Below are 57671 nucleotides of genomic sequence, written 5' to 3' on the forward strand. Positions count from 1 at the left end.
CGTGCGGCGCGTTCGCTGCGCGACGAAGAACTCCGTGCCGATCGCGCTGCACGCTCGCTGCGGGATGAAGAGCTGCGCGCCGAGCTGGCCGACCGTGCGGCACGTTCGCTGCGCGACGAAGAACTCCGTGCCGATCGCGCTGCACGCTCGCTGCGGGATGAAGAGCTGCGCGCCGAGCTGGCCGACCGTGCGGCGCGTTCGCTGCGCGACGAAGAACTCCGTGCCGATCGCGCTGCACGCTCGCTGCGGGATGAAGAGCTGCGCGCCGAGCTGGCCGACCGGGCGGCGCGTTCGCTGCGCGACGAAGAACTCCGTGCCGATCGCGCTGCACGCTCGCTGCGGGACGAAGAGCTGCGCGCCGAGCTGGCCGACCGTGCGGCACGTTCGCTGCGCGACGAAGAACTCCGTACCGATCGCGCTGCACGCTCGCTGCGGGATGAAGAGCTGCGCGCCGAGCTGGCCGACCGTGCGGCGCGTTCGCTGCGCGACGAAGAGCTCCGTGCCGATCGCGCTGCACGCTCGTTGCGGGATGAAGAGCTGCGCGCCGAATTGGCGGCTCGCGCAGAAAACGGGCTAGAAGTCATCAAATAATCCGGGCAGCGAAAATTGACGACTCGATCAGAACTGGAACAGCAGGTCGACGGCCTCTTGGCTGGTGAGGTTGATCGTATCCTGACCACCGTTCCGTACGCGGGACATCTCATTTCTGAGGAGCAGGCTCTCGATGACGAATATTACATTCGACATCGCATCGAGACGATCAAGCGCATCGTCCTCACTGCCAGAATCGATGCGCTAGCTCTGGCTCGCATGATCGAAGAAGACTATGAAAGCAGCCGTCTATGGGGCCGTTACACTGCGGATGAATTGAATCATGACCTCCTTTTCCGACGCGATCTCCATCAACATGGATGCAGTAACGAAACCATAGACGGCACACCTCCGCTCGTTGCGACGCAAAATCTCATCGTCTATCTTTCGCGGCGGCTAGAGGAAATCGGATCACTCACCGCAGTCGCATATTCGTTGTTCGTCGAGTGGAATTCCGATCGCGTCTCCGCGCGGGTCGTCAACCGCGCGGAGCGCCACTATTCCGCCAAGCACGTTTTGGGCGCACGCAGTCATGTTCATTTCGATAAGAACGCGAACCACTACGCGATGATCCTGGACATCACGAACAAGCTGGTTGGCCGTCTGAGGGACGAGAATGCGCTTTTCGACACTTTAAAGGAGCTTGCGTCGTTGTTCTGCGCTTACTTTCAAGAACTGCACGACGTCACCATTGGCCAACGAGCGGAAACGTCCTCCTCGCCTCAACCCGCGCCGTCGGAGCGGGCCCTGGACACTGTTCAGCCGTAAGCCAATCTGATGAATGTATAAGGCAAGCCGCGTCGCCGGACATATCCATGCAACGTCCCAGCCATTACGTCGAGGGACAAGCGGATGACGACGATCCGCCGACCGTATCAAAGAGAAGGCGCGCCATCGGTCTAACCGGCTGGTGGCGCGCAGGAGATCAACATTCCACACCAAGCATGAACGCCGAACGTTTGCGCAAGGGCTTCGAATGTGACGGTAAGTCAAATCGGATCGGGACTCGTCGAATCGACATCGGCCGCCGGCGATCCCTTCCTGTCATTCCGGTCACGCGAAATCGGGTACAAGCGGAATGCGTTCCACAGACAATCATGAATCCATCCGTTACTAATCGAGCATGGCTCCCGACCGCACGCCTGACCGAGCGCGTCACGACACCCAGCGCAAAGGAATTCTATCGGCACTATGTTCGGCCAGGACTACCGGTCGTCCTGAGGGGGGCAGCACTTGGGCTGGGCGCCATTCAATACTGGAGTTCGGCATATCTGAAAGCCGCAGCGGGAAAGCGCTCCGTCCCGATCGAGTTTTCCCCTGACAAGGAATTCGCACTTCCGGAGCGCATCGGAAAAGATCGCATTCACTCGAAATTCGGCCGCTTTGTCGACTATCTGCTCGACGGCGACGCCAGCAGCCCGACAACCTATTATCTGGCGCAGGTCGATACGTTGCAATATTTACCCGAGCTGGTCGGCGACATCGTCCGGCCCTCGTTTGCGCCACTAGCTGAAATCATGCGACCGCCCTATCTGTGGATGGGGATCGGGGGCAACGCGTCGACTCTGCATTACGACTCCTACGACAACCTCTACGCGATGGTCAGCGGCCGCAAACATATCACTCTGTTTCCACCGTCGGATCGCGCCCATCTCTACCCGTATGTAGATCAGCGCAAACACGGACACTTCAGCCGGGTCAATCTTCGTTGTCCAGATCTCTCGCAGTTCCCGGACTTGCTGAACGCCCGGCCCTTCGAGTGCGTGCTAAGCCGGGGCGATATTCTCTACATCCCCGAAGGCTGGTGGCACTATCTGCGCTCGCATGGGCTCAATGTCGCGGTTAACTGGTGGTGGATCGAAGACAGTGCCAAATCCGCTCACCTGCATTCCGTGTGATGCGATCGGGACGATTCAACACCGTAAGCGACCGACATCGAGCGGCGCGCCGCGTCCGGCCCAAGCTGCGACGCGGAGCCAGCCTCGACCGGCGAGTGGGCGAGGCCGGCATGTCACGGCTCAGTGCCAGAGAACCAGACACCAGTACGCGACCGCAATCGATATTTCCTCGCGTCCGGCCCGGCCAACAACACGATCGGTGCCCGTCGATAGCTTCACCTGCCCGTCGTCAGCGGCCGACGCCGCTCCGCCGCCTCCGTTCCGTCTATCGAGCGACTATGCTCGCCGCAATCTGTGCATCCTGCACCGCGACGCCAGTCAAATCCGCCAGGGTGATCTGCGCCCGATCGGCGTCGTTGCGGCCCCGACGCTTTTCGGCAAGCAAGACCCCGATTTCCACCAACTTGTCCGCGTGAATGAGTCGCGCAGATAACGCGTGGGAAACTTCGCCATACTGACTGCACTGCTCGATGGAGTCGACGACGACTGCGCCCGCCCGGGCAGCGATGCGCGGATCGAGCTCCTGCTTCCCGGCCGCGTCGGCTCCCACTGCCGTGATGTGGGTGCCATCGCGAATCCACTCCGCTTGAAGCAGCGCTGCGCGTGAAGGCGTCACCGTGACGATCAGGTTCGCATTTCGCGCCACGTCCTCGGCCGTTGAATGAACCTGCACGGAAAACCCCTGCGCTGACATGTCGGCGGCAAATTGCATACTGCGCTCCGGATTCCGTTCCCACACGTGTACCGCGCGGCACACCGTGACCGGCTTCAGATACTCCAGTTGCAAGCGGGCCTGGACGCCCGCGCCAATGATCCCGATGCCGCCAACCTGGTGTGGTGCGAGAAGATGCGCCGCGAGTTGTCCCGCGATCGCGGTGCGCACGCAAGTCAGCCAGCCTTCGTCCTGCAGCAATGCGACCGGTTCGCCCGTCACCGCCGAAAACAGCATGACCATCCCGCTATTGCTCGGCAGTCCGATCTCTGGATTGTTGTAAAACCCGGAAGATGCCTTGACCGCAAATGTTGCGGTGCCCTCCACATACGCCGACTTGATACAGCACTCGCCATTGACCGGCGCAAACTGAAAATGCTGAATGGGCGGCACCTGCGCGCCACCCCGCGAGTAAGCGATAAAGCCTTGCTCGACCATACGCACCGCACGTTCCGCGTCAAAACGCGCAACGATTTCATCCTTGGTCCAGATTCTCATCGCACCGCCTCGATGAATTTCTCCAGCATGATGTTCCGGCCGCAGATCACGACGGCAACCGCCCGTTCCCGATATTCCGGCGCCCGCTTGAGCATCGCCGCCAGCGCGACACCCGCGGCGCCCTCGACCATCCAGCCGTCGGTTTGCGCAATGAGCCGCATCGCCGCCTTGATTTCCTCTTCAGTCACCAGTTCGGTTTCCGTGATGATTTTCCGGCTGATGTCGAACGTCACGGTATCCGGCTCGATGCCGCCCGCTGTGCCATCAGAAATCGTCTCCGACTCTTCGGATTCGACGATCCTGCCCGCCCTCAGGGAGTGATAAAGGGCCGCCGAATTTGCCGGCCAGCAGCCCACAATCTCCGTCGACGGATGCAATGTCCGGACGGCGGTGCCGACACCAGAGATCAGCCCTCCACCGCCCACGGACACGAAAACAACGGATAGATCGATACCGGACTCACGGGCCTGCTCATCGAGTTCGAGACCGATCGTTCCCTGCCCGGCGATGACATCGATATCGTTGTACGGCGATATGAATGTCATCTGCTTGAGTTCCGCCTGACGACGGGCTTCAAGTTCCACACCTAGCGCCGTGTCGTCGATCGTGACAACGTTCGCACCGAATGCCCGGATCGCGTCGAGCTTGAGCGGCGACGCCGTGCTGGCCGCATAAACCGTCACGGGCACGCCGGCGAGTTTGCCGGCGAGGGCAACGCCCTGTCCATGATTTCCGCTCGATACCGTCAACACACCATTGCGACGTGCCAACGAATCGAGCAAACGCATCTTGTTCCATGCGCCGCGAAACTTGAACGATCCCGTGCGCTGTAGGTGCTCGCACTTCAAATAGACTTCGCAACCGGTAGAATTCGACAGCACTGGGCTGTACAAAAGCGGCGTCACCGCGACCAGCGGACGCATCGCGCGATGTGCATCCTCGATCCTCGCGAATAAATCATTCGTCACGGGTTCCTCCTCGTTTCGCCCCAGCGCCGGTCGGGCACATCAAGCCGGTTCGACTCGGATGGACCGACACGCTTGTGCAATTTGGCGACGAATACAAAATCCCTGCGGTATCCGTCCATTATGGATAGCCTACTAATTTTAGGAAGCGATTCGTCTCATTTAATGCGGACATATACGCATTGACACCTCGATCAATATAAATAATCTTGACACGCAATGCGCAGGCGAACACTTTTGCGGAATAACGCATCCTGCTCGTCTCGCAAACCGAAATAATGATTAAAAAGGCATTCCAATGGCTTTATCAAGCAGGATCCTTGCGGGGTGACCGTGGGTACGGTGGAAAGATTCGGTGGTCTGCCGGCGGCGATCCTGCGCATTCTTCTCGACGATGCCTTTCTCCCAGCCGGCTGTGCGGTTGCAGAATTCGGGCTCGAACAGGTAGTGGCCGCACATGGCTTCGAAGCGCGCATTGACTGCGCGCTCCTTGCGCCGCGCAATCTCGGGTAGCGGGACCCTCTCGCGGAAATACATCCGTTGATCTCGGCCAGCACGTCCACCTTGATCACTTCTGCATCCCCTGCTCAAATGCTGAGCAGGCCATGCAATCACGTGAATGACCACGCCTGTCCAGCGTTCCGTCAATCAATACGTCACGGTCACCACAATGACGTCGGTATAGGCGCCGGGGCTGATTGCCTGCCTGGCAACGATTCGGCCATACACTTGGTAGGTCGAGGCGCCGCCCGCTTGCGGAATGTTATCCGTGCCGGTAACGATGGAACTGCCGCCGGTACCGTCGCCCCAGATCTGGCTGTGTGCGGCGTCCAAATAGAGCTGGTACGGCAGGTTGGAACTGCCACTGCTCATCCTGCGCCCGGCATAGCTACCGCCACCGCCCGTGCCAAGCGCGATAGCGTAGGCTCCGGTGCCGGACGCGGCGCTGCAACTGAGCGTCACCGTGGCGGTGCTATCGGTGGGCGTGGTGAAGGTTGGGTTGTACACGCCGAACGCGAGGCCCGAGGCGGACACGGTACAGGCGGCCTGTCCCGCCGCCGGGGCGAGCAGTATCAGCGCCGCCAGGGCGAGCCTGCGCGTCACGGCTTCTGCTCCCGGCAAGGCAACGGCCCGATCGTCGGAATATCGCCGGGCACAGGCCGGTAGTCGAAGGCGACACTGCAGCGCCGCCCGTCCAGCCGCTCGACGTCAAGTTCGTTGTGGGCATCGAGGTCCAGGACATACGCGTTGCCGTCATAGCCGACGGGAACGGTGGTACCCGTCCCCCGCAGCGTGGCGGTGCTGCCGACCGCCACCGGCGTGCCAGCCTCGTCGACCAGCCGCAGCAATGCGCCATGGCTGATCTGCACCGGAAACCTGACCACGACGCCGGAGCGGTCCTGGGGCCGCACTTCTCGCGTGGTGAAGGCAATCGCGGCGTCCGGCGGGATATCGGTTGGCTCTATGCCGATGTGATTGACATCGAAAGAACGCAGATCGGGCACCAGCCGCCGCCCTGCGGAGTCGGTGCGGCCGGCGTCGCGATTCTCGTACAAGACCCGGACATGTTCCAGTCCATCGGTGTCCACCACGGCGAAGCTGTCCTCGATCGTGTTGGAAGCAAACAGGCCGCCATCTACGAACGAGACCGCGCCCTGGGATTCCAGCCGCAGCGATGTCTGCCCGTCGATGCGGTCAGCTCCGGCCGTGAGCAGGGCCCAGGGCGACTTGTATTGCAACTGGGCGAACTCGTGGCTGGAATTGCCGTCGGAGCCGTAGAGCTGGTAACCCCAGTCGCCGATCGTCACCGGTGACTGCGCCGCCTGCACCTGCCGGTAGCCGCCGCTCGACCCGGATCCCACGCTGGCACTAACCGAGCTACGCGAGCCGAGCGGAATGGTCAGGCCTGCCAGTATCCCGCTGCTACCGTTGCTGGCGAAGTCGTGAAATCCGGTGACGTAGATAGACATGTTGCGCACCGGGACCGAATAGCTGGCGGAGAGGATATGCGTGTGCTGTGCCGGCTGGAAATAAACGGCGCCACCCAGTGACGCGTTCCGGGCTACCGTGCTTCCCGGTGGAACGTACAGCCTGATCGGGCTCGGAGCGGTGTCACGGTCGACTCCCGCGTACGCGGCGCCCACAGAGCCGAACCGCCCCAGCGACAGGCCGACGCTGGCGTTGAGCCGCAGCCGTGGAACCGGGTCGCCGTTCATCGCCGCGATGTCCCGGAAATCGTGGCCGGCCACCGATACAGAGGTGCTGAAGCTGAACACCGCGCCGAGGCGCTGGACACCGACGGAAAGCTGCGTACCGGTGCCCCCGGAGCCAGTGCTGGCCGCTGCTGCGACGTTGAGCATCGCGAGATTGCCAACATTCACCACAAGGCCGCTGCCCGCCATGAACGTGCCCGCGGTGCCCTCGGCGCTAGCTTCGACGGTCAGCGCCGAGGACAGGCCGCGACGCCAGGTCGCGGTGGCCGCAAAGTTGCCGTAGTCGTTGCTTAGCAGGCCCCAGTTGCGTCGCACGGCGCCCGCTTGCACGGAGAAGGTCTGCAGACCCGGAGCAAGCAGCGCCGAGCTGGCATAGAAGGGCAGCGTCGCGACCACCTGCCGGCCCAGCGCGTTGGTCAGCGTCATCGAAATCGTGCCGGCCCCCGTCACCACTGGCAGTTGCGGGATCTCGAAGGGCCCCGCCTCGACCTGGCGCGAGAACAGCCTGATACCGTTGGCCAGCACGTCCACCGTGGAAGGGACGGCGGCCGAGCCGCTCACCAGAGGCACCGGAAAGGTCACGAGATCGGGCCGCATGCTGAAGTCCGAGGTGATCTGTGCCCCCCCAAGGCGAATCGGACGCGTCCAGCCCAGGCCGCCCGTGATGAAATCGCCCAGGCGATAACGGCGCAGCGTATCGGGATCCGACAACGTGTAGGTTGAGTCCAGGCGTATCGCCGATTCCGTACCGCGGCCGCCCGGACCACCACCGGCATAGGTCAGCAGTCCCGAGCTGACGACCCCCCAGTGCGAGAACGCCCGCAGGTCAAACAGCCCGTTGGCGACATTCTGGCGACCAGTGCCGGTGCCAGTGATGTCATAGTTGAGCGTTGCACCCGTGCCGCTCTCGACGGCACCGCTGCCGGAGTTCCCATCTGGTTGCAGTAGCGCCGGCAGCAGGCGTTCATTGGCAGCGGTGACGTATAGCGTCTGGCTCGTCTGAACGAGACGCCAGGTCAATCCCGGCAGGTCGGACAAGGCGATCAGACCGTCAGGCCCGGAGACGAGCGCGTCGGGCACCCGGAAGCCGAGATCATGCAGTTCTCCTCGCCGCGCCAGCAGCGCACCGTCGCGCAGTGTGAACTCGCCGATCTTGCCGGTGGAATTGCCATTGATCTGTACCTCCAGCAGCAGCGTCTGCCCGGCGGCTTCGGTCAGTCGCGGCATGATGGTCAGCACAAGCACGATGATCGTCGCACGGCACAGGCGCATGACCACCACGCGCGGGCGATCAGGGACCCGCAACAACAGAAACCGGCTGGTCGACGACACCGGTGTCCGCGTGCGCGGTGAGGCGCACCGTTTCACCCGGTACCGGCAGGCGGGTCTGCGCGACAATGCGCCAACGGCGGGTGGCGCCAGCGAGAACGTATGGCGATACGTTAGCCTCGGTCTGCAGCCCGCTTCCCTCGCTGGTCGTGAGCGCGATGTTGCGGATCGTGTCGTGGCGACCGCCGTCATTGAATGCCACGAGCCAGGCCTGCCTCGCATCGCGCTCGATGTGAAACTGCACACGTGGGACCACCCGGGTCGCCGGCTCTGCAAAGACGGGGATGGACAGGCGCAGCGCGATGCGCACGGTCCCGGGCGCGGCCGGCGGCGGGATCTGGTCGAGCAGGATGCGGTAGGCGGCCTCGCGTCCCTGCGGCGGCCGACGTAGCACCAGACGCACGATCTGGGGGGCCGCCGGCGCGATCGTGGCGAGCGGTGGACTCGCAAGCACCTCATCGGAACTGGTGAGCTGGTCGTTGCCATCAGGCTGGTTCCAGGCGAAGGCGCGAACCTGGATGCTGGTCTCGCCCTCGCCCTGGTTGATGATCGTCAGGGCGGTGGCCATCCGTCCCGGTGCCATTTGAATGGTGACGGGCAGCACCGTCAGCGACTGTGCGCTGACTGCGCCGCCCGACAGGAGAGCAATGAAAACCGCAACGGGCGCGACCGCCCCATATGGTTTTGCCGCCATCGGTCAATAGGTGACGGTTGCGGTGATCGTGTCGGTGTACGCACCCGGCGTGACAAACTGCCCCGCCTCTACCCGGCCATAGACGGTCAGTGTCTGGGCGCTGCCTGTGCCAGTGCCGGCCACGGTATCGGTGCCGACGGTATTGCCCCAGTTGGTGGTCCGCCCGGCATCCTGGAACAGCGAGTAGAGCAGGCTCGCACCAGTGATGGTCATCGCTCGGCTGGTCACCGTCGCGCCGGTCGCCAGCCCGGCGTCGAGGCCGACGTTATACGGCGTAGTGTTGCTGCAGGTGACCGAGAGGGTGGAGGTGGCGTCCGTCTGCGTGCCCGCGTAGGCGCCGAAGGCCAGCGGGGTGGCCGTGATCAGGCAGGTAGCGTCAACCGTCGCGGTGACCGTCATCGTAGCGGTAGCGGTGGCGGCGACGGCCGGCAGATTGAACGCCAAAGTCCCCAGCAGGCCAACGCCGGCGGCAAAGAGTTTCGGACGGCCCCGCGCGATGCGGGTGGCCTTACTGTCTGGCAGGATGCGGCCGCCATCCCAATGGGAACGTGACGAGGACGTCATGCAATGCAAGAACGTCATGGTAATACCCCCGCTATTTAGGTGTGCTAAGTGGTCATGACGGGCCGCTGGCACTCCATCGCACATGGCGTGTGCCGCCCCCTCGGAAGAGCCGGATCGTTCAACGGAAAAGTCCTGCTCTTTAACGGAGATTAGCGCATATGCGGCTCCGCACAAATATTTATTCATATCAATTGTTTTGACGTGATTGATGCCTGCATTGTCTGCTGGCGACTGCGCCAAAACTCATTGTGTTAGAGCATCCTTAATGCGCGGCGCGGGACTGATTTTTGTGCCGCAGGCACGACTCATCCGGCTCACGTTCAGCCTGCGGGGGTCCAGCCGAAACCGGGCGGCACTCGGAACTCTGGCGTGAAGTTCTTGCAGGAATAATCGCCCGGATTATTTACACATCCGCCGTTTCGCACTCTGTTGTTGCACAAGTCCTTCTAACGCAACGCGCACCACCGACGTGGCGCCACCTATGCATGGCAGGCCCGGCAAAAACCAATTCCGTGCTATAAATCATTTAATTGCTTTTAAGCGCCGTTTTACCGGAGGATAATCATTGCCGCCTGGCGTGCGACGCTCAGGCCAAGGCACGGTAAAGCCCGAAGGGGGAGCGAATGCCAGCAATCGCCCAGTGGCGGGAAAGCGTCGCGTCGCGCCGGCGCGCAGTGCTTGGAATCGCGGTGTCCGTTGCTGTGCCCCTGCTGGTACTGACGGCGGGATATCACATCGCGTCCGAACGCGCGAACTTCCAGCAAATGGCCGTTGCCACGGACATTCACGACTCGATCAACCGAATCGTTGCGGAAACCCGCTCTGGCGAACGCAAACTCGCGAATCTTGCGGGGCGGCCCTGCCCTGAGATCCAGGCGAGCCTCGCGCTCAAAGACGTGTTCATCCCATATCGCCGGACCGCCATGCTGGCACAGGACGGGAACGTGTACTGTTCAATCGTGCTCGGATCGGTGTCCATCCCGCTCAGCACGTACCTCGCCCCATCGGGAGATACCCTGCAAATCGCCCTCCTCGGTGGAACCCCACAGGTGCCGGACGTGCCTGTTATAGCGATCTATGCTCCGGTCGACCACCGCCATGGGATCCTGTACATCGTCGAAGGTGCATACGTCGTGGACATCCTTGAACGGGCAAAAGCGTCGGGCGCCAAAAGCGCGTCGGTCTCTGACGGATCTGGTAGCACCCTCGCCAGCGACGGACGCTTCTATAGAATCGCTGCCCACGCCCCCGGCACGGGCGAAATCCTCGTTCAGGTGGAGCGCGACGCAGACAGACTGCGCGCCGACCTGATCACGACCGAAATTGTTGCCCTGTTCGTCGGACTCTCCCTGCTCGCGGCACTGCTCGCCGGCTACATCGCCGGGTTTACGCCCCGCCAGCGACTAGTAAGACAGGTCCGAGAGGGTTTCCGGCGCAATGAGTTTTACGTCGAATACCAAGCGATCGTCGACGTGCAAACCGAGCGCTGGGTCGGCGCCGAGGCGCTGTTGCGCTGGAAACACCCGCGTCTCGGTCTGGTGATGCCGGGGAAATTCATTAACGAGATAGAAACAACGTCCGTGATTGCTCCTTTAACGGAGTCCGTGCTGGCCACGGCGCTCGCTGAGCTGGAGGCCTGCACCTTTCCTGACGGTTTCCGGGTGAACGTCAACCTCGCACCGAAACACATCGAAATGCACTGTTTTCCGCATGACATCCGTTCCACCCTGCAGCGAAGTCCTACCCGCTTCGAGGTCGTTCTTGAAATCACCGAGCGCGGATTGCTGGAGGTTTTTGCCGCAAGCCGCGACAACCTTATGAGCCTTAAGGCGCTCGGCGTAAAGTTCGCCGTCGACGACTTCGGAACCGACAACAGCAACCTCGCGCTGTTGCAACACTTCGCGTTCGACTACATCAAGATCGACCAGCAATTCACCGCCGGTGCCGCAAGCCACTCCCGTCAGCTCGTTGAAGGCATCGTCTATCTCGCGAACAAGCTAGGCCTAGCCGTGGTGGCAGAAGGCGTCGAAGAAGTCGAGCAGCGCGAGGCGTTGAAGGAGATCGGCGTCAGATTCGCGCAAGGTTTTCTGTTTCAGCGGCCAGCCAGGATTCTCGAATTTGACCGGATGTACCGCCATTCACGAACCCTTGCGATATCGCAAACGGTGGCGTCCTGACCGCCAGGATCGAGAGCTGACATTATCAGAGGACGACTGCACGGATCGTGCGACACCGCATCGGCCTCAAACATCGGGCGTCCCGACGGTAACAGAACGGGATCGAGGCAGGCAATTTGGGGAACGATTGTGACGACGGTACGACTGGTTGAGGACGAGCAGGAGGCACTGGCAGCACGGAAGTGCTGTTGTACGTCGGCAGGCTATGAGGTCGGGACTGCGTGCGATACGAATATATCTTCGCAAGCCTGTTGACATGGCCGACGTATTTGGTGCGATCCATCGTCTGCTTGCGGCTTCGGGATTCTGGGCATCCACCATCGCCGGGCGGGAATGCCACCGTCCGGCATAACGAACGGGGCGAAGGGAGCAAGCTATGAATATGAACGTGTCCATGCCGGTAGGTGACCCGAACGTGGTCGTCCGGCTGATAGCGCAGACTTACGCGCGCCTCCTCCTCGTGGCCTTCGCCCTCACCCCGGCCTGCCTCATTGGCTACGTGTTTTTCTTCCAGGATCCCTCTCTCAACTTTGAAAATCACGCATTCCATGAAATGGCGATTGCTGCGGCGACGCTGGAGGGTCTCTTTGTCACGTATGTGACGTGGCGGTGCTACCGTTCCTCCGGCGAACCGTTGCTGCGCTGGATGACGCTGGGCTTCTTCGGGTTCGCGGTGATATACGCACTACACGGCGCCTTCACCGGGTTCGCACACCACAACATCTGGCTATTCCTGCTCTATGGACCGGCGTCGCGGCTGGTCATGTCCGTCCTGCTACTGATCGGGCTGCTGTCATACAGGCAACCGCCGGACCCCACCAGCAAACGCGTCGATACCCGGCAGTGGCTGGCTTGGGTTGCGGCCTTTCTCGTCGTCGACGTGCTGGTCGCGGTCCTTGCGAACTCCTCCGTCGCGGGAGCCGCCGGTGTGCGCCTCTCGATGGAAGGCGGAGCGCTCGTCCTTTCGTCGTTGAACGTTGCCACCCTGATGTTGCGGCGGATTCGCTCCCCGTTGATGCTGATCTATGGGATCTCGGTTACGGCGTTCGCGCTCGCGTCGCTCGCCTTCATCCTCGGACGCCCCTGGAATCACATGTGGTGGCTCGCACACGCGATCTTCGCAGGCGGGTTCTTCCTGCTGAGCTACGGGGTAGTCCAGGCCTTTCTCACGACACGTTCATTCGAAACGATCTACAGCCAGGAAGAGTTGATGGCGCGTCTTGCCGAGGCCATGGCGCGCACCGAAAGCGCGCTGCAGGAACTGCAGCGCACCAATCAAACACTCGAACATCTGGCCGCTACCGATCCGCTTACAGGTGTCTCGAACCGGCGTAAATTCATCGAATGCGTCGAAGCAGAAATCGCCCGTGCGAAGCGAGACAGCGCTCCATTTTCCCTGTTAGCGCTTGATCTTGACAATTTCAAGTGGATCAATGACTGCTATGGACATCAGGTCGGAGACAGGGTTCTGCAAGGGTTCGTGCAGACCTGCCTCGACGCGATCCGGCCGTACGATGACGTCGCTCGGGTCGGCGGGGAGGAGTTCATGGTGTTGCTGCCGCGAGCCGATCCCGACGCCGCGCTCGCGGTCGGGGAGCGCATCCGGTCGGCAATCGCCAGTACCCCGTTCGCCCGTGAGATCGGACGTAGTGTCTCAATTACGGTGAGTATCGGGATATCGCAATTCGGGAAGGATGGCCACACGATTGACGCGCTCCTGCGGGCGGCCGACCAGCGCCTTTATCGCGCGAAGCGTCGTGGTCGTAACTGTGTAATCGCCGCCTAGTACGGTCCTTTCGCCGCCATCACCTGCGGATGTGATTCTTGAGATGTATGACGGACCGCGGGAAACTGGTGCAACCAGGATGCTGCGCGCATGCGCGACGCGACATGATCGAGGCAGAAGCGATAACCCAGTCAGCGAAATCATTGGATTGATCGGGTAGCTCTTTGCGATCGAATCTTGCTGCACAGGACATGGCGCCACCGAATCGGTTGCTCGTGCGACAGCGCGAGAGTCGCGTGATCCTCGAGCATGTCGATGGGCTATTCCTGCGGCAGTTGCACCCCGCGTTGCCGCAAAGTGCCTTCGGAAAAGCACTGCACTACCCGCAGGACCAATGGCCGAAGCACATTCGCTACGGCGAGAACGGTGCCCGGCCGATATCGAACAATGCTTGTGAGCATGCAATCTAGCCATTTTCGGTTGGCAGAAAAACTAGCTCTTCTATGACACGGTTGCTGGAGCGAATGCAGCAGCCAACCTATATTCGCGGATCGAAACGCGTAAAGTCGAACCGTACGCCTATCTCGTCGTGTTGTTCAAGGCACCTCCGCTCGCACACAGCGCCGACTACTATGAGGCCGTGTTGCCGTGGCGGGTCGCTGCCTCCGGAGGCTTCGTACGGCCAGTGACCTTACGCAAGCCACGTGGTTTATTGTGAGCATACGCTGCGCGCCCCGTACCGCGCCCCCTCACATGAGTCATGCCGTTGTAGTCCCTCCGCTCACGCCGGCCCGATATGCAAAAAAAACCGACCGCAGAGGGACCACGGCCGGGGTACAAAATCGTCCGCGCTCAGGCACGAGGAAGGACGTTTCCAAAGTCTAGAATTTGCACTCTATTTCCCAAATAGTGGTAAACGATCATTTAAAATTTAAATTATTCGTCAATAGGAATTAATTGCATTCCCTCAATGCACCAACTCAAACGCTGCGTTATGTGGCAGCACCACCGCCCCTCACCGGAGATCGCGCGCGGCGTCGAGCCGTTTCCAGCGCCGTTAGGCAGCAGACGACAACTACCGCTCGCAGGTCCGCAAGGTAAGACCCAGTCGATCCCAGACGGCTTCCTACCGACGATCCTGCCCATAAATGCTCCGTCGGGAATCAAATACCGACCGGAGGCACCGCCGGCAAAGGGTCTCCGAGCAAATTTCCGCCCCCCAGAGTTGTCGGCAGCGACACACCGCTGGCGACGTCCTCCTATAAGCCACCAGCATTCTGCGAACAATACCAATACATATGAGCGCTCTGCCGCAGATAGCGCAGGCAGCGGTTAAAGGCAGCTACAGCCTGTCCCACCAGAGATACAATTGTGTCAAATGTAGTCCTAACTTTTGGCAGATGGCGAGCCTGTGCCACGAAATTGATGCTGACCACCTCGTGCCCGGCCGTGAGCAGACGGTGAGCCAGCGGGCGATGGTAGTCGCCGGTCGATTCAAGCGCAACTCGGCAATTGCCGGGTAGCGCTTGAAGGTAACTCAACAGCCGGTCAAAATCAGAAGCGTTGTCGGTCATCCGGAAGCGCTGACGCTTCCCGTCCGACGACTCAATCAACACAGCATTCGAATAACGGGCGATGTCGATCGCCACTAGGTTCAAGGGCAGCGCACCTTCGGGCAAGTCGGCCATTTCGGTTTCCTCCGGCGGGCGATGAGCGGGCAATCCAAAGGATGCCCGTTACCCTTGATGACTGACATTCTGCATGTACTATGGCAGCGAGTTCATTTCGAAGGCGCTCGACAAATGGGCGTACGAGAACGGCGTGGAGATTGACTTCTCGCGCCCTGGCAAGCCGACCGACAACGCGAAGAATGAATCCTTCAACGGACGCTTTCGGGAGGAATGCCTCAATGCACATTGATTCTTGTCGCTTGAAGACTCCAGACGCAAAATCGAGGTCTGGCGCGAGTACTATAACGAGGCGCACCCTCACTCTGCGCTGCAGTGGATAACACCGGCAGAATTCGCCCGCCAGTGCACCGATCGGGCCGATTCGGCCCACCCCGAAGAGTCGGAATTTTCCAATTAAGACCGGGACGGAAATTGGGCTAGCCTCACGCCGCAGTTACCGCGTATCGGCCCGGTGGCGAGGAAATCTCACGCCCGCGAGAGCTCCGGCCTTGAGCGTGATTGCGGGTATTGCAAAAGTCGCACGCCGTCAGGCTTGCAACCCGTCCGGACACGTCGCGCCCCTGTTGTCGCCGCGGAGCGCGACAATCCGCCTCGTCAGTATCTCGTCGAGCCTACCGAGATCGGCTTCGATCGTGGGCAGCAGTTCGCGCAATGGCACATCGGTCTGCGTCGCTTGCCGTTCCGCGTATTCGCAAGCGCGGACGACCATTCGGGCGCCGATCAACCGAATACCGCTGCGAATACGATGCAACGCTGCACAAAAGCCCGCGCGGTCATCGTTGGTGACCATGCGTCGCATCTTGAACAGTGTGTCGCGATTGGTCGCGACCAGCGTATCAAGCAGATTGGCTTCGAGCTTCGCGTCGCCCGCAACGATTCGTCCAACGGCTGCGGGATCGATCCATTCTTCGCTGGGCATGTCCGCACTGGGTAACGCGAACGGCGGCCGCACCTGCATGTCGGTTTCCCGCTCGCAAAGCCAATCCGACAGACGGCTCGCCAGTGCTGCAAGCCCAAGTGGCTTCGTCACACAGAAGTCCATGCCCGCATTGAGCCCGCGACGCAGTGTTTCTTGCTGTGCGTTTGCCGTGCAGCCGATCAGGACGACGCGCTGACCCGACGCAGCGTCGCGCGCGCGAATTTGATGCGCCAACTCGTAGCCGGTCATGCCGGGCATGAAAAAATCCGTGATCACGACGTCGAACGGCGTCGATGCCATGCAGTCGAGCGCCTCGATGCCGTCTTGCACGGACGTGACAGTGAAGCCCAGATACTGCAGTTGGAGGGACTGCACGAGCCGGTTCGCCGGATGATCGTCGACAACCAGTGCCGAATACGACCGGAACTTTCCGCGCCAGACATCGATCGGCCCCAGGCGCAAATCGCCGGCATTGATCAGCGCAGCCGCAGGCGCGCTCAGCCTAATCTCTACGGTCGTACCCACACCCGGGGTGCTCTTCAGCGTCAGCGCCCCGCCCATTAGCTCGACGAGCCTCCGGCAGATAGCCAGCCCGAGACCGCTGCCGCCGAACTTGGCGCCGATCGTACGATCCGCCTGCACGAACGGTTGAAACAGCTTCTCCTGCTCTCCGGCCGCGATGCCGATGCCCGTATCCTTAATCCGAAGTTCAATGTGGACTTGGTCTTGTGCATCGGCCCGGAGCATCGCTTCGAGCGACACGCCTCCGGTGTGCGTGAACTTGACCGCATTGGATAGCAGATTGCTCAAGATCTGCCGTAGACGAATCGGATCGATCGTCGCACCGAGCCGGCAAGGATTATCGATATTCACGGAGAAGAGAAGGTGGCGTTGACGCGCCAACCCCTCGAAGACCTTGGCGACACTGCGAACGAGCGAGTCACAATCGATGGGTTCGGGAGTCAATTCCAGCTTGCCGGACTCGATCTTCGATAGGTCAAGTATGTCCTCGATCAGCGACAGCAGCGCGTGTGCGGAATCATAAGCGGCATCGATCGACGCCGATTGCGACTCGATGGTGCCTCGCGACTGCTTCAACAATTCGAGTACACCGAGCACCGCATTCATCGGCGTACGTATCTCGTGGCTCATCGTCGCGAGAAAGGTCGACTTGGCCCTGTTCGCGTCCTCCGCAACTTCGATTGCCGCCGCAAGATCTCCTTCGGCGCGCTTGCGCAGGTGAATCTCCTTGCGCAGCAGATAGTTCCATACGAGAAACAGCACGATCATCAGCAGTGTGCCGAGCACAATCGTCAGGATTCGCAGTCGCTGCCGATCCCATGAGGTTCGAACCTGCCGGGAAAACTGCCACCTATCCCGCAGACCGTGCATGCGTGAAGCCGAAATCGCAGCAAGCCCGTTGTTGAGAATATTCGCCAGCATGGCGTTCTCGGGACGGACGGCAAATGCGATCCGAGTCGCCGCGCTCCCTGTCGCGCCGACGATTGCAAGCCTGTCATCGAATTGCGTGATGTAATTGGCTGTCGTGGCGTTCGTGATCCAGGCGTCGGCCACTCTCGTCGTCAGCAAATCAGAGGCCGACCAGACGCTGTTGGCAGTCAGGATTGTCGCGCCCGCCTTGTTCAGCGCGGCACGGTCTGTCCACAAGCTCGGCCCGACGACTACTCTTTTCCCGCGAAGCGCATCCATTCCATCGAAGCTGCGCTCCGTCCGCGCAACGATCGCCTCGGGCGTATCCGAATAATGGGAGGTGAATATCCAGTTCGCGAGCGTCGGATCGGAGGGCGAGGCTGCGACAATCAAATCGGCGGCACTGTCGCGCACGCTCGCGACGTCAACCGCGGCCGGCTCGAATCTTAACCCCGTTTGCTTCCCGATCGCATTGAGCAGGTCGACGGCCAGGCCCATAGCCGTGCCGTCCTCGTTCGCCATGATGAATGGAGAAAAATCCTGCAGCGCAGCGTACTTAATGACGGGATGACGCGCGATCCATTCGCGCTCAGCCTTGCTGAGAGACACATCGCTGCCGAACGTGTAATGCGTGCCGAATCCTTCCCACAGTGCCAGGATCATGTCCCTGTCGCCATCACGAATCCGCGTCAGCACCGATTCCACCATCTGCATCAGGGGTTGATTCTGCGTGGAGGTGGCGAAGCGGAAATCCTCGGCGGCGAAACGGGCAACGTCGGTTACGCTTACGTTCAGCACCTGGTGCCACTCGATGAGATCATTGAGCGCCGCTGAATTCCCCACGCATGCCTCCGCTTGCCCGAATGCAACGGCGTACAGCGCGGCGGACAGCGATGGCACCGCCAGGAGGCGCATGTCGGGATACGACTTCTGGAGCTTCGACTTGGCTACGGTGCCCTGCACATAGGCAAGCACACGGCCGTCGGTCGACGGCCGGATCGAAAACCCGGGATCGTCGATCCGGGTAGCGATGACGGCCCTGTTGCCGAAATACGGCTTGCTAAATATGACGTCTGCGCGACCGCTAGCACGCTGCGCACCGGTCACGAGATCGACGGTTCCCGCCGCCAGCGCGTCCATCAAAGCGGTCCTGTCTCGGAAAGCGACGATTTCGAACCGCACCTTCAGGGTCATCCCGAGAATGCCCAGATACTCCGCCGAAATTCCCTCGTAATTTCCCGCCGCATCGACAATATCCAGCGGGACCACCTCGTCTCTCAATACGCCGACCCGCACGACTCCCTGGTGCGCCGCCAACCATGCATGCTGTGCCGCGGACAATTTCAGCTTCGACACGTCCCCTGTCCAGCGTGTTACAAGGCATATCGAGGTGGTCTGCGCCGCAAAGATCGCCTGACACAGGGTCAGCATGACAATCAACGCGAAAACATGCGCGCGAGCGTAACGACGGCTCATGACAATCCATCAGATGAGGTGGTGAGCCTTTGCGAACGCGGCGAGGTCGACGACGTTCGTGAAGCCCAGCTTCGCCAGGATATTGGCCTTGTGCGTGCTGATTGTCTTGTTGCTGAGTGAAAGCGCATCGCCGATTTCCTTGTTGCTCAACCCTTTGGCAAGGTAGCGCAGCACCGTCAGCTCACGCTCGGACAGCATGGCGAACGCTGCGTGGGGCCCGCTTCCCGATGCCATGGCGTTGACATCCAGCGGAAAGCAATGGAATCCGGCAAGCACGGCATTTACCGCACTGAGCACATGCGTCACATCCTCGCTCTTGCTGACGTACCCGTTCGCGCCGGCGGCGCGGCAGCGCAACGCGAACAGTTCCGCCGAATACCCGGAGAAGGCCAGAATCTTGACGGTCGCATCCTTGATGCGAACCCGCTGAATCAGATCGATGCCGTCCATGCCGTCGAGATCGATATCGACGATCAGCAGCTCCGGTTTCAATTCGCGGCAAAGCCTCAAGCCCTCTCCGCCGTCGCTCGCTGTACCGACCACTTTCAGGTTGACGTTCCGCTCCAGTATGCTGGTCAGGGCGAGCTGGACAGTCGGATGGTCGTCTACGATGACGACTCTCATGGAGTTCTATATGAACGCGTCCCGTTTGCAACAACTTTCTTGTGTTCCGACAGACAGGATGGGCTGCAGCTCTATATCCGGCCTTTATGCAGCCGACACCGCCGCTGCGGACCCCTATGAAATTCGCTGACTCGCACCTCATTCTCCTAAAGAGCTCGAGGCTCCTCACTCCATTCAGATTTAGCGAGTCCCGGTCCTACCTGGTTTGTCATCACACGCGATTGCTACGCAACCTTTCGACGTTCACCCTGTAATAAAAGTTGATCGTTCTACCTCGCGCGAGCCGCTCAAGCCAGCTTCACGCTCACATAGTCGTTCCGGTACGGTCTGCCGTGGGCGAGCACCGCCCAGATCGTCCGTGCCATCTTGCTGGTTAGCGCGACTTTCACCACATTCGTAGGTCGCCGCTTCTTCATCTGCTCAACCCACGGGCTAGGAGTCTTCGAGTGCGCAACACCGCTCGAGCGCCGTCAATGAGTAGCGTGCGCAAGTACGTGCCGTCTCTCTTACTGATTCCATGCAGGACCGCCTTGCCGCCCGAACCGGTCCGCTTGGGCACGAGGCCCGCCCACGCCGGGAATCTGGCAAATTGCCTTCGCCACCTTGCCTTCCTTCTTCCAGTCGCGCATACGCCGCTCAATTTCGACAACCTGCTCGTCCAGTCTCGCCAGACCATTCCATTGCTCGCGCAATGTATCGATCAACGCTGAGGGCAGGCATCCCGCGATTCTGCCAAGTGCGGCCGGTATCTCTTGATCTCGCTTTGCCCAGCCTTTACTCATTACCTCGCCGTATTCCGTCAGTAGCCCGCGCAGCCCATTGATTTGCATCGTGCGGAATTTCACCAACTGTTCACGCAGCCGGTGCAATGCCGGCATCGCCCATTGTATTTCCGTCTTCACAGCCACCGGCTTGCCAAGCTGCGGGACAGCCAGCCTGATTGCCCGGGCGCCGGCGGCATCGTTCTTGTTGCGGACGTTGGATGCCTTCACGAACTAAGCCAGCATCAATTTCACCTCATGACCTAGCCTTGTCAGTTGCCGGGCCCAATGATGTGCACCACTGCACGCTTCCATCCCAACCAGACAGGGGGCACTGTTCGCGAAGTGAGCCGGAAACTTCGGCTATCTAATCAGTTTGTTCACGATCTCACCGGTTTCCCGATCAACGTAATGTACCGGAAAAACCTGCTTGGCGATGTCTACGCCTGCGGCCAAACTGTTCATCGTGGGTCCTCCGATCGCCGCGAAATGCGTGCATTTTCCTCCTGGGCACATCGATGCCGTTGGCCCGTGAGGATCCACCCCTCTTTGCTCTCACGTGCGTGGGTGGGACGCGTTCATTTCATTCTCCTTTAGATGACGGCACTTTTGTGGGACCGGCGCTGCCCCAGGCTGCACTCCCAGATTTTACCTACTCTTCATGCGGTGTTGACGCTATCACGTCCAGATCGAAAGGATATCTCCGAGAGTTCTCTCTCATCCCGCCGTCGCGCACCCGGCCTCGCCTCTCAAGCAATCCGCCTCGCAATCCGTTTTCGTCTCGATAGACGAGCTGACTGCCGCTTGACTGGATCAGGCAAACGCCATTCATGCAGCCGCGAGCCGCCGGATTGCCTCCGCCCTCAACGCCGAATCACTCGTCCGCGCGCTCGCGGTAACGATCATGCCGGTCGCATTCTATGTAACGACTGGAGGTCCGAACTGGCTACTCATGGTGCTGATAACGCTCTGGCTTTTGATTGGGATCGAACGCGTCGCGCCACTGGCACCTAGTTCAGAAACGCCGTGCAAAATCCGGCTGACAAATCCCGAATCGGCGCCGCGGCATACTACCGCGGAGCCGGAATTCCGTTGTGCGAAAGCATGCCGTATCAGCGTGACGCGGCTCCTTGTCGACGACAAAGACTCGTGGATGCTCAAACGGCCATGCCAAGTGCCCGGCGCTGGTACCGGGCATGCTCATGCGCTGCTTACCCCGTTGACCTCCACGAATTCAGACTTCAGGTCACCCTTGTTCCATGTGTGCGGAGAGGTATTGGCCGGACGCCGCCGCCATGGCTGCTACGGTCAAAGGGTCGATTCCGACGAGCTTCCCTGCGAGTTTCTTGATAGTGCCGTCCACAATCACGGTATCGACGTCGGCAGCCGTGGCCGTGGAAACGACGGCGCCGATAGGATCATTCATTGGCGAGAACGCCAACCGATCCGTGCGTAACAGTACGAGGTCCGCACGCTTGCCGGCTTTCAGACTTCCGATCTTGCTGTCGAGCCCGATTGCGCGAGCGCCGTCGATGGTCGCGAAGCGAAGCACGTCGGCTGCGGTAATGGGCACATATTTCTCATCACGCTCTAGGTGCGCTTGCATGCGTGCAATCTGGTGAGCGGCGCGCATCTGCGTGAACATGTCACCGCCCGTGGTGGTCACCACGTCGCTGCCCAATCCCGGCCGCATGCCGGCGGCCAGCGTTTGGTTGATGGCCGGAATGCCGAAATCCATGACCATCTCGACCGCGGGCGTCGAGATGCAATGTCCACCGCTGTCTCTAATACGGTGCCGGTCCTCCGCGCTGAGGGTTACGCAGTGAACGTAATTTGCGCCCTCGAAGAGTAGCCCGGCGGCGTCCATTCGGCGTATCGCTTGATACTTTATGCCTCCCTGACCGGTACCGACATGCACGGACACAGGCAGTTCGAGTTCCCGCGCGAGCGCCCAGTCGCTGCGCGTCACATCGAAGGTCGACATGTGCTCGGGACCACGCAAGGCCAAACCCATTGTGAGCACACCGTCGTCGCTCGCAAAGTAGGTTTCGCGAACACGCATGACGTCCTCGCGCCGCAAAGCTTTGTGACTTTCGAACGACCATTCCGGCGAGACGTTGGGAAACCCATAGCCGAATACCGCGCGAATGCCGCTTTCGCGATGCGCGCGCACGGCTTCGTCGGCGTGCGCCGGACTATTCATGATATGTGCCCAGTCGTATACTGTCGTCACCCCCGCATCGAGTGCCTCCGCGTCGTTTGATATCGTCCCGGCATAGACATCCTCAGGACGATAGCGCGGCGCGAGACGAGCCAGTACTTGGCCAAAATAGCCATTGAGATCAGTGTCGACGGCGATATTGCGAATCGTCCCCTGCCAGCAATGGCGATGTGCATCAACGAAACCCGGCATCACGATCATGTTCCGAGCATCGATGATGTCCGCGCCATCGACTGCAAGGTCCTTGCCGATATCCACAATCGAGCCACGGCCGATGAGTACGTCCGCATTTCGGAGTACGCCCGCGCTGTCGAGCGTCACCACTGTACCGCCCTTGATGAGCAGGGGGCGCTGCTCTTTCACCGATGCTCCTTGTTTTGTCGTTGTTGGACTTGCCATTGTGGTTCCTTTTGCTATGAGTCCCAGGTGGGTGGCTGTCGCCACCGGAATTGTTCGTTCGACCATACTGATGCCTCCTTTTGCGATTTCCCGTTGTTGGACTGTCCTTGATTTAGGCGTCGCGCTGCGAACCAGATGCCGATCCCGTCATGAACGAGCACCTTCATTCGATTGGCGCGGCGGTTGGCAAACAGATAGGCGTGGTGCAGTTGCGCGGCGTCGAACATCTTGACCACGCGGGCAAGTGCCATGTCGAAGCCGGCGCGCATGTCCGGCGGATCGATAGCCAACTGGATCGCGTCGATCCGGATCACCGGGGCCATAGTGACCTGCGTTACCTATGAGAAAATCGCGACCGTCACGCTTCCATTTGCTGAACATCAGGAGAACCCCAAGTTGCGCCGATTGAAGCAAGCGCCTTGAAATAGGGAGGACCAGAAGGCGCATCATTGAACCTGTTTGCCTCTTTCCGGCTGGTACCCCAGAAGGTAGTGAGTTCGGCCGGCAGATGCCGTTTGTAAGAGGCTCGGAGGCAACAACAGCAAGTATAAAAGATCGCAGAATGTTCATGGCAAAGCAGATTGTCCGTGGGCTTGTGAAAAGAACGGCTACTTCACGACCCGAAATGGCTCGTGTAGCTTTTGACCCAAGGCGCCGTGATTAGGGCGTTTCGAAATACTGGAGAATATGCTGCTTCTCGCCCTCACCTACGATCGGTACCGGCGATCCAGCGGTTGGTGGATCTGCCCCGTCGCCTAGCACGTCATCGTTGCCGCGGCCAAACGCATCGCGCGACGCACTGACGCCAATCTTTGGAATGAATCCATGACCGGGCACATGATCGCTTTCGAATAACTCGCCGTCGATAAGCGATACCCCACTTGGTAAAGCATCCTCATGGATAGGAACACCTTCGAGCGCACCGCGCATGTAATCAAGCCAGATTGGTAACGCTGTCCGCGCGCCCCACTCGCCTGCTCCCAACGTCCGCGGCGCGTCGAATCCCATCCAGGCAACGGCAACAAGCTCATGCTGGTAACCAGCAAACCAGCCATCTCGAAAGTCGTTCGTCGTGCCAGTTTTGCCGGCAATATCCGCGCGACGCAGCACATTGGTTGCCGCGGCCGTGCCATGCTGCGCCACCGATTGCAACAATCTCGTCATGATGAAGCTGTTGGGCTCAGAAAGCATGCGAGGCGCAGTGCGCCCGACCACGAGCGGATGTGCCGTGAAAATGAGCCCGCCGCACGCGTCGGTAATGCGTACAATCAAATACGGCTCCACACGATATCCACCGTTTGCAAAAACCGCGTAGGCACTAGCCATTTGCAATGGGGTAACCGAACCAGCACCAAGTGCCATGGGCAAGTTCGCGACAATCTTGTCCGAGCCGAAACCGAATCGCTCGACGGAAAAGGCCTTTGCATAATCCGGACCGATGGCATCCAGCACACGCACCGAGGCGAGGTTCTTCGATTTTGTCAGCGCCTCACGCAGCGCAATTGGACCGAGAAGTTTCCCGACTTCCCTTGGTCGCCATACACGGTGATTGGCATCGATGCGTTCGAATGGTGCGTCATCGACAATGGTCGATGGGGCATATCCTTTATCTAGCGCAGCCGAGTATATAAATGGCTTGAAAGTGGATCCAGGCTGACGCCATGCTTGCGTGACGTGATTGAACGAACCATAACCGTTTCCGCCCACAAGCGCGCGGATTGCACCGTCCTGCGGCGTCAGGGCAACAAGCGCCCCTTGAATAGATGGCAATTGATCGATGGTCCATATTCCTCCTTCGTCGGCTCGAAGGCGTACGATCGCACCGGGGTGCAAACCAGCTGCGACTACCGATCGTGACGGGGTACGCGATCGTGCGAAGCTCAGAGATGGCCCGCCCAGCGACAAAAGCTCCCCGCTGAGTGTCAGCACGACGACAGTCCGTTCATTAGCGGATACCACTGCGGCAGCTGACAGACCAGCGATCGACGGACGCCGCTTCAATGCGTTCAGTAATGCGTTTCGTTGTTCCATGGAATCGAGCCCGGCGATCTCTTCAGATACGTCCGCTTCCGGACCCTCATAACGGTGCCGATGCTCGAAGTCGGCCACACCCTTGCGGACGGCAGCATATGCCTTCCGCTGATCGGCAGACCGTATCGTCGTCCACACTTGAAAGCCACGTTCATACGCGGCTTCACCATATCGCGCATACATCGCTTTGCGAACCATCTCACCGACATCTTCGGCAAAGGCCAACTCATTGCGTTGCGCGGGCCTGGTATATGTCGGCTCGGCCAATGCGGCGCGATACTGATCATCATTGAGATACCCAAGCTGATGCATTCGGCCGAGAATGTAAAGCTGGCGACCGCGTGCCCGCGCCGGATTCTCGATTGGGTTGAATCCAGAGGGCGCCTTCGGCAAGCCCGCAAGCAGTGCAACCTGTGCGACAGAGAGATCGGCAAGATTCTTACCGAAATACATTCTTGCCGCGGCACCGAATCCGTAAGCGCGCTCCCCAAGAAAAATCTGATTGACATACAGCGTCAAAATCTGTTGCTTCGATAACCTGGTCTCGATCCGCATCGCAAGCAAGATTTCCGAAATCTTTCTCAGGTATGATTTCTCTCTCGATAGGAAGAAATTTCGTGCCAGCTGCATGGTTATTGTACTGGCACCTTGGCCCTTTCCACCATGGATTATATTTGCCAGCGTCGCTCGCACCAATCCACGAAAATCCACACCGTGGTGTTCGTAAAAACGTGCGTCCTCTGTCGCCAAAACGGCCTTCTTTACGATTTCTGGAATTTCTTCATAATCTAGTGGAATCCGCCGCTCAATTCCATACTGCGCAATCAGATCGTTGTCCGCAGTATAAATACGAAGCGGCACGATTGGGTGAAAATCGCTGAGTATCGCGATCGATGGCAATTTCGGCATCGTCACAATCGCCACATAGCCAATGACCAATGCAGCAGTGATGACAATATAGAATACTGCACATATCAACCAGACTAGTGCGCGCCCACGCACGCGCAATGAAGAACGGCGTGAATTTGAAGCCGACTCCTCTACGCTGACCAATTCCCGCTCGACTCCGGCATCCATTTCGGGTCGTTTTTTCACCGAAAAAATCCGGCGAATCAGTTTACCTGCGTATAGCAGGCTGATTCCCCTGCTTTTCCATAGATTCAACAGTATAAAGAAATTCTCCATCCCCGCATACTCCGTCATCGTGACTTGTTCAAGAGCGATCGACGAAAAGCCTTCGCCTACAGACATTGGTGAATGTCACGAAACATGGTGATTGGGCTCCGCTCCGGCGGAAGCAAGCCGTTTTACTCCGCTTCGGGACTCGATTAGAATAGAAAGGCCGCAGATCAACGAAATCGCAAATTTTGTCATTTCGCAAATAACCATTTTAATCATTAAAATGGCATTGCCTCCCCTTGAATATCTGCTACCACTCAATATCTCTAGTCCAATCAGAGATCGAGGCTACTCGCTGAGAGACTCACCAGTAAAGCATGAATTTCTAATTCCGCCAGTAGCTCTGCTATTAATAACATCCTGACGGTGTTGTTACGTTAATCGGGCGAGAGGACGAGGTAACGCTCATGATTGTGATTTCAGGCGGTGCGAACGGATTGCGGGCGTTTGATGTCCGCCAAGCGGTTCAGCACGTCCACGCGGATGGCACTTCGACTGCCTGCGATTCGGTGCGTCGTGCCCACAAGCAGTTAGCCGTGAGCGTCTTGAATCGAGACATTACGTTCTCCGCGAGCGAGCGCCGACGCTACCCGCTGCCCTTCTTCCAGTCGCGGCGACCGAGTCGGGCGATCGCATCGACCCTGTCGTTGCGCCGCGTCCCGCCGGACGTGTTCTCGGGCCATTGGGCAGCGCCGTCGCGCAACGATCCGGGCGTGGCACGGCTTGGTGTCGTAGGCCCGTCAATGCCGATGATATCGAGCAACTCGCTCTCCTGGATCTGATTCAGCTGTTCGGCCAGGAAGTCGCCGTCGGCGACATCCTGATGCGTCATCTGCGCAGCACGACGCACCTGACAGGTGTTCGCGTCGAGCCCGAGATGCACGTTGCGCCACGTACGACGCTTCGGTATGGCCTTCTCGGCGCCAGACTTCCCTACATTTCACCGGTCAGGATCAGGTTCACCTTGTTAAGAGCTACCGTTATGAGGCACGACGATCGGGCGGCACGCCGAGCAAGTGCAAAGCGCTCTCCATAATTTCGGCACACGCCGGGCCGGCGACACGTGCACCGTAGTAGCTTCCTCGTGACGGCTCGTCGATCATGACGGCGACGATCAGGCGAGGATTACTCATGGGCGCCATTCCGACGAATACGGCTCGATACTTTCCTCGCGCATAGCCGTGCCCACTTTGCTTGCGAGCTGTGCCCGTCTTTCCGCCTGTTCGATAATCCGGAAGACCGGCAACACGGGCCGTTCCCTCCCTGCCGTCCGCTTCGAGGATCGTGCGAATCTGCTGCGCAACGCGTGACGAAATCACTGGTTCACCGACAGGAGGTGTACTCAGGCGTGTCAATGACAATGGGATGCGGCGTCCGTCGTTCGCAAATACCGTATAGACATCCGCAAGCTGCGCAAGCGACATCGACAGACCGTATCCATAGGCCATCGTCAATTTCTCGATCGGCATCCAGTGGCGGACAGGATGCAGCGCGCCTTTCGCCACCGCGGGCAATGTCTTCAGTGGCAACGAACCCAGGCCAAAACAGTGGAACATCCCCCACATGTCTTGCGAAGACAACATCATGGCGATCTTCGCCATACCAATGTTGCTCGATTTGGTGATGATCTGCGTGACGCTAAGACTACCAAAGTTGCTGGTATCGTGAATTACACTGCCGTATACTTTTAAACTACCGGGTGATGTGTCGAAGCGGGTTTCCGGCGTGATGATTCCCTTGGTCAGCGCAAGCGCAACCGTGATGGGCTTGATGGTAGAGCCTGGCTCGAAAGCATCTGCAATGACACGATTCCTGCAACGCGCATCGTACGCACTCACCGGCCTATTGGGGTCGAAGGCTGGGAGATTGACGAGGGCAAGAATCTCCCCAGTCCTGGCGTCAACGATGATCGCTGAACCTGCCACCGCAGCAAACCGTTCTACGGTGTGCTCAACTGCGAGCCGCGCCATATGCTGAATGCGGCGGTCGATCGATAGCGTGAGATCCGAACTGGCCACGCCCACGGTATCGACACCGACGATGTCGACCGGGTTCCCCATCCGGTCCTCAATCAATCTCCGCTTTGATGCGCTTCCGGAAAGCAACGCATCGTCCGCGAGTTCGACCCCCTCCAAGCCTCGGCCATCGACGCCGACCCAGCCAACTAGCTGCGCAAAATCACTGCCTCCCGGGTAATAGCGCTGGTCATCCTGGATCAGATACACGCCGGGAACGTTCAACCTCGCAACGTCGGACGCAACTTCCGGTGCAACACCCCGCTTCAGAGCAATGAATTTGCGATTGCCGTTATCCCTTGACGCAATCACGCTCTCTTGCAACCCGAGCAGGGATGCCAGTCTCGTCACATCGGAATTGCTCGCGCTGCGGAACTCGGCCGGAACGATCCAGATGTCTGCGGCGGGCCTGCCGATCGCGAGCGGTTCCCCGTTGCGATCGGTGATTCGACCGCGCACGGGCTTTATCTCAAACACATGTTCGAAGCGCTTCTGTGCCTCGTGGATATAAAAGTCAGGATGAATTCCTTGAATCCAAAAAGCTCGGACAGCGAGCGCCAGAAATCCAGACGTGAGCAACGCGCTTACGCACTGCGATCGCCACCTTGGCAAACCATCTCGAATGAGACGATTACGACAGAATGAAGCGATGGATCTTTTCATACCCTAGCATCCGTCAATTTTTTTGCGCGATATTCCAGTCGTCATGCAAAGCGACGCCCAGTCAAGGACTATGAACATTGCATACATGAGGTCGTATCCAACTGATGATGGAGTATACGATCGTCGTAGCCAGATGCGTCAGAGGAAAACGGCCAAGCACTCTCGGAAAATTCCCAAATTGATGGGGTATACGACGAACGTCTTCTGCCGCGCGAAATGATCAGGATTGCACCGTTATGAAGTAGGCATGAAATGCACTCGCCGTCGAGCCGGCACGGCCTCGGACATTTCTTATTTAATTCGAACTTGCAATGAAGGCCGGGGTTGCATGCTACGCTGGCAACGATTGTGCACTGTCAAGCGCCAAACCTCCCGTAACTTCGAATTGCGAATGCATGAACTGCGGTTAGCTGAGAAAATGGTCCTCAAAACGTTTCCCATACCCCGGAAAACCCACATGTAGCCGTGAGGCACAAGGCTGGGCGGTCAGAGCCTACCGTCCGCTCCATGCCGCACATGCGCCCTATCAGAGCAAGGCGTGCTTCATTGGCAGCGCCTGATACCACGTGTCTCTGTAGATGCTTCAATAATTGGAATGTTTCATGAATAAACGATTTATATGTGTCCTGATACCAGTCATCGCCCTTGAGGGATGTTCGGTAATCAACTCACTGGAAAACATCTCCTTGGAGATGGATCAACGGAAATGCGAGCGATTTGGCTTCGTGCGCGGTACCGACGCCTATGCGAACTGCATGCTTCAACAACAAGCATTGCAACAGGAAAGTTACGAACGTGAGCAGTTCATCGATGCAATCCAGGGGCGATAGCGCCTTGACGAACTCGTTCTCCGTCAACAGCAGGTATTCGCGATTCGCTTTCCGGAAGCCTTACAACCGGGCGAGCGCGGCCAGTACCGCGTGGTCCTGCGAGTTCGATCGCAACTGCAACACGTCCAGACACTGGGCCGCGCTGATATCGGTGCTTATCCATTCGTTTCGGGAATTTTCCTAGACGTAGTCTGCCGGCCCTACTCTACGATCAATAGCCGCAAGGAACGGAACCAGCCAATACATCATTGCAAGCCCACGATTTTGTGACGCGGGCGGCAATCTGGCTGATCCCGCCTTCGCTTTCTATGCCATTCCAAGACCATCGTTGCCATGAAAAGACTTAGGGATTTCCATTTCCATCGAGTCAAATATCTCTTTGATGACAGTTACCCGAACCTCCCGCTCGTACACGGCGTAATCGAAGGCGTGCTTCCGGGCCAGGTGTACACCGACAGCGAGTATCTCCCCACCCGGTGTCTGGTCCTGACGGATGCCGCATACGCCTTTTCGGTCGGCCTCAGGCAACCCGACGACGTCTTCCATGCGCTAGAGATCCTCGGCGACCGCCCTGAGATCAAGCTGGTCATTCCGGAATTGTCGTTGACGGATGCCGCATCGTATGGACTCGTGCCAGTGCCTCGCCGGCAATATCGGTATGTCGCCGCATTCCCGCCGGCAGCCGAAAACACGTCCGGCTATCACGTTCTTCCAGTAGTGGATGAAACGCTGTTCCGGCGATGCCGGTGGTCCGAATTCATCGGCTCGATACTGGGGGGGGTGGCGAACTTCCATGAACGCGCTACCGTATTCGTCCTTTGGGATCCACATACCGACGAAATTGTCAGCGAGGCGTTCGCCATTCGGTCTCGACGATTTGCGGAAATAGCGGCGGTAACGAGCCCCTCCCATCAAGGGCGCGGCTTATCGACGCTGCTCTGCAACCAACTGATCCATTGGGTGATGGTGCGAAAATTGCAGCCGGTCTGGAGCTGCGACGAGATGAACGCTGCCTCCTGGCGTATTGCCGAAAAGCTTGGAATGGATTCCAAGATCTGCTACACGTTCTTCAAACGCGCGGCGAATCACGGCAACACGCGCGAGCATTCTTGGGTCGGCCCGTCTTTCACCTGTCAGGAAGCGCGATCTTTTGCCGCTATTGTCCCGGAACCGCGATGATGCAACGTAAAACGAGCGTCGCCGCATGTAATTCGGATATGGCGACGAGACCGCCGGGCAGTGTCAGCCTGGTGCGCAGGCACGAGGCCGAGCGTTCGATCCGCCCCTGGAGCACATGGCAGCGCGCGCAAACCGCGCCCCCCGCCATGATTCCCTGTTACCCGACAACAGTGTCGCCGCGTGCCGGGCGCGCCTTTGGGCATGACAGGCCCTGCGCATCGCCATGCGGCGGTAGCGGTCACCTCCTGGTCAGGCGGCGGACTCATCGAGAATCGAGCGCGCCGCCATGGCGAAGGTCATTGACCACTTTCAAGTTTTCCTGCGCGAGGGGTACGGTCGTCGTCGGTAACGCCCTCGCCGTGAGTGGCAAGCAGCATGACGGCGATTACGAGCCAGAATCCATCGAGCGGAAGCGGATTGTCGAGCGGCAACGCCGAAGTCACCGCGAGCATGGCGCCGAGCAATGTGTAATACGCTACGCCGAAGAATGCCCCCGCGCGTCCCAGACTGTCTTTGTAGTTTCGCAGCGCAGGCGCCAGAATGTTGGGTATTGCCAGCCCGAAGCCGACGAAAATCGGCAGTGCGGCGAGCGCCCACAGCACACGGGCCGATTCCGCAGTCAGCACCACGACGAGTTGCAGAAGCACGCCCGCAAGCGCGCTCGCGAGCCCGAATCGAACGCGGCAAGCATGAACAATGCCCTGATGGAGGCGGCGGTTCAGTGCCGCGCCGAGACTGCCGGCCAGCGCCACCGCGATGCCGATCCAGGCGAAGCCGAGGACGGGCAAGTCGCCAACCAGAAAGGGGGCGGCCGCGTAAAACGAAAACGCCAGCGCATTCAAACCCGCAACGAGCAGCGCCGAACGCATCAACTGCCAATCCGTCAGCATGCGCCACGCCAACGTGCGCGTGGAGACCGCCTGAATCGACGCGTCGCGGGTTTCGGGCAGATGGCGCGCCGTCGCCACGAACAGCATCGCGATAACGGCGGTGATGAGCCAGAGAATCGCCTGATAACCATGCCAATCCGACAATTTCTGTCCCACCAGCGGACCGACTGCGGGCGACCACGCCAGGACCATGCCAACCGTGACGAAGCTGCGCGTCAATGCCGGGCCGCTCAAGCAATCCCGCAATACCGTTTGCGTCGTGACCGAACACGTCCCGAGGCCCATCGCCTGGATGAATCGGCCAACGAGAAGGAGTTCGAAATTGCCCGTGCGTGCCGCGATGAGCGTGCCGAGCAGTCCAAGCGCGAGTCCTCCCAGCAGGGCAGGACGTCGGCCGATCGTGTCGGACACGCGCCCCCACAGGAAAACGCCGACGGCAAAGCCCAGAAAGAAAATGCTCATCGTCCATTGGGTATGGCCTGCATTCAGGCGCCATACATGTGCAAGGTTCGGCAAGCCCGGCGCGAGCACCGTTTCGGCAATTTTCGGAAGCGCTACCAGCGCCAGGAGCAGCCACATTGGCGGCAGCTTCTTTTCGCAGCGCATAGCAATATGTTTAAGTGTCATGAGTTTCTCCGTGTCGATGGAGATAGCATACCGATGCACAAGTGACGATAATCACGACGTTCTGACACAAAGCATCGCGAAACAGACATGTCTCAATATGATCCTGACCACGTGCTTGATCCCGACACCGCGGTATGTCCCATCGTTGGTGTCGCGTACGAATCGAAAGAACACGATTCCGAATGGCACGTGCACCAGCGAACGCAACTGCTGTATCTGACCGAAGGCGCGGTCGCCCTGCAAACGGAGGATCGGGTTGGTCACCTTGCACCGTTGAGCGCTGTCTGGTTGCCTGCTGGAACGCGTCATCGCGCGGTTATGCACGGCCGCTTCGCATATCGCAGCCTCTATTTCGACATCCGGACATACACGGTGCTGCCGCAGACGCCTGGCATCGTCGAGGTGAGCCCGCTGTTGCGCGAACTCATCGTTCGCGTAACAGAGTGGCCGGCCGACGGCGTGCTGACCGACAGGCAAACCCGGCTGGTTTCTATCTTGTTCGACGAGCTTCAGGTGGCTCCCGCCTCACCGCTATATTTGCCGATGCCGCGCGACAGGCGCTTGAGTGCGATAGCGAATGCGATTCTTGAAGATCCGTCAGAACAATGCACGCTCGATGAATGGGCCGACCAGGTCGGTGCGAGCGCTCGAACGCTCGCACGGCTCTTCGTACGTGAAACGGGATTGACCTATCTGCAATGGCGCACCCGCTGTCGATTGCTCGTAGCGCAGGCTCAATTCGCAGAAGGCGCTTCGATTACCGCTGTTGCACACGCTGTTGGATATTCAAGCGACAGCGCTTTCATCGCGATGTATCGTCGTGTTTACGGCGAGTCGCCTGGCAGGCGAAATGGAATTAGGCGCAAGGCGAACGGAGACGGAATTCTATGACCAATCAGGCAGCGAATCTCGCGTCGAAATTATCGGAATCCGGCCAGGCTCGACGGAACCGTTTTGCCACGAACTGCCGGACGCGATGAAGGCTGGGCCGATTGCAGCATGTCGCAGCCAGCGCAAGACACCTCGATCGCCAGGCACTCGCGGGTTTACTCATCGATCACGCTATGCATAATCAGGTCATCAACGTGACGATCATGTGAGGTCGCCCTGGCCATCGCCGAACATGAAAAGAGAGCGATCGTGTTTCAATGAAAGCTGGCGCACCTGGTCGGCCGACAGCGGCAGCAGATACGCTTTCGTGAGCGGTCGACGGCCGCGGCCAGTGCGATAAAACCGAGCTTTTAGCGAAGCACATCGTCGATACCTTCCGCAATCAGCAGGTTGAAACGATATGCGCACCCTCGACTGCGAGTCTGAAGCGCCGCGCCGTGGCGATGATGTTGTGGAGTTCGTAGATTCCGCCAATGGCGTCGGACCTATCCGTGATTTCGTGGGCGAGGCATATCATGAGAGATAAAAGTCATGGATATGCCAATGAAGAAGAAACGGCAAACCGTAGCGCGTCAGGCAGCTGCCCGCGGGCCGCTGCCTGAGCTGCCCAAGGAACTGCTGGACCAGTTGGTCAAGGGGCCGATGTCGCCGGCCGAGGTGCAGGATCTGATGCTGGCATTCAACAAGGCGGTCATCGAGCGTGCGATGGGCGCCGAGATGAATCTGCATCTGGGCTACCCGCCGGGTCAGCCTAAGCCGCCCGGGCAGGCCAACGAGCGCAACGGCGCCAGCGGCAAGACGGTCATCACCGATCGCGGCCCGGTCCGAGTCGAGGGTGCCCCGTGATCGCGACGGCAGCTTCGAGCCGATCCTGATCCCCAAGCACGAGCGCCGTTTCACCGGCTTCGACGAACGCATCATCGCGGTGTACGCACGCGGCATGAGCGTGCGTGAAATCCAGGCGTTTCTGGCCGAAAGCTACGGCACCGAGGTTTCTCCCGACTTCATCAGTTCGGTCACCGACGAGGTGATGGCCGAGGCGCTGAGCTGGCAGAACCGTCCGCTCGAAACGATGTATCCGGTGGTGTTCTTCGACGCTTTGCGGGTCAAGATCCGCGACGACGGCGTGGTCAGCAACAAGGCCGTCTATCTGGCCTTGGGCATCCGGGCCGACGGCCAGCGCGACGTGCTGGGCCTCTGGATCGAGCAGACCGAGGGGGCCAAGTTCTGGCTCAAGGTGTTCAACGAACTGAAGACGCGCGGCTGCCAGGACATCCTGATCGCCGTGGTCGACGGCTTGAAGGGGTTGACTGAGGCCATCAGCGCAGCCTATCCGCGGACCACTGTGCAGACCTGCATCGTGCATCTGATCCGCAACAGTCTCGAGTACGCCAGCTACAAGGACCGCAAGGCGCTCGCCGCAGCACTACGCCCGATCTACGCGGCCGCTAGCGAAGAAGCGGCAAGGCAGGCGTTACAGGACTTCGCTGATGGCCCGTGGGGCGAGAAATATCCGACCATCGTGCAATCGTGGCAACGGGCATGGGAGCACGTCGTACCGTTCTTCGTGTTCCCGCCGGAGATTCGGCGGGTTGTGTACACGACAAACGCCATAGAAAGTCTGAACATGCAGCTGCGCAAGATCATCAAGACGCGTGGTCACTTCCCGAATGACGAGGCGGCGATCAAACTGCTCTGGCTGGCGCTGCGCAACGTGCTGGCCAAGACCGTACGGGCAGCCTTCGACTGGAAATTTTATATGAACGCCTCCCGTTTGAAGGTTTTTCGTGTGTGCTGACTACGACAGGATGGGTTGCAGCTTTATATCCGGGCTTGTTGCAGCCTGACATGCTGCGGCCCACCATGAAATCCGCTGACCCGCGCCTCATTTTTCCGACGAGCTAGAAGCTCACTCAGCGATTCAGGTTTGGCGAGTCCCGGTCCGACCTGTTTTGTCATTACATACGATTGCCAGCGCAACCTTTCGACGTGTCATCCTGTAAAAATTGATCTACCTTCTACGCGACGTGCGCCGGTCAGACCGGTTTCACGCTCACATAGTCCTTGTCGTACTGCCTGTCGTGCGCCAAGATCGCCCAGATCGTGCGAGCCATCCTGTTCGCTTGTGCCACGACTGCTACATTCAACGGTCGCCGCTTCTTGATGCCTTCGGCCCATAATCCGGGTTCCTTTGCGAGACACAGCACGCTTCGGGCCCCGTGGATCAACAGCTTGCGCAGATAGGTATCTCCTCGTTTGCTGATCCCCAGTAACTGGACCTTGCCACCCGTACCGGTCTGCCGTGGCACCAGTCCGATCCAGGCTGCGAACTCGCGCCCGGACCGGAACGTCTTCGCATCGCCCATAGTGGCTACTGCCGCTGTCGCCGTCAGCAGACCAACGCCCGGTATGGCAACAATCGCCTTGCATGCCTTGTCCTCTCTCTGCCACGCCTGCAGACGCCGCTCAATTTCGGCAATCTGTCTGTCCAGTTCCGACAATCCACTCCACTGCTCTCGCAGTGTGTCGATCAGGATCGAGGGCAGACGATCAACCAGCCGCTCCAGGACACTTGGAATTGCCTTGTCGAGCGCAGCCCGTCCCTTGGCCATCACTTCACCGTATTCGGTTAGCAAGCCGCGCAGACTATTGACCTGCATCGTGCGGAACTTCACCAGTTGCTCTCGCATCCGGTGCAGCCCCAGCACGGCCTGCTGCGTTTCAGTCTTCACCGCGACGGCCTTGCCTGCATGCTGTACGGCAAGCCAGATGGCTCGCGCATCAGTCGCATCGTTCTTGTTACCCATTGCGAACGCCTTGACGAACTTGCCCGGCATCAACTTCACCTGATGGCCCATCGCGATCAGCTTACGGGCCCAGTGTTGGGAACCACCGCAGGCTTCCATGCCGATGAGGCGGGGAGTCAAATTTGCGAAATGCTCCAGAAACGCGGCTCGCTTTACCGGCTTATTTACGATCTCGCCCGTCTCTGCGTCGATGTAATGGAGCTGCATCACGTTCTTTGCAATGTCCACACCCACTGTCGTGTGCTTCATTTCGGAGCCTCCGGTTTGCCAGGAAAACCCCTATGGTCTTCCATCTGGGCACTTTGATGCCATTGGCCCGTAAGGCTCAGCCTTCCTGCAAGCTACGCCACTCACGGGTGGGAGGCGTTCATATCATCAGCGATGAACCAGTTTGCTATCCTGTTCGGCGAGCGATTTATGCAGGCGCGCGGATAACGCGCTGTTCAACCGCCTCGCCCACAAAAATGCGGACAGGTTCATGGCGTCCGTTCGAGCGCTAATCGTGTCCGCTATTCAGCTAACGCAACCGCCGGTACTTCTTGAAAATCCGCGCCTCTCAATAGCGGCTATCCGCTTGTTCAACGACAGTCATTGCCGTCCTTATTGAGCTTCGTCAGACGCATTAGCGGAATTAAATGACCGCACCACCGCGTTAGCAAAAAGCTGCTGTTCCACGCCAGACGGTGTTGCCGTCACCATCGATTACGCAAACCACCGTTGACTTCTGCAATACATCGAGACCCACATACGTTTCCAAGGCAGCCTCCATCGTGAGCCGGAGACGCAATTACAGCATGTGATTCGCGTGAATGCCTTCGCGCTCCATGAGTGCGTGCAACCGCCGGTAGCCGAACTGCGGGCGCTCATCCGCCAGCTCCACCAAGCGTGCCGTCAGCGCTTCATTCTCGTGGTCGGGCTTCGATTCGTAATGCAACACGCTGCGAGATAGCCCAACAAGCCTGCAGGTGCCGCCCTCCGAGATGTTGACCTTCTCCCGAATCGACGCTACTGCTTCGCGCTTGGCTTGCGGGCTCAGGGCCTTCCCTTGACGACAATCTTCCGCGCTTCCATATCGAGCATCGCTTCAGCCAGCAGCTTTTTCAGCCGAGCGTTCTCCGTCTCGAGGTCCTTCAGTCGGCGCGCTTCCGAAACCTTCATGCCGCCGAACTTCGCGCGCCAAGCGTAGAGCGACGCGTCACTGAAGCTGTGTTTCCTACACAGTTCCTTTACCGGCATGCCGGCCTCGGCTTCCTTCAGAAACCCGATGTTTTGCCCTTCCGTAAAGCGCTTCTTCATGTTCGCCTTCTTCTCCGAAAACGAACGGGTTCTGACCGGCCCGGTTTGCTGGGGGCAGGTCACTCGTTCGAAAGCAGGGCCCCGTTTCTGCGACGCTTCCACCGTCGCGTTGAACAGATCCGTCACCGCGTCGAATTCCAGTAGCCGATCCCGGTTCTTGCTGAATACCGAGTGGCTCCACACCTCATCCTCAATCGTCAGGCCTACGAACCACCTGAACAGCAGGTTGTACGAGATCTGCTCGACCAGTTGCCGCTCGCTGCGGATGCTGTACAGCACCTGCAACAGCATCGCCCGCATCAGCTTCTCAGGCGCGATACTCGGCCGGCCTCCCTTCACGTCGACTTCGTACATCGCCGAGAACTTCGCGTCCATCTTCGACAGTGCTTCGTCCAGCCACATCCGGATCTGGCGCAGCGGATGCGCCTGCGGAACAAATTCCTCCAGCCTCACCGTGCTGAACAACGACTCGTTGTAGCCGTCCGCGCCTCGCATCCGCCTGCTCTTCCTCGATCTCGGGAACCTACATCGTGCAGGACGGACCGAGGTATTTCAACGGTCTGCTAACGGCCATCGTCGTTCTTCCGTTCGCAATGAACCGAAACCCGCAACCAGTTGCGAGGCAAGACCAGATTTAATCCGGTGCAATTTGGGAAAAATCCCAGATTTTCAATCGCGGACATTTGCTATCTTTTTGAAACGGTCCTGTCGGGTCGTTCAAATTTCGCACCGCCATTTCCAGGAAATGGCCACCCTGCGTGCATTTCAATCAATGCCGCGAGCTGCGCTTCACTATAGGCAGTATTTCCGATTTGCCATTGGTCGAGTTTCGTCGATTGGTGTCGCGGTTAAGGATGCAAGGTTGACGGCGCTCATTTGGAGTGGTTCTCATGAAGCACATAGTTTCAACGAGCAACGGATCTCTCGATAGCCGGGCCCGGATCGTCGCGTTCCCGTTCGCGGGCGGCAGCGACACCAGCTACGCCGACATCGCGCGCAAACTCGGCGACGTATTCGCTTTCACGACGCTCAGCCTGCCCGGTCGCGGCGCGACCCAGCACATCCCGTTCTACGACGACTGGCCGTCTCTCGTCGACGCGCTAACGACCGAGATCGCGCGGCTCGACGACGGAGCGCCGCTGTTCCTGTTCGGCCACAGCCTCGGCGCACTGCTCGCCTACGAAGTGGCGCGCGAGCTCGAGCAGCGCGGCGGCGTGCAGCCGGCCGGCGTCTTCCTGTCGGGCCATCCCGCGCCGTCGCGCGAACGCGCAACCGACGCGTGGTGTCAGCAGACGCACGCGCTGCCCGACGCCGGCTTCGTCGAAGCCGTGCGGCGCTGGGGCTTCTTCCCAGACGCCGTGCTCGACGATCCCGACCTCGCCCGCTACGTTCTCCCGCCGCTGCGGGCCGACCTGCGACTCGCGGAAATCTATCGGCACGCGCGCGGCGGCGTGCTGCGCACGCCCTGCGCGATCTACGGCGGCGCCGCCGACCCGAGCACGACCATCGACGACCTGCGCGCATGGCGCGCGCACGTTTCGCCGCAGTATGCCTGCCCGGTCGAATCGTTCGACGGCAACCACTTCTATTTTCTGGAACCGTCAACCCGCGCGGCGCTGTGCGCAAGCGTCACCGGTCACATCGAGCAGTGGCTCGCAGAACGCCCCGCGTCAATCGTCGCGGCAGCGCCCGACGCGAACACGCGCGTCGCCGCGTGCCTGCGCGCGGTCGACGATTGGGGCGATGCGCAGTCGGTGCTCGCCGCGATTCGCGAGAAGGTCGTGCGCATGCCCGATGCGCTCGCGCTGAAGGACGGCGAGCGCGAGTGGACTTACCGGCAACTCGCGTCGCATGCGGTCGAGCTCGCCGACGCGTTTCGCGCGGCAGGCGTCGGCCGGCAGGACGTCGTCGGCGTCTTGCTGCCGCACGGCGCCGAGTACGTGCTGACGATCGTCGCCGCATGGTCGATCGGCGCATCGGTGTGCCTGCTCGAGACGAGCTGGCCGGATTCGCTCGTCGGCGAATTCGTCGCGAGCTGCCGCGTCGCGCAGATCGCGACGAGCCCCGCGCTGCTCGCGCGCGCGACCAGGCATCTGCCCGACGCGCGCTGCACGCTCGTCGGCGACCGGCCATCGCATGCGGAGCGCGAATGGACACCCGTCGCGGCGCGCCGCGACGACATCGCGTTCGTGTCGCTGACCAGCGGCTCGACCGGCAAGCCGAAGGCCGTCCTCACGACGCACGTCGGCACGAGCTACTGCTTCCACGCGCGCGACGCACTGTACCCCTACGCCGACGGCGAACGCGAAGGCCTCAACGTGTTTCTCGCATGGGAATGCCTGCGGCCGCTGATGTTCGGCCACCCGGCCATCGTGATCGGCGACGACGTGATCGTCGATCCGCCCAGGCTCGTCGCGCTGCTGCGCGAGGAACGCATCACGCGGCTCGTCGTCACGCCGTCGCTGCTCGAAAGCGTGCTCGATTTCCCCGGCATCGCTGCGCAGCTGCGCGACGCACTCGCGCACATGTCCGCGTGGTTCCTGATGGGCGAAGTCGTGCCGCAGCGCGTTGTCGACAAGGCTCGCGCGGCGTTTCCGCCGTCGGTGAGGCTCGTCAACGCGTATAGCACGTGGGAAAGCCTCGACGTCTGCTACGCCGATCTGCTGCCGGCACGCGCCGACTCCGGCAGCCAGCGCGTGCCGATCGGCCGGCCGCTGCCCGGCTGTGCGCTCGCGGTGCTCGACGAAGCGGGACGCGCAGTGCCGGCGGGCGAGACGGGCGAGCTTTACATCGCGTCGCCCAGCCTCGGCCCCGGCTATCTCGACGATGCGGCCCGCACCGCCGAGAAATTCCTGCCGTCCGTGCGCGCGCTCGCCGAGCGCGGCCACGACGCGCCCGTCTACCGGACGGGCGACCGCGCGCGGCTGCTGCCGGATGGCCAGATCGCGATCCTCGGCCGCATCGACAACACGGTGAAGATCCGCGGCTTCAAGGTGCTGCTGCACGCGATCGAAAATGTGCTCGACGCGGTCGACGGCGTCAGCAAGTCGCTCGTCGTGCCGATCGACGATCCGCACACGCGGCAACCGGCGACGCTCGCCGCCTATGTCGTCGGCGTCGACGGTGCGCCGTCCGATACAACGCTTGCGCGGCTGCGCCAGCAAGCGTGCGCAAAGCTGCCCGAATACGCGGTGCCTGCGCATTTCATCGGCCTCGACGCGTTTCCGCTGCGCGCAGGCACGTCGCGCAAGCTCGACAAGCATGCGCTGCCTGCGCCGAGCGCCACGACAACCGCCTCGCACGACGCCGCGGCGCCCGTCGCGGGCGACGGGCTCGAGGCGCGGCTCGCGGACGTCTGGCGCGACGTGCTCGGCGTCGCGTCGGTCGCGCGCGACGATCACTTCTTCGAGCTCGGCGGCAATTCGCTGAGCGCCGCAAAGGCGGTCGGCTTGCTCGGCGAGCGGCTCGGGCTGACGCTCGCCGTCGTCGATCTGTATCAGCACAGCCGACTGCAGGATCTCGCCGACTACTGCCGCCGCTCGCGAGACGCCGCCGCGCGCCCGCGCGTGGACGACGCCCGTACACCGCACGCCGAGCGTGCTGCATCGGCCGCCGACGCGCCGAAAGTCGCGATCGTCGGCATGTCCGGACGCTTCCCCGGCGCGGACTCGATCGACACGTTCTGGCGCAACCTGACGGAAGGCGTCGACAGCCTGTCGCGCTTCACGCGCGAACAGCTGCTCGCGAAGGGGGTCGACGCCGCGCAGCTCGATCATCCGGACTGGGTGTCGGCCGCGCAGGTCGTCGGCGACGCGGACAAGTTCGACGCGCTGTTCTTCGGCATCGGCCCGCGCGAAGCGGTGCTGATGGACCCGCAGCACCGGCTCTTCATGGAAGTCACGTGGACCGCGCTCGAACAGGCGGGCTACGCGCGCAGCGACAATCGCTATCGCACGCGCACCGGCGTATTCGCGAGCTGCGGGATCGACGGCTATCTCGTCCATCACCTGCAAGGCGGCGGGCTGCTCACCCCGCTCGATCCGGGCCGCCTGATGCTCACCGAGATCGGCAACGAGAAGGACTACATCGCGACGCGCGTCGCGTACCAGCTCGATCTCGGCGGGCCCGCAGTGTCGGTCGGCGCCGCCTGCAGCAGCGCGCTCGTCGCGGTCGCGCAGGCCGTGCAGGCGATCCGCGCCGGCCAATGCGAGATGGCGATCGCGGGTGCGTCCGCACTGTCGTTCCCGAACTTCGGCTTCTGCTACGAGGACGGCCTCGTCGGCAGCGCCGACGGCCACGTGCGGCCGCTCGACGCGCGCGCGAGCGGCACGCTGTTCGGCGACGCCGTCGGCGCGGTCGTGCTGAAGCGCCTCGATCTCGCCGAAGCGGACGGCGATCCGATCCTCGCGGTGATCTCGGGCATCGGGCTGTCGAACGACGGCCGGATGAAGGCGGGCTACACCGCGCCGAATGCGGACGCGCAGCGGCGCTGCATCGTCGATGCGCTCGACATGGCGGGCGTGCGCTCCGAGCAGATTTCGTACGTCGAGTGCCATGCGACCGCCACGCTGATCGGCGACGCGATCGAGCTGAAGGGACTGTCCGACGCGTTCGCGCAGACGCGCAGCGACGACGCGCCTGTTGCGGGCAGATGCGCGATCGGCTGCGTGAAAGGCAACATCGGCCATGCAAACTGCGCGGCCGGCATCACCGGGCTCATCAAGACCGTGCTGCAGCTTCAGCACCGGCAGCGCGTGCCGACCGTGCATCTCGACACGCTCAACCCGAAGCTCGTGCCGTTCGTCGGGCACGATGCGTCGCCGTTCGTCGTGCAACGTGACGTCGACGACTGGGCGGTCGCCGATCCGGCGACGCAATTGCCGCGGCGCGCCGGCGTGTCGAGCTTCGGGATCGGCGGCACGAACGCGCACGTGATCGTCGAGGAAGCGCCCGCGCGCACCGCCGCGCCTGCTGACGGCGTGCCGCGCGCGCGCCACCTGATGACCGCATCGGCACGCACGCCGGGCGCGCTCGCACGCAACCTGCGCGCGCTCGCCGAGCACGTCGCGACGACGGACGCCGCCGAGCTCGGATGCGCGGCATATACGCTGCACGTCGCGCGCGAAGCGCATCCGCTGCGGGTCGCGCTCGCCGTGCCCGCACAGCCGGCCGAAGCGGCCGCCGCGCTCCGGGAACGCGCCAGCGCGCTCGACGAAGCGCTTGCCGACGCGCTCGACGCACCCGGCGCTGCCGTTCGCGCGAAGCCCGCCGCGACCGTCGCGTTCTGCTTCTCCGGCCAGGGCTCGCAGCATCCGGGCATGGCGGGCGAGCTGTATCGATCGAATGCGGAAGCTGGCCGCTTCCGCCATCACTTCGACGCCGCGTGCGCGGCGCTCGAACGCGCGATCGGCGCGCCGATCGCGGACGCGATCCTGAACGCCGACGACGACGCGATGCGCCGTCCGCTCGTCACGCAATGCGGGCTGTTCGCGGTCGAGCACGCGCTCGCGGCGGTGCTTGGCGAGTACGGCGTGCGGCCCGTCGTGGTCGCGGGACACAGCATCGGCCAATACGCGGCCGCCGTCGCCGCCGAGGCGCTCACGCTCGATCAGGCGGCCGCGCTCGTCGCGGCGCGCGCGAGCGCGACCAACGCATTGACGACGTTCGCCGCCGCCGACGGCACACACACGCGCGGCGGCATGCTCGCCGTGACGGGCGACGAAGCGCGTATCGAGCAGTGGGCCGCGCAGCGCACCGATCTCTGGATCGCGGTGCGCCACGCGCCAGGCACGCTCGTACTCGCGGGCGTCGAACCGGCGCTCGCCGACGCCGCACGCGCGCTCGCCGCGCTCGATTGCCGATGCCGGCCGGTGCCGGTGTCGCACCCTTTCCATACACCGCTGATGCAATCCGTCGCCGATGCGCTCGCCGCGCAGCGCATCGACGGCGCGACGCCGCGGATTCCGATGACGTGCAACGTGTCGGGCGGCTGGCTCGGTGCCGACGCCGCATCGGCCGCCTACTGGGCGCGCCATCTGCTCGAGCCGGTGCGCTGGTCGGACAACGTAGCCGCACTGCTGCGCTGGCAGCCCGACGTCGTGCTCGAAATCGGCCCCGGCGCCGTGCTGTGCGGCCTGATCAGCAAGCATCTCGCCGCGACAGCGGACGCGGATGCCGGCGCCCCGGCGATGCACGCGCCGCGCGTGCTGCCGTCGCTGCCCGCCGCGCGCAGCGAAGCGAACGATGCCGAGCACTTCTGCAACATGATCGGCGAGTTGTGGAGCGCGGGCGTGCCGATCGACTGGCGCGCGTATCACGCGCACGAGGCCGCGTCGCCCGGCCGCGCACTCGCGCGCGCGCCGCTGCCCGCGTATTCGTTCGAGCGGGACAGCTATTGGACCAGGCCGGAGGCGTCGATCTACGTCGATGCGGCGCCTGCTTCGGTCGAAGCAGAAGCGTCGACGGGGACATGCTCCGACGAATGCGCGTGCGACGCCGCGTCCGCTTCCCTCATCGACCCGCCGCACGCCCTCGCGTCGCGCTGGCTCGCGCGACCCAGGCGGCGCCGCCGGCCGCGCATGAAGCTGTACTGCTTCCCGTACGCGGGCGGCAGCAGCCGCAGCTTCGACGGCTGGGCGCGCACCGCGCCCGCCTGGCTCGACATCGTCGCGATCGAATGGCCCGGCCGCAACGCGCGCGCCGACGAATCGCCCGCGCACGACGACGCCGCTGACCTCGCCGCGCGCGACGCGATCGCCGCCGCGATCGTCGCGGATGCGGGCGACCTGCCCGTTGCGTTCTGCGGCCTGAGCTACGGCGGCGCGGCCGCAACCGAGCTGCTGGCCGGGCCGCTGCGCGCATGGGCGGCGAGCGGCCGGGTGAAGGGGCTCGTCGTCGTCGGCCGTGCACCGCTCCTCGAGCAGCCCGCGATCGACGCGCCCGCGGACAGGTTCCTGCTCGTCCCCGATGCGCTGCGCGACGATCCGCTGTGGCAGGAAATCTTCCGGCCGGTGCTCGAAGCCGACCTCGACGCCGATACGCGCACCGCGCACCGGATCGCCCAACGCTGGCGCGACGGCGGTCGGCAGCCGCTGCTGACGATTCCGTTGCAGATTCACGGCGGCGAACACGATCCGGCGTTCGACTGGCGGCTCGCCGGCGACTGGGCGCGGATCTCGTCCGCGCCGCTCGCGAGCCGGCACGCGTATCCGGGCGGCCACGACTTCATGATGCGATGCGAAGCCGAGATCGTCGCACGCGTGGCCGCGTGGCTGCGGCCGCAGCGCGATGCGCGCACGACACCGCCCGCACCGACGTTCGCGCTGCATTGGCAGCCGAGCGCGCCGATCGCCGTGGATGCGACGAGCACCGCGCCAATGCCCGAGTGCGCGGTCTACACGACGGGCCGCGAAGCCGACGCGTTCGAATGGCTCGCGCCGCGCCTGTGCACGAGCGACGGCCACGCGGCGCTGCTGTGCATCGGCACGGCCGACGATCCGCTCGGCGTGGCGCAATGCGCGGGCTTCGTCAGGCTGTGGCAGGCGCTCGCCGCGCGCGAATGCACGGGCACGCTGACGCTCGTGCTGCCGGCCGGCGCGGTAAGCGGCTCGCTCGTCGGGGCGGCGCGAGTCGCGAGCGCCGAACATGCGGCGCTGCGCGTTAGGCTTGTGCTAGCCGACGATCATCCTGATCTCGCACCGCGCGCCGCCGATGCGCGCTGGGCCGCCGAACTCGCGCGCGACGCCGCACGCGTCGCGAACGAACCGTGGCTGCTGCGCCGCGCCGGGCGGATCTGCGTACCGCGCCTGTTGCCGCATGCGGCGCCGGCGTTGCCCGCCGGCGCGCTCGGCGCGGCGGGCGGCCCGTATCTGGTCACCGGCGCGACCGGTGGCATCGGCCGCGCACTGGTTGACTGGCTGATAGACGAGCAGCAGGTGCCGCCGGACCGGATCGTCGCGCTGTGCCGCGACGCCGCGTGCGCGCCGCGCGGCGTGCGCGCCATATCGGTCGATCTCGACGACCCGCGCGCGCTATACGCCTCGCTCGAATCGGTCGACGAAGTCGAAGGCATCTTCCATCTTGCCGGCGTGCTCGACGACGGCCTCATCGCGAATCTCGACGACGCGCGGCTGCGCCGCGTGCTCGCGCCGAAGCAGAGCCTCGCCGCATTGCTCGCGCACGCGCCGCGGTGGCGCACGCGCTGGACGGTCGCGTTCTCGTCGACGAGCGCGCTGCTCGGCGTGCCGGGTCAGGCCAATTACGCGGCCGCGAACGCGTGGCTCGATCAGCTCGCCTGCTGGCCCCCGCAGCCCGGAAAGCCCGGACAGCCGCCCGTGCTGAGCATCCAGTGGGGCAGCTGGGCTGAAGTCGGGATGAGCGCGCGCAACGACCGGGCGCTGCGTCGCGCGATCCAGGACGGCGAGCGCCCGCTCGCACCCGACGCTGCATTCGCGGCGCTCGGCGCGCTGCTCGCTGACGCGCTTGGTGGCGCGACGGCGGGACGCCAGTTCGCGGTCTGCGACGTCGATTGGGCGCGCTCACCGTGGCGCGACGCGCCGATCGTCGCCGAGATTGCCCGTCGCGACGCATGCGCCGCCGCGTCCGGCAATGCAGCCGTCATTCGCGTCGACGGCGGCCCGGACCCGGCATGCTCGACACGCCCGGCAAACGAACCCGCTCGCCCCCCAGACACGCGCGACCCCGTTCGCACGTTTCTCGAAGACTACGTGAGCCGATGGGACGAGCGGCTCGATCTCGCGACGCTCGGGCTCGATTCACTCGATCTCGCGCAGATGCGCAACGGCTTTTTCAAGAAATTCGGCGTGCAGATCCCGCTTTCGACGCTCGCCTCGCCGACGCTGCCGATCGGCGAGCTGGCGCGCCGGATGCGGAATCTCGCCGGCATCTCGGGCGAATAGGTCCGCCCTTCCCGTGGGCCGCACATTTAAACGCGGCCGCAATGAAGAGGTCGCCGGGCGCCCCCGCCCGGCGCACCCATCCAGTCAAGGAGAGCAGCATGACCATCACCCTCATCGAGCCCATCCAGCAATGCACGGGGATCTATCCGTCGTCCGACCTGATGGTCGAAAACGGCTACCCGTCGACCGACACGTTCCAGATCATCCAGACGCAGGACGGCCGAGGCGCGGGCGTCCGCGCGCTGAAGGCGTTCGCGCGCGGAAAGCGGATAGCGCGCGTGTCCGGGCAAGTCATCGCGTTCTGCAGGCTGCACACGCTGCAGATCAACGCCCACACGCACCTGTACGACCCGCATTTCAGCGGCTTGCTGCTGCATTCGTGCGATCCGAACGTGCGCCTCGACATGGCGGGCTTCGAGCTCTGGTCGCTGCGCGACATCGCGGCGAGCGAGATGCTGACGATGGACTACGCGTCGACCGAGGACGTGCTGATGCGCCAGTTCGAATGCCACTGCGGCGCGCCGAACTGCCGGCGCTGGATCACGGGCGCGAAGGAGCTGCCGAATGAACCCGGGCAGGCGTTCCTGGCCGGATTGCAGACGCAAACGCTCGTGTGAGCGGCGCGCGCTACCGCGCCTGCTTTGTCAACAGAATGGGGAAACGCTGTATGGATCGCTTCATCGAGCTGCAGGAAAACGACCCGCGCGAGGTGCCTGTTCGCGGCCGCGCCTACCTCGCCGGCGCCGACAGCCCACGCGTGCCGGCGACGATTCCTATCGCGAACGACCTGGCGCTCGGGCTCGCGCATGCCGCCCAAACGCCAGCCGAAGCGGCCGCACTCTGTCGCGACGCGATCGACGAACGGCTGCCCGCCACGGGCGCGCTGCTGTTCCGCAGGTTGCCGATTGCGGACCGCGCCGGCTTCGACGCGTTCATGCAGGCGCTCGGCTACGCGCCGCACGGCTACGACGGCGGCATCGCGGTGCGCGCGCGCGACGCGGGCTACGCACTCCTCGCGAGCCAGGAGGATCCGCGCATCACGATGGCGCCGCACAATGAAATGGCCTACCTGCCGAATCCGCCGCGCAAGGTGTTCTTCTTCTGTGCGGCCGCCGCGGACGCGGGCGGCGAAGTGCCGATCAACGACATCCGGCTCGCCGCCGGGCAGATCCCCGACGAGATTCTCGCGCGTTTCGAGCACAGGCGGATCGGCTATCACCGCTATCTACCGCGCGAATCAACGCCAACGCAAATCGGCTGGATGGACACGTTCGGCGTGCGCGACCGTGACGCGGTCGACGCGCTGATGCGCGACAAGGGCTACGACCACCGCTGGTTCGACGACGCGGGCCTCGGCTACGGCTACGTACACGACGCTTTCCTCGACGACCCCGCGGGCGGCGCGCCGCTGTGGTTCAACCAGGTGACGGAGCTGAACGCGTCGTACTGGCGCAGCCATCCGCTCTTCCCGTCCGACTGGGACGAAGCGCGCTATCCGGCGACGACGACGTACGGCGACGGCGAGCCGCTCGACCCCGAGCTCGTCACCGAGCTGCGCGCGGCACTCTGGCGCACATCGCGCGCGGTCTCGATGCGGCCGGGCGACGTGCTCGTGCTCGACAACATCTACGTGCAGCACGGTCGCTTCGCATTCTCCGGGCCGCGGCTGCATCTCGTTAGTCTGACCGACTGAGGTTTCAGATGGCATACCGAATCGAGTCCCCCGCCACGAGCGCGCAGCAGGACACACGCCATCTGCTGCACCCTTGGGCCGACCTGTCCGCGCTCGGCCGCGAAACGCCGACCGTCATTGTCGACGCGCACGGCACGCGCGTGACCGACGCCGAAGGCCGCACCTATCTCGACGCTATCGGCGGCATGTGGTGCGTGACGGTCGGCTACGGCCGGCGCGAGATCGCGGACGCGATCCGCGATCAGGCGCTGCGCATGCCGTTCTACACGCCGTTCGGCGCGATGACGAACGAACCGGCCGCCGCGCTGGGCGCGCGGCTCGCCGAACTCGCGCCCGGCGACCTGAAGCGCGTGCATCTGACCACCTGCGGCTCGACGGCGGTCGAATCGGCGCTGCGCTTCGCGCACTACTACTTCGGCGCGACCGGCCGCCCGCAGAAGCGCCGCATCGTCACGCGCCGCGACGCGTACCACGGCAGCACGTATCTCGCCGCGTCGGTGTCCGGAAAGGCGTGGGACCGCACGTGCTTCCACTACGACGACACGATCGTCCATCACTTGTCGTCGCCGAACCCGTACCGGCGGCCGGCCGGCATGAGCGTCGACGCATTCTGCGCGATGCTCGTCGACGAGTTCGATACGCTGGTCGCGACGCTCGGCGCCGATCGCATCGCCTGCTTCATCGCCGAGCCGATCCTCGCGTCGGGCGGCGTGATCGCGCCGCCGCCCGGCTACCTCGCGGCGATACGCGAGCGCTGCCGGAGGCACGACATCCTGTACATCTCCGACGAAGTCGTCACGGGCTTCGGCCGCGTCGGCCACTTCTTCGCGTCGCACGCACATTTCGGCATCGAGCCCGACATGATCGTCGTCGCGAAGGGGCTCACGTCCGGCTATCAGCCGCTCGGCGCGGTGCTGATCTCGGAGCGGCTCGTCGCTGCGGTGTCCGGCGAGCGCGCGTACGGCGACGGCGTGTTCACGAACGGCTTCACGTATTCGGGCCATCCGGTCGCCTGCGCGGCCGCGCTCGCGAACATCGACCTGATGGAGCGCGAGCGGATCTGCGAACACGTGCGCGACGTCGGCCCGTACTTCATTCGCCAGCTCGAAACGTTGCGGCGGTTCCCGATCGTCGGCGACGTGCGCGGCGATCACCTGATGGCATGCATCGAATGCACGAGCAGCGCAGGCGCGACGGGCGCGCTGCCGACGCCGGCGGACATCGCGATCGCCCAGCGCGTCGATCGCCATTGCGAAGAGATGGGCCTTCTCGTGCGGCCGTACGAGAGCATGTGCATCCTGTCGCCGCCCCTCACCGTAGCCCGCGCCGACATCGACGAAATCTGCGCGATTCTCGCGACGGCGCTCGAGCACACGCAGTGCGAGCTCGAGGAATCCGCACCCGTTCGCGAGGAAAACGAAACATGCTGATCGACGGCATCTGCATCGAGGGAAGCGGCGAGCCCCTTACGCTCATCGATCCGGCGACGGGCGAGCCGCTCGCGTCGCCCGCCGCCGCGAGCGTCACCGACGTCGAGCGCGCCGTCGCGGCGGCCGAAGCAGCGTTCCCCGCCTGGCGCGCGACGACGCCGCAGACGCGTGCGAGCCTGCTGCTCGCGCTCGCCGACGAGATCGAGCGGCAGGCGGACACGCTCGCGCGCATCGAAAGCCGCAACACCGGCAAGCCGCTCCATCTCGTCGTGCAGGACGAGCTGCCCGCCGTCGCCGACTGCTTCCGCTTCTATGCGGGTGCGGCGCGCACCGCGAGCGGGCCGTCCGCGGGCGAGTACGTCGCGGGCCACACGAGCATGGTGCGGCGCGATCCCGTCGGGGTCGTCGCGCAGATCGCTCCGTGGAACTACCCGCTGATGATGGCGGCGTGGAAGCTCGCGCCGGCGCTCGCGGCCGGCAACACGGTCGTGTTCAAGCCGTCGGAGTGGACGCCGCTGTCGATCGTCGCACTCGAAGCGACGCTCGCGCGTCTCTTTCCCGCGGGCGTCGTCAATGTCGTGCCCGGTGACGGCGCGACGGTCGGCCGCGCGCTTGCCGCGCATCCGCGCGTGCGGATGATCTCGCTGACGGGCTCGGTCGAAGCCGGCAAGTCCGTGCTCGCCACGGCGGCCGGCAACCTGAAGCGCACGCATCTCGAACTCGGCGGCAAGGCGCCCGTCCTCGTGTTCGACGACGCCGATCTCGACGCGGTCGTCGCCGGCATCCGCTACGCGGGCTTCTACAACGCCGGGCAGGACTGCACCGCGGCGACGCGGATCTATGCGCAGCGCGGCATCTACGACGCGCTCGCGCGGCGGCTCGCCGACGCGGCGCTCACGCTGCGCGTCGGCGCACCCGATCGCGCAGGCGTCGAGATGGGCCCGCTCGTCAGCACCGCGCATCGCGCGCGCGTCGAGCGCTTCGTGCAAGAAGCGGCCGCGCTACCGCACGCAACCGTGCTGTGCGGCGGCACGCCGCTCGACGGCCCCGGCTGCTACTACGCGCCGACGGTGATCGCCGGTGTGCGGCACGAAGACGCGCCGATGCGCCGCGAAGCGTTCGGCCCGGTCGTCACGCTGACGCCGTTCGACACCGAATCGCAGGTGCTGCGGTGGGCGAACGACTCCGAATACGGACTGGCGTCGTCGGTATGGACACGCGACGCGGCGCGCGGCATGCGGCTCGCCGCCTGCATCGAAGCGGGCGTCACGTGGGTGAACGCGCATTTCACCTACACGTCCGACATGCCGCACGGCGGGACCAAGCAGTCCGGATACGGCTCCGATCTGTCGACGCTCGGCCTCACCGACTACACGCAGCCGCGCCACGTGATGTGGCGGCAGTGACGCGCACGGCGCATCGCGCGGCGCGCGCCTTTTCGAACCCAACACAGACGATTCCCATGACCCCATCCCTTCCTTCCCGCGCACTCGATGCAACCGTCGAAGCGGCCGTCCTCTCGCTCGCCGGCGACGTCGCAGGTCGCACGTTCGACGCGTCGGACGCAGAGCGTGCGCTGCACACGCTGGGCTTCGATTCAGTGCAGCTCGTCGAATTGTCCGGATGCCTGAGCGACTACTACGACCTCGATCTCGATCCGACCGTGTTCTTCAAGGCGCACGCACCCCGCGCGATCGCCGCGCATCTGGTCGCGCAGCACACGGCCGAGGTTGCGGTCAAGCACGGCTTCGAGATCGGGAGCGATGCGAAGGCGGGGGCCGACGCGCCCGTCAGCCGCGTGGAAGCCGACGATACGCATGACGATGCAGAAAGCGACGTCGCGATCGTCGGCATGGCGGGCATCTTCCCGCAATCGGCCGACCTCGACGAATTCTGGCGACACCTTGCCGCGGGCGACGATCTGATCGCCGAGACGCCGCCGTCACGCTGGGACTGGCGCGCGGCCGACGGCGAGCCCGCGTCGCGCTGGGGCGGCTTCATGCCGCGGATCGAATATTTCGACGCCGCGTTCTTCGGCATCTCGCCGCGCGAAGCCGAGCAGATGGACCCGCAGCAGCGCCTGCTGGTGCAGACCGCGTGGTCCGCGCTCGAAGACGCCGCGGTCCGCCCGTCCGATCTGATGGGCAGCGACGCGGCGGTGTACGTCGGCGTCAGCACGTCCGACTACATGGCGCTGCTGCCCGGCGCGGACGGCCATCTCGCGATCGGCAACGCGCACGCGATGCTGCCGAACCGGCTGTCGCACCTGCTCGGCACGCACGGACCGAGCGAGGCCGTCGACACCGCATGCTCGAGCTCGCTCGTCGCGCTGCACCGCGCGGTGCGCGCGCTGCGGCGCGGCGAGAGCAGCGTCGCGATCGTCGGCGGCGTCAACGTGATGCTGACGACGCGGCTGCATCGCGCGCTCGCCGCCGCCGGCATGCTGAGCCCCGACGGGCGGTGCAAGACGTTCGACGCATCGGCGAACGGCTATGTGCGCGGCGAAGGCGTCGCGGCGCTCGTGCTGATGCCGCTCGACCGCGCACGCGCGGGCGGCCATCCGGTGCGCGCGGTGATCAAGGGCAGCGCGGTCAACCACGGCGGCCGCGCGGCGTTCCTGACCGCGCCCGACGCGAACGCGCAGGCCGCGCTGATCGCGGCCGCGTATCGCGATGCGGGCGTCGACCCGGCAACCGTTTCGTACGTTGAAGCACACGGCACCGGCACGTCGCTCGGCGATCCGATCGAAGTACAGGCACTGCGCCAGGGCTTCGACGCGTATGCGCGCGAGTGCGTCGATGCGCACGCGCCGGCGCGCTGCGGCCTCGGTTCGGTCAAGACCAATATCGGGCACCTCGAAGCGGCGGCGGGCCTCGCGGGCGTCGTCAAGGTCGTGCTCGCGATGAACCGGCGGATGCTGCCGCCGAGCCTGCATTGCCGCAAGCCGAATCCCTATCTGAAGCTCGACGACAGCCGCTACCACGTCGTCACGGAACCGACGCCTTGGCCGGACTCAGCGACGCCGATGCCGCTGCGCGCGGGCGTCAGCTCGTTCGGCTTCGGCGGGTCGAACGCGCACGTCGTGCTGCAATCGGCGGATGCGCGACCGATCGCGCCGGCGAGCGCGTCCGATGCGGCGGGTTCGTTCGCATGGTTCATCCCGCTGTCGGCGCGCACCGACACGGCGTTGCGCGCGCGCGCCGCGCAACTCGCAAGCTGGCTCGATGTCGAGCATGCCGACGATGCGTGGCTGCCCGCCCTCGCGAAAACATTGTCGGTCGGCCGCGAGCCGATGGCATGCCGCTTCGGCATCACGTGCGCGTCGCTCGACGATCTGCGCGCGCAGCTTGCGATCGCGCTGGACGGCCCTGTCGATGCGCTCGCGCGCGACGACGCTCGCCTGCGGCCGCACGCGAACGCACACGCGGCGTGGCTCGCGGGCGGATCCGAGCCGCTTCCCGCCGCGTGGGACGAAGCGACGCCGCGCATCCGGTTGCCCGTCTATCCGTTCGAAGGCGAGCGGCATTGGCCGACCGACGAGGCCGCACACACGCGCTTCGCGCTCGCCCCCGACGGCGACGGCGCATACCGGCTGTCGATCGGACCCGACGCGCCGCTCGTCGCCGACCATCGGCTCGCCGGCGAGCCCGTGCTCGCCGCCGCCGCGCAGATCGTGATCGCGTGGCACGCATTCGAACCAAGCGCGATTGAAACGGACACGAACGTCGCACTGCACGACATCGAATGGCTCGCGCCGATCGCGGTCGGCGCGCCGACCGATCTGCGCGTCACGCTTGCACGCGACGAAGAGGTCAACGCCGACGCACGCTTCGCGATCGCCGTCTCCCCCGCCTTCGATACGCCGCTCGGCCGCGGGTGCGCGACACGGATCGCAAGCGCGCCAGCCGGCGCGTCTGCGCTCGACCTCGCAGCGATCCGCGCGCGCTGCACGCAACCGATCCCGGCCGCTACCTGCTACGACGCGTTCGCCGCAATCGGCATCGATTACGGCCCGACCTTCCGCCCGCTTCGCACGATCGCGGTCGGCCGCGACGAGGCGCTCGCCGAATTCGACGCGGCGGCGCTCGCGGGCACGGCGGGCGACGCGCGCATCGTCACGCTGCTCGACGGCGCGTTCCAGGCGATTGCGGGCCTGCAGCTCGCGGACGCGGGGCGCATCGAAGGCGCGCAGCTGCCCGCAGCGCTCGCGCGCATCGAATTGACCGGACCGATTGCGGACATAAGTCACGCGTGGGTCCGCGAAGTGCCGAACGAAGCCGGCCGTCGCACGTTCGATCTCGATCTCGTGACCGCGAGCGGTGAATCGTGCGCGTCGCTGCGCGGTTTCGCGCTTGCCTCGGCACGAAGCCAGACCTCGCGCGAAGCGCCTTGCCTCGCGACGCCGGGCGACCATCTGCTCGCGCCGCAATGGCTGCCGACTGCTGCGAACGCGACGCCCACGCGACGCACCGGCACGTTGACGATATTGGGCGGCACACCGGCCCAGCACGCCGCGCTCGCGGCGACACACCACCCGATGCCGCCGCGCCTGGTCGACGACATCGCCAAACTCGACGCGCACATTGATCACCTGGTCTGGCTGCCGCCCGCGGCAGCGGACGCGAATGCGCCGCTCGCGCACCGTGCGGGCCTCGACGGCTTCCGTCTCATCAAGCGGCTGCTCGCGCTCGGTGTCGGCGATCGCGCGTTCGAGCTGACGGTGCTGACCGCCCGCTCGTGGACGATGCCGGACGACGCGCCCGCGTTCCCCGCACACGCGGATCTCGCGGGACTGTGCGGATCGCTCGCGAACGAATACCCGCATTGGCGCGTGCGGCTCATCGATCTGTCCGACGCCGACGCGCTGCCGCCCGACTGGCAAACGCAGGACGCCGAAGGCGGCCATCCGCTGCTGCTGCACCGGCACGGCCAATGGTTCGCGCGCCGGCTCGTGCCGCTCGCGGCGTTGCCGTCGCCCGCCGAGCCGCCTTACCGGCCGGGTGGCGTCTACGTCGCGATCGGCGGCGCGGGCGGCATCGGCCGCGTGTGGACCGAGCACGCGATCCGCACCTCCGGCGCACAAGTCGTGTGGATCGGCCGACGGCCGCTCGACGCGCAGATCGACGCGCGCTGCGAAGCGCTCGCCGCGCTCGGGCCGCGCCCATTCTATTTCAGCGCCGACGCGAGCGACGTCGACCGCCTGCGCGCCGCGCGCGACGCGGTCCTCGCGCGCTTCGGCCGGATCGACGGCGTCTTGCACACGGCGATCGTGCTGCAGGACGGTGGCCTCGCGCAGCTCGACGACGCGCAGTTCAGCGCGGCGCTGAACGCGCAGGTCGCGACGACCGCGAACCTCGCACGCGTGTTCGGCAACGACGCGCTCGACTTCATCCTGTTCTTCTCGTCGCTGCAAAGCGCGTTCGTCGCGGCAGGCCAGAGCAATTACGCGGCGGGCTGCACGTTCCGCGACGCATTCGCCGACTGGCTGCGCACGCAGGTCCGATACGCAGTCAAGGTCGTGAACTGGGGCTACTGGGGGGAGACGGGCGTCGTCGCGTCCGACGCGTACCGCCGGCGTATGGCCGCGCTCGGCATCGGCTCGATCGAGCCAACGGCCGCGATGGCAGTCGTCGACGCACTGCTCGTCGCGCCCGTCAACCAGGTCGGCTATCTGAAGACGGTGGCGCGCGCCGCGGTGCCGACGCTCGCGCCCGCACTCGCCGCGCGCATCGCGCCGCGCACGGAGGCGCTCGCCGATACGCCGCTGCCGCGCGTCGACGCGACGGGCGACAGCCCACAGTGGCAACACGCGCTTGCGTTGCTCGATCGCGCGATGGCGCGTCGCCTGTTCGCGGAACTCGGCGCGCTGCGCGTGTTCGGCGACGGCGATGCGCCGGACGACGACAGGTTCGACCTCGACGCCGCGCTGCGCGCCGGCCGCATCGCGCCCGCATACCGACGCTGGCTCGCCCATGCACTTACGCTGATCGCGCGACACGGCCACATCGCGTGGGACGGCCGCACGGGCCGCATCGCCGGCGCACCGCCGTCCCTCGATATCGCGCGCACCGAATGGACCCAGGTGCGCGCCGAGCTCGAGCGCACCGCGCTGCTCGATGCCCACCTCACGCTCGCCGACGCGACGCTCGACGCGCTGCCGGCGATCCTGCAGGGCAGCGTATACGCAACGTCGATCCTGTTTCCCGACGGCGACCTGAGCCGCGTCGAAGCCGTCTATCAACGCAACGAGCAGGCGGACCGCTGCAATCGCGCGCTCGCCGATGCGGTGCTGCACCTGGTCGGCCACCCGGCGGCCGCGCAACCGGCGACGCTCGCCGAGATCGGTGCGGGCACCGGCGGCACGACCGTGCCGCTCCTCGCGGCACTCGACGCGAGCGGCGTGCGGCTCGGCCGCTACGACTTCACCGACATCTCCAAGGCGTTTCTGCTGAACGCCGAGCAGACGTTCGGCCGCGGCCGCAACGTGCTGCGCTACCGGCTGTTCGACGTCGAGCGGCCCGTCGCCGGACAGGCGCTCGACGCCGGCGGCTACGACGTCGTGATCGCGACCAACGTACTGCACGCGACGCAGGACATCGGCGTCACGCTGCGCAACGCGAAAGCGCTGCTGAAGGCGGGCGGCTGCCTGATCGTCAACGAGTTGCTCGAAACGCACTGCTTCGCGCACGCGACGTTCGGCCTGCTCCCGGGCTGGTGGCGGCATCGCGACAGCGCGCGCCGGCTGCCGGGCAGCCCGCTTATGTCGCGCGACGGCTGGATGCATGCGTTGCGCGAAGCCGGCTTCGCGGTGTTCGACGGCGACGCGGCCGACGCCGCGCCGGCGGGCCAAGGCGTGATTGTAGCGGTCAGCGACGGCGTGATTGTGCAGCCCGCGAGCGCCGACGCAGCCGACGATGCCGGCGCCCGCGTAAACAGCGCGCCCGCGGCCACGTCGGCCCTCCACGCGCCCGTGGGTTCGCCAACCGGCGCGAACCTGCGCGAGCGCTGCGTCCAGTGGCTCGCGCAGCTCGTCGCGCAAACGCTGAAGATGCCCGTCGGCAAGCTCGCGCCGGATCAGCCGCTCGGCAATTACGGCGTCGACTCGATTCTTGTGATCGGCCTGACGAAGACGCTGCGAGAAACGCTCGGCGTCGCGCTGTCGAACGCGACGCTGTTCGAGCACCCGACACTGAACGCGCTCGCCGACTTCTTCGTCGCCGAGCATCGCGCCGCATGCGAGCGCGTGCTCGGCAGCGACGCGGCAGCCGCGGCGAATGCGTCGCCGGCGGAACGCGTGATCGTGCAACCGGACGAGGCGCTCCCGCACGCGCTCCCCGCGACGCCCTCGAACGCCAACGACGCCGCCATCGCCGTGATCGGCATGTCCGGCCGCTACGCGCAGGCGGACAACCTGCGCGAGTTCTGGGCGAACCTCCGCGCGGGCCGCCATTGCATCACCGAAGTGCCCGCCGAGCGCTGGGACTGGCGCGCGCACTTCCACGCGGAAAAAGGCGTACCGGGCCGCACCTACAGCCGCTGGGGCGGTTTCCTGAAGCAGATCGACCGCTTCGACGCCGCGTTCTTCCGGATCGCGCCGAGCGACGCGGCCCACATCGATCCGCAAGGCCGCCTGTTCCTTGAGGAATCGTGGGCGGCGATCGAGGACGCCGGCTACACGCCCGCGACGCTCAGCGCGAGCCGCCAGGTCGGCGTGTTCGTCGGCGTGATGAACGGCGACTACCCGACGGGCGCGCAGTTCTGGAGCATCGCGAACCGCGTGTCGCACGCGCTCGACCTGCACGGCCCGAGCCTGGCCGTCGACACCGCGTGCTCGTCGTCCCTGACCGCGATCCATCTCGCGCTCGAGAGCCTGCGCGGCGGCACCTGCGACTGCGCGCTCGTGGGCGGCGTCAATCTGATTCAGCATCCGAGGCATCTGGTCGGACTGTCGTCGCTGACGATGCTGTCGGCAGGCGACGCGTGCCGCGCGTTCGGCGCGGGCGCGGACGGCTTCGTCGACGGCGAAGGCGTCGGCGTGCTGGTGCTGAAGCCGCTGTCGCGCGCGCTCGCCGACGGCGATGCGATCCACGGCATCATCCGCGGCAGCATGATCAACGCGGGCGGCAAGACGCACGGCCTCACGGTGCCGAACCCGCGCGCGCAGCAGGCCGTCGTCGGCGGCGCGCTCAAGCGAAGCGGCGTACCCGCGCGCGCGGTCGGCTACGTCGAGGCGCACGGCACCGGCACCGCGCTCGGCGATCCGATCGAGCTCACGGGCCTCACGCGCGCGTTTGCCGACGCGATCGCCGATCGCGGCTTTTGCGCGCTCGGCT

Annotated in this window: 31 protein-coding genes and 6 pseudogenes (1 of these 37 running past the window's edge); 17 read left to right on the plus strand and 20 right to left on the minus strand. The window is 63.4% G+C overall.

Annotation, left to right across the window (positions count from 1 at the left end):
- From ABIC50_RS05540 to ABIC50_RS05550, 3 genes are all read left to right on the plus strand, one after another.
- A partial coding sequence (locus tag ABIC50_RS05540; RefSeq protein ID WP_502913468.1) for a hypothetical protein occupies positions 1–591 on the plus strand: 591 nt, incomplete at its 5' end.
- Positions 592–606: 15 nt separating this feature from the next.
- Positions 607–1359 (plus strand): iron-containing redox enzyme family protein, encoded by a 753-nt coding sequence (locus tag ABIC50_RS05545; RefSeq protein WP_175743554.1) that lies wholly within the window; start codon positions 607–609, stop codon positions 1357–1359.
- Between the two features lie 47 nt (positions 1360–1406).
- Positions 1407–2489: a cupin-like domain-containing protein gene (locus ABIC50_RS05550; protein WP_175743556.1), complete on the plus strand. Its 1083-nt coding sequence runs from the start codon at positions 1407–1409 to the stop codon at positions 2487–2489.
- Between the two features lie 265 nt (positions 2490–2754).
- On the opposite strand, the gene ABIC50_RS05555 is transcribed toward ABIC50_RS05550, so the two are convergent.
- The 7 genes from ABIC50_RS05555 to ABIC50_RS05585 form a co-directional block, all read right to left on the minus strand.
- A complete protein-coding gene (locus ABIC50_RS05555) occupies positions 2755–3699 on the minus strand; it encodes an ornithine cyclodeaminase family protein (RefSeq protein ID WP_354162213.1) in 945 nt (314 codons plus the stop codon).
- Positions 3696–4667: a threonine/serine dehydratase gene (locus ABIC50_RS05560; RefSeq protein WP_175743560.1), complete on the minus strand. Its 972-nt coding sequence runs from the start codon at positions 4665–4667 to the stop codon at positions 3696–3698. Before ABIC50_RS05560 ends, ABIC50_RS05555 begins: the two co-directional genes overlap by 4 nt.
- Before the next feature lie 279 nt (positions 4668–4946).
- Positions 4947–5201 carry a hypothetical protein gene (locus tag ABIC50_RS05565; protein WP_175743551.1) on the minus strand — a complete coding sequence of 85 codons (255 nt, stop codon included), beginning with the start codon at positions 5199–5201 and terminating at the stop codon, positions 4947–4949.
- Positions 5202–5312: 111 nt separating this feature from the next.
- Complete coding sequence (locus tag ABIC50_RS05570; RefSeq protein WP_354162215.1) at positions 5313–5768, minus strand: Csu type fimbrial protein; 456 nt, start codon at positions 5766–5768, stop codon at positions 5313–5315.
- Positions 5765–8209 (minus strand): fimbria/pilus outer membrane usher protein, encoded by a 2445-nt coding sequence (locus ABIC50_RS05575; protein ID WP_354162218.1) that lies wholly within the window; start codon positions 8207–8209, stop codon positions 5765–5767. The genes ABIC50_RS05570 and ABIC50_RS05575 overlap by 4 nt, the downstream gene beginning before the upstream one ends.
- The gene (locus ABIC50_RS05580; RefSeq protein ID WP_175743564.1) at positions 8169–8900 is read right to left on the minus strand and encodes a fimbrial biogenesis chaperone; all 732 of its coding nucleotides are present in this window, start codon (positions 8898–8900) and stop codon (positions 8169–8171) included. Before ABIC50_RS05580 ends, ABIC50_RS05575 begins: the two co-directional genes overlap by 41 nt.
- A 3-nt stretch (positions 8901–8903) precedes the next feature.
- Positions 8904–9482: a Csu type fimbrial protein gene (locus ABIC50_RS05585; RefSeq protein WP_354162220.1), complete on the minus strand. Its 579-nt coding sequence runs from the start codon at positions 9480–9482 to the stop codon at positions 8904–8906.
- Between the two features lie 605 nt (positions 9483–10087).
- On the opposite strand from ABIC50_RS05585, the gene ABIC50_RS05590 reads away from it, so the two are divergent.
- The 3 genes from ABIC50_RS05590 (at position 10088) to ABIC50_RS05600 (ending at position 13837) form a co-directional block, all read left to right on the plus strand.
- Entirely contained in the window at positions 10088–11641 is a 1554-nt protein-coding gene (locus tag ABIC50_RS05590) for an EAL domain-containing protein (RefSeq protein WP_354162223.1), read from the plus strand.
- Positions 11642–12023: 382 nt separating this feature from the next.
- Positions 12024–13427, plus strand: coding sequence for a GGDEF domain-containing protein (locus ABIC50_RS05595; RefSeq protein WP_175743694.1), 1404 nt, complete (start codon positions 12024–12026; stop codon positions 13425–13427).
- Positions 13428–13618: 191 nt separating this feature from the next.
- Entirely contained in the window at positions 13619–13837 is a 219-nt protein-coding gene (locus ABIC50_RS05600) for an IS66 family transposase (protein ID WP_175743688.1), read from the plus strand.
- Between the two features lie 789 nt (positions 13838–14626).
- On the opposite strand, the gene ABIC50_RS05605 is transcribed toward ABIC50_RS05600, so the two are convergent.
- Positions 14627–15055, minus strand: coding sequence for an IS110 family transposase (locus tag ABIC50_RS05605; RefSeq protein WP_354162226.1), 429 nt, complete (start codon positions 15053–15055; stop codon positions 14627–14629).
- 82 nt (positions 15056–15137) lie between these two features.
- On the opposite strand from ABIC50_RS05605, the pseudogene ABIC50_RS05610 reads away from it, so the two are divergent.
- Positions 15138–15455: pseudogene (locus ABIC50_RS05610) on the plus strand (integrase core domain-containing protein); the annotation flags it as partial.
- A gap of 129 nt (positions 15456–15584) precedes the next feature.
- Here the strand turns inward: ABIC50_RS05610 and ABIC50_RS05615 are convergent.
- The 8 genes and pseudogenes from ABIC50_RS05615 to ABIC50_RS05650 all read right to left on the minus strand — a co-directional run bounded on the left by ABIC50_RS05615 (position 15585) and on the right by ABIC50_RS05650 (position 28777).
- A complete protein-coding gene (locus ABIC50_RS05615; RefSeq protein WP_175742550.1) occupies positions 15585–18884 on the minus strand; it encodes an ATP-binding protein in 3300 nt (1099 codons plus the stop codon).
- A gap of 9 nt (positions 18885–18893) precedes the next feature.
- Entirely contained in the window at positions 18894–19508 is a 615-nt protein-coding gene (locus ABIC50_RS05620; protein WP_175742552.1) for a response regulator transcription factor, read from the minus strand.
- A 287-nt stretch (positions 19509–19795) separates the two neighbouring features.
- Positions 19796–20734, minus strand: a pseudogene (locus ABIC50_RS05625) (IS110 family RNA-guided transposase).
- Positions 20735–21515: 781 nt separating this feature from the next.
- Positions 21516–22853 carry an amidohydrolase family protein gene (locus tag ABIC50_RS05630; RefSeq protein WP_244110103.1) on the minus strand — a complete coding sequence of 446 codons (1338 nt, stop codon included), beginning with the start codon at positions 22851–22853 and terminating at the stop codon, positions 21516–21518.
- Between the two features lie 50 nt (positions 22854–22903).
- On the minus strand, positions 22904–23212 hold the full coding sequence (gene tnpB, locus ABIC50_RS05635; RefSeq protein WP_175742556.1) for an IS66 family insertion sequence element accessory protein TnpB: 309 nt from the start codon (positions 23210–23212) through the stop codon (positions 22904–22906).
- 337 nt (positions 23213–23549) lie between these two features.
- The gene (locus ABIC50_RS05640) at positions 23550–26105 is read right to left on the minus strand and encodes a penicillin-binding protein 1A (RefSeq protein ID WP_354162229.1); all 2556 of its coding nucleotides are present in this window, start codon (positions 26103–26105) and stop codon (positions 23550–23552) included.
- A gap of 413 nt (positions 26106–26518) precedes the next feature.
- Positions 26519–27003: pseudogene (locus ABIC50_RS05645) on the minus strand (transposase); the annotation flags it as partial.
- A gap of 76 nt (positions 27004–27079) precedes the next feature.
- Positions 27080–28777, minus strand: coding sequence for a peptidoglycan D,D-transpeptidase FtsI family protein (locus tag ABIC50_RS05650; RefSeq protein WP_354162232.1), 1698 nt, complete (start codon positions 28775–28777; stop codon positions 27080–27082).
- A gap of 602 nt (positions 28778–29379) precedes the next feature.
- Between ABIC50_RS05650 and ABIC50_RS05655 the strand changes: the two genes are divergently transcribed.
- Together ABIC50_RS05655 and ABIC50_RS05660 are read left to right on the plus strand one after the other, a co-directional pair.
- Positions 29380–29607: a hypothetical protein gene (locus ABIC50_RS05655; RefSeq protein ID WP_175742558.1), complete on the plus strand. Its 228-nt coding sequence runs from the start codon at positions 29380–29382 to the stop codon at positions 29605–29607.
- A 333-nt stretch (positions 29608–29940) separates the two neighbouring features.
- A complete protein-coding gene (locus tag ABIC50_RS05660) occupies positions 29941–30786 on the plus strand; it encodes a GNAT family N-acetyltransferase (RefSeq protein ID WP_175742560.1) in 846 nt (281 codons plus the stop codon).
- A 296-nt stretch (positions 30787–31082) separates the two neighbouring features.
- Here ABIC50_RS05660 and ABIC50_RS05665 read toward each other — a convergent pair whose 3' ends face one another.
- The gene (locus ABIC50_RS05665) at positions 31083–32303 is read right to left on the minus strand and encodes an MFS transporter (RefSeq protein ID WP_354162235.1); all 1221 of its coding nucleotides are present in this window, start codon (positions 32301–32303) and stop codon (positions 31083–31085) included.
- Positions 32304–32390: 87 nt separating this feature from the next.
- Here ABIC50_RS05665 and ABIC50_RS05670 point away from each other — a divergent pair, with 87 nt between their 5' ends.
- Complete coding sequence (locus ABIC50_RS05670) at positions 32391–33194, plus strand: AraC family transcriptional regulator (RefSeq protein WP_354162238.1); 804 nt, start codon at positions 32391–32393, stop codon at positions 33192–33194.
- Positions 33195–33731: 537 nt separating this feature from the next.
- A pseudogene (locus ABIC50_RS05675) lies at positions 33732–34992 on the plus strand (IS256 family transposase).
- Positions 34993–35230: 238 nt separating this feature from the next.
- On the opposite strand, the gene ABIC50_RS05680 reads toward ABIC50_RS05675, so the two are convergent.
- From ABIC50_RS05680 to ABIC50_RS05690, 3 genes and pseudogenes are all read right to left on the minus strand, one after another.
- On the minus strand, positions 35231–36250 hold the full coding sequence (locus tag ABIC50_RS05680) for an IS110 family RNA-guided transposase (protein ID WP_175712670.1): 1020 nt from the start codon (positions 36248–36250) through the stop codon (positions 35231–35233).
- 547 nt (positions 36251–36797) lie between these two features.
- Positions 36798–37297: pseudogene (locus ABIC50_RS05685) on the minus strand (transposase); the annotation flags it as partial.
- A gap of 78 nt (positions 37298–37375) precedes the next feature.
- Positions 37376–37792: pseudogene (locus ABIC50_RS05690) on the minus strand (transposase); the annotation flags it as partial.
- A 395-nt stretch (positions 37793–38187) separates the two neighbouring features.
- On the opposite strand from ABIC50_RS05690, the gene ABIC50_RS05695 reads away from it, so the two are divergent.
- The 6 genes from ABIC50_RS05695 to ABIC50_RS05720 all read left to right on the plus strand — a co-directional run.
- Complete coding sequence (locus ABIC50_RS05695) at positions 38188–46215, plus strand: beta-ketoacyl synthase N-terminal-like domain-containing protein (RefSeq protein ID WP_354162241.1); 8028 nt, start codon at positions 38188–38190, stop codon at positions 46213–46215.
- Positions 46216–46313: 98 nt separating this feature from the next.
- On the plus strand, positions 46314–46832 hold the full coding sequence (locus tag ABIC50_RS05700) for an SET domain-containing protein (protein WP_175742568.1): 519 nt from the start codon (positions 46314–46316) through the stop codon (positions 46830–46832).
- A 50-nt stretch (positions 46833–46882) separates the two neighbouring features.
- Complete coding sequence (locus tag ABIC50_RS05705; protein WP_175742570.1) at positions 46883–47908, plus strand: TauD/TfdA family dioxygenase; 1026 nt, start codon at positions 46883–46885, stop codon at positions 47906–47908.
- 8 nt (positions 47909–47916) lie between these two features.
- A complete protein-coding gene (locus tag ABIC50_RS05710) occupies positions 47917–49338 on the plus strand; it encodes an aminotransferase (RefSeq protein WP_175742572.1) in 1422 nt (473 codons plus the stop codon).
- Positions 49332–50744 carry a gamma-aminobutyraldehyde dehydrogenase gene (locus ABIC50_RS05715; protein ID WP_175742574.1) on the plus strand — a complete coding sequence of 471 codons (1413 nt, stop codon included), beginning with the start codon at positions 49332–49334 and terminating at the stop codon, positions 50742–50744. Before ABIC50_RS05710 ends, ABIC50_RS05715 begins: the two co-directional genes overlap by 7 nt.
- A gap of 56 nt (positions 50745–50800) precedes the next feature.
- On the plus strand, positions 50801–57671 hold the 5' portion of the coding sequence (locus ABIC50_RS05720; protein WP_354162244.1) for a thioester reductase domain-containing protein. The gene runs 4805 nt beyond the window's last position; only the first 6871 of its 11676 coding nucleotides appear in the window; its start codon is at positions 50801–50803; the stop codon falls past the right edge of the window.

The organism is Burkholderia sp. 567, assembly GCF_040545115.1.
Taxonomy (GTDB): Bacteria; Pseudomonadota; Gammaproteobacteria; order Burkholderiales; family Burkholderiaceae; genus Burkholderia; species Burkholderia ambifaria.

Excerpts from the sequence above, each read along its gene's own strand:
- ABIC50_RS05550 (WP_175743556.1), top strand. The coding sequence starts at position 1,407 with ATGCAACGTCCCAGCCATTACGTCGAGGGACAAGCGGATGACGACGAT.
- ABIC50_RS05555 (WP_354162213.1), bottom strand. The coding sequence starts at position 3,699 with ATGAGAATCTGGACCAAGGATGAAATCGTTGCGCGTTTTGACGCGGAA.
- ABIC50_RS05565 (WP_175743551.1), bottom strand. The coding sequence starts at position 5,201 with ATGTATTTCCGCGAGAGGGTCCCGCTACCCGAGATTGCGCGGCGCAAG.
- ABIC50_RS05580 (WP_175743564.1), bottom strand. The coding sequence starts at position 8,900 with ATGGCGGCAAAACCATATGGGGCGGTCGCGCCCGTTGCGGTTTTCATT.
- ABIC50_RS05585 (WP_354162220.1), bottom strand. The coding sequence starts at position 9,482 with ATGACGTTCTTGCATTGCATGACGTCCTCGTCACGTTCCCATTGGGAT.
- ABIC50_RS05590 (WP_354162223.1), top strand. The coding sequence starts at position 10,088 with ATGCCAGCAATCGCCCAGTGGCGGGAAAGCGTCGCGTCGCGCCGGCGC.
- ABIC50_RS05595 (WP_175743694.1), top strand. The coding sequence starts at position 12,024 with ATGAACGTGTCCATGCCGGTAGGTGACCCGAACGTGGTCGTCCGGCTG.
- ABIC50_RS05600 (WP_175743688.1), top strand. The coding sequence starts at position 13,619 with ATGGCGCCACCGAATCGGTTGCTCGTGCGACAGCGCGAGAGTCGCGTG.
- ABIC50_RS05605 (WP_354162226.1), bottom strand. The coding sequence starts at position 15,055 with ATGGCCGACTTGCCCGAAGGTGCGCTGCCCTTGAACCTAGTGGCGATC.
- ABIC50_RS05615 (WP_175742550.1), bottom strand. The coding sequence starts at position 18,884 with ATGAGCCGTCGTTACGCTCGCGCGCATGTTTTCGCGTTGATTGTCATG.
- ABIC50_RS05620 (WP_175742552.1), bottom strand. The coding sequence starts at position 19,508 with ATGAGAGTCGTCATCGTAGACGACCATCCGACTGTCCAGCTCGCCCTG.
- tnpB (WP_175742556.1), bottom strand. The coding sequence starts at position 23,212 with ATGGCCCCGGTGATCCGGATCGACGCGATCCAGTTGGCTATCGATCCG.
- ABIC50_RS05640 (WP_354162229.1), bottom strand. The coding sequence starts at position 26,105 with ATGGAGAATTTCTTTATACTGTTGAATCTATGGAAAAGCAGGGGAATC.
- ABIC50_RS05650 (WP_354162232.1), bottom strand. The coding sequence starts at position 28,777 with ATGAAAAGATCCATCGCTTCATTCTGTCGTAATCGTCTCATTCGAGAT.
- ABIC50_RS05655 (WP_175742558.1), top strand. The coding sequence starts at position 29,380 with ATGAATAAACGATTTATATGTGTCCTGATACCAGTCATCGCCCTTGAG.
- ABIC50_RS05660 (WP_175742560.1), top strand. The coding sequence starts at position 29,941 with ATGAAAAGACTTAGGGATTTCCATTTCCATCGAGTCAAATATCTCTTT.
- ABIC50_RS05665 (WP_354162235.1), bottom strand. The coding sequence starts at position 32,303 with ATGACACTTAAACATATTGCTATGCGCTGCGAAAAGAAGCTGCCGCCA.
- ABIC50_RS05670 (WP_354162238.1), top strand. The coding sequence starts at position 32,391 with ATGTCTCAATATGATCCTGACCACGTGCTTGATCCCGACACCGCGGTA.
- ABIC50_RS05680 (WP_175712670.1), bottom strand. The coding sequence starts at position 36,250 with ATGAAGCACACGACAGTGGGTGTGGACATTGCAAAGAACGTGATGCAG.
- ABIC50_RS05695 (WP_354162241.1), top strand. The coding sequence starts at position 38,188 with ATGAAGCACATAGTTTCAACGAGCAACGGATCTCTCGATAGCCGGGCC.
- ABIC50_RS05700 (WP_175742568.1), top strand. The coding sequence starts at position 46,314 with ATGACCATCACCCTCATCGAGCCCATCCAGCAATGCACGGGGATCTAT.
- ABIC50_RS05705 (WP_175742570.1), top strand. The coding sequence starts at position 46,883 with ATGGATCGCTTCATCGAGCTGCAGGAAAACGACCCGCGCGAGGTGCCT.
- ABIC50_RS05710 (WP_175742572.1), top strand. The coding sequence starts at position 47,917 with ATGGCATACCGAATCGAGTCCCCCGCCACGAGCGCGCAGCAGGACACA.
- ABIC50_RS05715 (WP_175742574.1), top strand. The coding sequence starts at position 49,332 with ATGCTGATCGACGGCATCTGCATCGAGGGAAGCGGCGAGCCCCTTACG.